We start from the raw sequence: 56,243 nt of genomic DNA on the forward strand, positions 1-56,243 counted from the left end.
CTCCACCTCGGCCCGGGTGTCCCTGGCCGTCCCCTTGACCTCGAACCCGGTCGGCACGCCGGCCGCGGAAGCCTCGTCGGTCAAGGCCCGCAACGCTTCGACGAGCGGCTCGGCCCGCGGTTCCCGCAACGCCGACACCGAACGACGGACCTCGGCGAGCGCCTCCCGCGACTGATCCTGTGCCTTGGCGAGCATCCCGTCGACCTTGTCCGTGTCGGCGGTGTGGATCACCGCCCTGGCGGCCTGCAGCATCATCTGCACGACGGTGAGATGGTGACCGAGGCCGTCGTGGATGTCGCGGGCGAGCCGGTTGCGTTCCTGCGTGGTCGCCAGTTGCTCGGCCTGGGCCGCGTAGTCGCGAAGCCGTTCGTGCGCCTCGGCCAGTGCCTCCCGCGCCCGCTGTTCCCGGACGACCAGTTCGGTCACCACGGCGGCGAACACCATCACCGCGAGCGTCCCGAGTCCTTCCCGGAGCCCGTCGAGCGGCTCCATCGGCAGGTGGATCAGCGGGATGACCAGCGCTACCACGAACGCCACGGGCAGCGGCAGGAGCAACACGGTGTGGGAGATCAGGACCACCAGGAGCAGCACCGACCCGACCGCGGCGCCCGAGAGCGAAAACAGCGTGAAGCCGAGCGGTAACTGAACGCAGACATAGCCGACGGCCAGCGCGCGGCCCCGTTTCTGGACCCACGGGAAGCCGGCGATGGCGATCGCGGCGTAGACCAGGCCGACGATGAGCGTCGGCAGCACGAGGGTCTCGTAATTGGCCGAACCGAGCGGCAGCGTCACGTATGCGACGACGGTCAGTACGGCCAGGGCCCGGTTCACGGATGAAAGATACCGACTCGTGGGTGCCCACGGACCGCGTTTAGTCCTCTAATCGCTTCTTGCTCACGAGATCGTGCTGTTCCGGATCTCCAGCGAGAACGGCGTCTGGACGTCCTCCGGTTCGAGGTCGCTCCCGCCGGCGATGCGCCGCCGCAGCAGATCGACCGCCGCTCGCGCGATCGCGGCCTTGTCGGGGGCGATCGTCGTCAGCGACGGAAGGCTGTACGCGCTCTCTTCGTTGTTGTCGAAGCCCACGATCGCCATATCGCCGGGTACCTGGACGCCGCGTTCGGCGGCGGCGCGAAGCGCACCTATGGCGAGAAGGTCGTTGAAGCAGAACACCGCGTCGGGCGGCTCCGGCAGCGAAAGCAGATGCGACATCGCCTCGGCACCGTTGGCGCGGTGGTAGCGCAGGGCCGGGACGACCAGTTCCGGGACGGGCTTCAGCCCGGCCTGTTCGAGCGCGGAGTGGTAGCCCTCGAGCCGTTGCGCGGCGGTGTGCCGCTGGGGGTGTGCGCCGATGGCGGCGATCCGGCGGCGGCCGAGTGAGATCAGGTGCCGTACCGCGATCCGGGCGGCCTGCACGTTGTCGATGCCGACGTGGTCGATCGGGACGTCGACGACGTGCTCACCGAGCATCACCAGCGGGACGCCGGGCGCCAGATCGCCGAAATCGCTGGTGCGCAGCGCTTCCGGGCTGATGATCGCCCCGTCGATCAAGTGCGGCCCCAGTGCGGAGAGCGCGTTGCGCTCCCGCTCGCGGGTGCCGAGGGTCTGTTCGATGAGGACGTTCCACTCGTGCTCCTGCGCCGCTTGCAGCACCAGGCCGGCGAGCTCGCCGAAGTACGGGATGCTCAGTTCGGGCAGCATCAACCCGAGGAACCCGGTGCGGCCTCGGCGAAGGTTGCGGGCACCGAGGTTGGGCCGGTACCCGGTCGATGCCAGCGCCTCCTCGACCCGGCGGCGGTTGTCCGGCTTCACGAAGTCGTAGCCGTTGACGACGTTCGACACGGTCTTCACCGAGACGCCCGCGAGCTTGGCGACGTCCTTGAGCGTGGCCACCCTCACCCCTTTTCGCTCCAGATCCGGCCCCTCAGCACAGATCGGCACAGCCTAGCCATGCGAACGGTGGATTTACAACGTTGTACCAACGATGTAAATCTGGCATCGTCCTTACGAGTGACATGGGTCACCGCAGACCCGTGTGCTCGACTTCCCCGAGGAGCGTTCGATGTCCCTGCCCATCCGCCGCACCCTGCTCCTGGTGACCGGCCTCGCGCTCGCGCTGACGGCCTGCACCAGCCGCGAGACCCAGCAAACCGCCCCGTCGGGGGCGGGACCGGCCGCTTCGGCGGCACCGAGCCAGGCCGCCGGACCGGGGTGTGCCCGCGAGAAGACCGGCTACCCGCAGGTGGACGTGAAGAACGCGGTCATCGGTTTCTCCCAGTCGGAGAAGGAGGCGAACCCGTTCCGGATCGCCGAAACCCAGTCCATCAAGGACGAAGCCGCGAAACTCGGTGTCCCGGCGGACAAACTGCTGGTCACCAACGCGCAGAGCGACCTCAACAAGCAGGTCAGCGATATCAAGTCACTGCTGGACCGGGGCGCGCAGCTGCTCATCGTCGCGCCGCTGAACTCCGACGGCCTCCAGCCCGCCCTCGACGCCGCGAAGGCCAAGAAGGTCCCGGTCATCACGATCGACCGCAAGGTGACTTCGCAGCCGTGCGGCGACTACCTGACCTTCATCGGGTCGAACTTCGTCGAGCAGGGCAAGCGCGCGGCGCAGGAAATGGTCAAGGCGACCGGCGGCTCCGGCAAGGTCGCGATCCTGCTGGGCGCTTCCGGCAACAACGTGACCACCGACCGCACCAAGGGTTTCAAGGACGAGATCGCCGCGACCACGGGTATCTCGATCGTGGCCGAGCAGACCGGTGAGTTCGACCGGTCCAAGGGCCAGGCGGTGATGGAGCAGCTGATCCAGAGCAACCCCGAGATCACCGCCGTCTACGCCGAGAACGACGAGATGGGCATCGGCGCGGTCACCGCGCTGAAGGCGGCGGGCAAGACGCCGGGCAAGGACGTCAAGATCGTCTCGATCGACGGCACCCGCAACGCCGTCCAGCTCATCGCCGACGGCAGCTACAACGCTGTCATCGAGTCCAACCCGCGCTTCGGACCGCTCGCCTTCTCCACGTTGCAGGACTTCGCCGCCGGCAAGGAGATCCCGCCGACCGTGGTGATCTCCGACGACCAGTACGACTCGGCGAACGCCGCGCAGAAGCTCGGGAACGCGTACTGACGATGGAACCGGTTCTCGAGGTCGAAGGCGTGACGAAGACGTTCGCCGGGGTGCGCGCGCTCGACGACGTCTCGTTCACGCTCCGGCCGGGTGAGGTGCACGCCCTGGTCGGGGAGAACGGCGCCGGCAAGTCGACGCTGATCAAGGTGCTCACGGGCGTGCACCGGCCGGATTCCGGCACGCTCCACGCCCGTGGCGCGATCTCCACGATCTACCAGGAGGTCAACCTCATCCCGCTGATGAGCGTGGCGAGCAACGTGTTCCTCGGCCGCGAGCCGAGGAGCAGGTTCGGCCTCGTGGACTGGGCGCGGATGAACAGCGACGCCGCGGCCTTGCTGGCGGACTACGGGATCCACACCGACGTCCGCCGTCCACTCGGGACACTCAGCGTGGGCGCGCAGCAGATGGTGGCCTTGGCCCGCGCGGTTTCGGTCGACGCCGACGTCGTCATCATGGACGAGCCGACGTCGTCGCTGGAGCCGCGCGAGGTCGAGACGTTGTTCGAGGTCATCGGCAAGCTGCACGAGCGCGGCATCGCGATCGTGTACGTCAGCCACCGGATGGACGAGCTGTACCGGATCTGCGACCACGTGACGGTGCTGCGGGACGGCAAGCGTGTCCACACCGGACCGCTGGCCGACCTGCCACGGCTGGAGCTCGTGTCGATGATGCTCGGCCGCAGCGTCGGCGACATCCGCATCCACGGCGCGACAGCCTTCGAAGGCGACCACGAGGCGGGCAGGGAACCGGTGCTGCGCGCGGAAAACCTCACCAGCGGAAACCGGCTGGCCGGTGTTTCGGTGTCGATCAAACCGGGCGAGATCGTCGGGCTGGCCGGGCTTCTCGGCTCCGGACGGACCGAGACCGCGCGAGCGATCGTCGGCGACCTCCCGCTGTCCGGTGGCACCGTCCTCGTCGGAGGAAAGCCGATCCCGCGAGGGAATGTCGCCGCCGCGATGCGCGCGGGTGTCAGCATGCTCGCCGAGGACCGCAAGACCGAAGGGATCATCCCGCATCTTTCGGTGCGGGAGAACATCGTGCTCGCCGCGTTGCCGAGGCTGTCCCGCTTCGGCCTGGTGAGCCGGTCCCGGCAGGACCGGATCGTCGACACCTTCGTGAAACGCCTGCGGATCAAGGTGTCCAGCCCCGATCAGAAGGTCGCCGAACTCTCCGGCGGCAACCAGCAGAAGGTCCTGCTCGCCCGATGGCTCTGCACCGAACCCAAGGTGCTGCTGCTCGACGAACCGACCCGCGGCATCGACGTCGGCGCGAAGGCCGAAGTGCAGGCGCTGATCGACGAACTCGCCCGAGAGGGGCTGGCGGTCCTGCTGATCTCCTCGGAGATGGAGGAACTCCTCGACGGTGCCGACCGGTTGGTGGTCCTCAAGGACGGTGCGGTCGTCGGTGAGCTGGCGGGGGAGAGCCTGACCCAGGACCACGTGCTGGCCGCGATCGCCTCGGGCGGGAACGCCGATGACTAGCACCCAGCGGAGAACAGAGGATCCGGGAACCACCATGACAGAGACGGCGAGAACGGTGGACCGGACCCGGGTCGCGCGGTGGCTGCAGGAATACGGCGTGTACGTCGCCGTCGTCGCGCTGGTGCTGTTCAACATCGCGTTCACCACCAACTTCCTGACCGTCGGGAACTTCCGCACCCAGCTCATCCAGGCCGCGCCGGTCCTGGTGGTCGCGCTCGGGATGGCGCTGGTGATCGGCACCGAAGGCGTCGACCTGTCGGTGGGCGCGGTGATGGCGTTGTCGGCCGCGCTGGTCCCGCTGTATCTCGGGGCCGGGACACTGCCCGCGGTGGCCATCGCCCTCGCGGCCGGCCTCGCCGCCGGCGCGTTCAACGGCGTCCTCGTGGCCAGAGTCGGGATCCAGCCGATCGTCGCCACCCTCGCGTTACTCGTCGGAGGGCGCGGGCTCGCCCTGGTGCTCGCCGACGGCCAGCTCGTCCAGCTGCACGACCCGGGATTCCTGGCGCTGGGCAACGGTGACGTGCTCGGGATCCCGGTGAGCGTCCTCATCGCGGCCGTCCTGGCCGTGCTGATGGCGGCGCTGGTCGGGAAGACGGCGTTCGGCAGGCAGCTGGTCGCCATCGGCGGCAACCGCCGGGCGAGCGTGCTGGCCGGGCTGCCGGTCAACCGCGTCCTGATCGGCGTCTACGCGATCTGCGGGCTGCTGGCGGCACTGGCCGGGGTGCTCTCCACCGCGCGGCTCGGCGCCGGCGACCCCGCGGACGCCGGACTGCTGATGGAACTTTCCGCGATCACCGCGGTCGTGGTCGGCGGGACCCCGCTGACCGGCGGACGCGTCCGCATCCTCGGCACGGTGATGGGCGTCCTGCTCATGCAGCTCGTCCGCGCCACCCTCATCAAGCACAACCTGCCGGATTCCACCGCGCAGATGATCCAGGCCGCGATCATCATCGGCGCGGTTTACGTAGCACGGGAACGGAGCAGCCGATGACCGCGGCGCCGACGATGGCCGGGCAGGACTCGACCCGGCGCGAGCTGATGACCGGGGTGCTGCAGAAACAGGGCGCGGCGATCGCGCTGGTGCTCATGGTCCTGGTGGCGTGGCTGCTGTTCCCGCGCTTCGGCAGCATGGACAACCTGCGCGACATCGCGTTGCAGAGTTCGTTCCTCGCGGTGATCGCGCTCGGGATGACGTTCGTGATCATCACCGGCGGGATCGACCTGTCCGTGGGCTCGGTCTACGCGCTCGGCGGTGTCCTCGCGGCTTATGGCTCGCAATGGGGATTCCTTTTCGCGCTGCTGCTCCCGCTGGTGGTGTGCGGGCTCATCGGGCTGATCAACGGGCTCCTGGTCGCGAAAACCGGGATGGCGCCGTTCATCGTCACGCTGGCGACCTTGTTGTTCGCCCGGGGATTGCTGCTCGCGATCACCTCGGAGGGCGCGACGACGTACAAGATCCCGGAAGGGGAGGCGTTCGTCGAACTAGGCCGCGGCACGCTGTTCGGGTTCGGCTATCCGGTGTTCATCGCGGCGGCCCTGTGCCTGATCGGCGGGCTGGTGCTGCGGCGGACCCGGTTCGGGCAGTCGGTGTTCGCGACCGGCGGCAACGAGCAGTCCGCGAAACTGATGGGCCTGCCGGTGGCGCGCACCAAGGTCACCGTCTACGTCATGAGCGGTGTGCTGTCCGGCCTGGCCGGCGCGCTCACCGCGGCTTATCTGCAATCCGGCGTCACTGTCATCGGGGTCGGCCTCGAACTGGACGCCATCTCCGTCGTCGTCATCGGCGGCACCCTGCTGACCGGCGGGATGGGCACGATTCTCGGAACGGTCATCGGGGTGGGCATCCGAACGGTCATCCAGAACGTCATCAACCAGATAGGAACTCTCGACAGCAACTACCAGTCGGTGGTCAGCGGCGCGTTCCTGCTGGTGGTCGTTGTTCTGCAGCGGTCGCTGGCCCGTACGACCACCCGAAGATAGGGAGATCGCATGCACCGAAGAACCGCGCGCGCCCTGAGTGTCGTCGCCGGTCTGCTGGTCGCCGCCACGACCCTGGCCCCAGTCGCCCAAGCCGCTCCTGTCCCGTTGCCGACCCCTTGGACGGATCAGGTCTCGCCGTCCAACGCGCTGCCCGAGTACCCGCGTCCGCAACTGGTGCGCTCGGAGTGGCTCAACCTCAACGGGACCTGGGGTTTCGCCGGCGCGCCGAACCTGAACTCACCACCGATCGGCAGACCGCTGAGCGAGAACGTCCTCGTGCCCTACCCGATCGAATCGATGTTGTCGGGGATCAAACGGCACGAGGACAACATGTTCTACCGCCGGACCTTCTCTGTTCCGTCCACTTGGGACGGACGTCGCGTGAAGCTCAACTTCGGCGCGGTCACCTGGGAGACCAGGGTCTGGGTCAACGGAACGGCCGTCGGCGACCACACCGGCGGCTTCGACGCGTTCTCGTTCGACATCACCCCGGCGCTGAAGGCGGGGGAGAACGAGATCGTCGTCGGCGTCGCGTCACCTGTCGACGGAAGCCGTTACCCGATCGGGAAACAGCGCAAGACGCCCGGCGGGATCTTCTACACCGCGGCGTCCGGAATCTGGCAGACCGTCTGGCTCGAACCGGTCCGGGCCGAGAACATCACCCGGCTCGACACCACCCCGGACGTCCCCGGCGGTGCGCTCGACCTCGTCGTCCAGGGCACGGCCGGGCAGCAGGCGACGGCCGAAGTGCTTTCGGGCGGTCAGGTGGTCGGCACCGCGACCGGCGCCGTCGGCTCGCACCTGCGGATCCCGGTACCGAACGCGCGCCTCTGGTCACCCGACGATCCGTTCCTGTACGACCTGCGGGTCCGGCTTCCCGGAGGGGACGCCGTCACCGGGTACTTCGGCATGCGCTCGCTCGGCAAGGCGATGGTCGGCGGCGTGATGCGCCCGCTGCTCAACGGGAAGTTCGTCTTCCAGCTGGGCACGCTGGACCAGGGCTACTGGCCGGACGGCATCTACACCGCGCCGACCGACGAGGCGCTCCGGTTCGACCTCGAACGCCAGAAGGCGTTGGGCTTCAACATGGTCCGCAAGCACATCAAGGTCGAACCGGCGCGGTGGTTCTATCACGCGGACCGGCTCGGCCTGATGGTGTGGCAGGACATGCCGTCACTGGACGCCATCGATGAAGTCCCCAACGGGCACGCGAACTTCGAGTCCGAACTGCGGCGGATGATCGAGCAGCACAAGGGCATCACGTCGATCGTGCAGTGGGTCCCGTTCAACGAGGGCTGGGGCGAGTACGAAGCCGACCGCATCGTCGACCTGGTCCGGTCGATCGACAACACTCGGCTGATCAACCACAACTCCGGGTCGAACTGCTGCGTGTCCGATCCGGATCCCGGCAACGGCGACGTGATCGACGACCACGCCTACCAGATCTCGACCGGTACGCGGCTCCCGGACGCGCGTCGGGTCGCGGTGCTGGGCGAGTACGGCGGCCTCGGCAGACGCGTCGTCGGGCACGAATGGGAGCCGGGCAAGGGTTTCGCCTACGGAGCGCTGTATCCGGACGAGACGTCGCTGACCAACCGGTACGTGGAGATCACCAAGCAGGTCGGCCGGTTCGTGCATGGTCGCGGGCTTTCCGCGTCGATCTACACCGAACCGTACGACGTCGAGAACGAGGTCAACGGCTTCTACACCTACGACCGCCGGGTGCTGAAGATGTCCGAGGCGCGGGTACGCGAGATCAACCAGCGTGTGCTCGCCCTCGCCAAGGGCACCGAGGTCGGCCGCGGCGAACCCGTGTCGCTGCGGGTCACCACGGCCGGGTACACCGACCGGTACCTGCGGCACCAGAACGACTTCGTCCGCACCGACGTCCTCGGTGAGGGCAGCGCGGACGTCGCCAAGAAGGACGCGACGTTCTGGGCCCGGCAGGGTCTCGCGGACGCGTCGTGCCTGTCGTTCGAGTCCCGGAACTACCCCGGGCAGTTCCTGCGGCACGCGTCCTCCCGGATCCGCAAGGACGCGAACAACGGTTCAGCGCTGTTCGCGGCGGACGCGACCTTCTGCGCGCGGGAAGGGGCGGGCGGCACGGCGCTGGAGTCGTACAACCAGCGGGGCGCCTACATCCGCCACCAAGCCGAGACGGTCTATCTCGCGCGCAGCGGCGGGCCGAACCCATGGGACACCGCGGCGGGCTTCGCGGCGGACACGACGTGGGCGGCCTCGGGCCCGTTATGGCGCAGCGGCGCCGACCTGCCGCTCGACCAGGCACGGTCGTTCAAGGTGACCACGCCGGGCTTCGGCGACCGCTACCTGCGGCACCGTGACGGTCTCGCGCGGACGGACGTGGTGAACGCGGCGAGTGCGGCGGTGCTGAAGGCGGACGCCACGTTCGTCGTCCGGCGCGGGCTGGCCGACCCGTCGTGCTATTCGCTGGAGGCACGGAACTATCCGGGCCAGTTCCTGCGGCACGCGGACTTCCGGGTGCGCCTGGGCGGGAACGACAACACCGACCTGTTCCGGAAGGACGCGACGTTCTGCGCCCAGCCGGGAGCCGGCGGGGTCCGGCTGGCGTCGGTGAACGAACTGGGCACGAACATGCGGCACTACATCGAGGAGGTGTTCGTCGCCGCGAGCGGCGGCGGCCACCCGTTCGACAACCCGGTGTCGTACGACCAGGACGTCAGCTGGGCGGTCTCAGGAGCCTGGACCCCGTAGCGGGGGAGGTCCGTGAAGGACTCCTTGAGGGACTCAGAGTCCCTCAAGGAGTCCTTCACGGACTCACCACTCACGGGGAGTCACGCCGCGCCCGGTAACCTGGGGCCATGACCGGCCCGGACGTCTCTCCGTCTTTCACGCTCGCGTACGTCCCCGGGGTGACGCCCTCGAAGTGGGTGCGGATCTGGAACGAGCGGTCGCCGGGCGTCCCGCTCGAACTCGTCCAGACGACGGCCGCCGAGGCCGCCGCGCTCGTCCGGGACGGGGGAGCCGACGCGGTCCTGCTGCGCCTGCCGATCGACCGGACCGGCCTGCACGCGATCCCGCTCTACACCGAGACCAGCGTGGTCGTCGTCCCGAAGGACCACCTCGTCGCCACGGCGGAGGAGGTCTCGGCCGACGACATCGCCGACGACGTCGTGCTGCATCCGCTCGACGACATCCTGGACTGGGAACGGCCGCCCGGGAAGCCCGCGCTGGAGCGCCCGGCCACCACGGCGGACGCCATCGAACTGGTCGCGGCCGGGGTCGGGCTGCTGGTCGTCCCGCAGTCCCTCGCGCGGCTGCACCACCGCCGCGATCTCACCTTCCGGCCGATCTCCGGCACACCCGAGTCGGGCGTCGCGCTGTCCTGGCCCGAGGACGAGACCACTGACCTGATGGAACAGTTCATCGGGATCGTCCGCGGCCGGACCGTCAACAGCACCCGGGGCCGGCAACCGGCCCCGGAGCAGGCGAAACAGGTGAAGAGCAAGCGCCCCGAATCCGGGGGACGCAAGCCGCCGGCGGGCAAGGCGGCAGGCAGGTCGGCGGGCGGGGCACGGCAGCGTGGGTCGGGCGCCCCCAAGGGTGGTAAGCGCGGGAAACCCCGCCGCCGTTCCTAGCCTGTAGTTCTCCAGCCGCTGGTCAGGAAGCCTCGGTGCGGGCTTCCTTCAGTCGCGCTTCTTCCTTGCGGACGTCGGCCTGGGTGGCGCGCTCCCGCTGCAGCCAATCCGGGTCGGCCGTCTTGACCTCGTCGATCTGCTCGGTGGTGAGGGCGTCGGTGATCCCGCCTCGCGCCAGCCCGCTGATGGAGATGCCCAGCTTCGCGGCGATGACCGACCGCGGGTGCGGGCCGTTGCGGCGCAGGGCCCGCAGCCATTCGGGCGGGTCGGTCTGAAGCGTGTTCAGTTCGTCGCGGGAGACGACACCCTCCTGGAACTCCGCCGGGGTGGCTTCGAGGTACACACCCAGCTTCTTCGCCGCTGTCGCGGGCTTCATCGTTTGAGGGGTCTTGTGCGACGTCATTGCCTCAGGGTAACGAGCGCCCCGGACGCCCTTGGTCACAGGCCGTCACGCGCCCTTCGACGGCAGCGTGAGCACGCCGAATCCGGCGAGCACCGCGACCACGGCGACCGCGGTGAGGATCACCCAGCTCACCGGGTGCCCGAGGTTGAGCGTCCAGTAGGTGCCGACCCGTCGATGCACCAGCAGCGCCGGATCGTTCCGATTCAGGTACACCATCCCGGCCACGCGCCAGTAGCGGTCGTCGTCGCGCTGCTCGTACCGCGTCTCCGCTCCCTCACTCGCGGGAGCGAGGCGATGCCCGGCGTCACCGGCGCGGTAGGAGAACACCGTCCACGCGGCGAAGGCGACGACGAGCGGCGAGTAGCCGACCACCGTGATCGGCACGGTCGTCTCGACCAGCGTCCAGACCTGGAGCGAGACCACGAGCAGGGTCGCGTTCGCGCAGCCCGCGGAGACCAGCAGCAGGCTGAGCACCCCGTGGAGGTATTCGCGGTACCGGGCCGCGGACCCGGCGGGCTGCCCGGCGTCGATCTCGGGACGGGCCCGGGGGATCGCCAGAGCCAGAAGCGCGACCAGTGCGACGATCAGGAACTGGGCGAAGACGGTGGCGTACGCGTCCATGCCCGCGAGCATGCCGACGACCGTGGTGATCACCGCGAGAGCCGTGGCCGGAGCGATGAGAATCCACTGTGGACGAACCGGATCGGTCCGCAACGACGTGTCGGCGGCGACGGCCTGCTTCGTCCCGGCGTACCAGTCGCCGTCGCGTTTCGCCGTGACGATCGAGTGGTGCGCGAGGCTTCCGAGCAGCGCGCAGACCACGACGAGCGTGGTCAGGACGACGTCGATACGGGGGGTCCAGGCGAATACGGCGGGGGAGAGGACGACGGCGAGGCCGGCGAGCACGGCCGTGGTCACGATGCCCCGCCGGTAGCGGCGGCGGGTGCGGGCGACAGCGGGATCGCCGATCCGCCGGGCCGGGATCCGGACGCCGAACGGCAGGGTCGGCCGCGCCAGCGCGGGAGTCGCTCCGAACACCGCCGCGGTGAACGCGATCAACGTCAGGTTCAGCCAGATCGGGGCGGTCACGAGCGCGCGCCGTCCTTGGTGGCGAACGCCTCCAGCACGGTCTCGCACCGGCCGGTCACCTCGGTGGGAGCAAGCCCGAGCACGACGGCTTCCGCGAGGAGCGTGTGCAGCCGCTCCTGCCACTCGTCCGCGTAACCACCGTCGGCCGGTCCGGAACCCGGGTCGCGCCGGACGACCGCGCCGGTCTTGCGGTTGATCCGGATGACGCCCTGCGTCCGGAGCAGGTCGTAGGCCTTGTTGACGGTGTGGAAGTTGATCCCCAGATCGGCGCCGAGCTGCCGGGTGGAGGGCAGGGCGCTGCCCTCGTTCAGGACGCCTTCGGCGATCGCTTCGACGATCCGGTCACGGATCTGCTGGTAGATCGGTACCTCGCTGTCGAGGTCGAGGGTCAGCAGCATGTAATGAGGATATCTGCTATACACTTGCTATAACAGCTACATCAGCCAGATATCTGAGGGAAGGTGGTCGTGATGGCGCGGATGAAGGTCGTCGGCGGCGAGTTGCGAGTGAAGTTCTCGGCCTGGGAGCGCCTGGCCGTGTGGCGCGATGAGGTGGTCGTTCCGGTCTCGGCGATCCGGGCCGTCGAGCGCGTCGAATCCGCCGTGGGGCGGGCGCGGGGCGGACGCGCCGGGGTCCTGATCAGCGGAGTGCTGAAGGTGGGGTTCTGGGGTTTGGGGACGGGCGTCCGTCAGCTGGTTTCGGTCCGCCGCGGGGTGCCGGCGCTGCGGGTCGAGCTCGATCGTGCGAGCTCCGGCCTGCACTTCGACGAGTTGCTCATCAGTACGCGCGACGCGGCTGAGGTCGCCGAAGCGCTGGCGAATCCCGCCTACAGGTAGTCGAAGAAACGGTCCCACCAGGCCGGTGGGCGGTCCGGCGGGTAGAGGGCGTCGAAACCGCTGATCCCGTTGTACCTCGTCCACAAGGGATGTTCGGAGACGAGCAGGTAGCCGAGTGCTTCCAGCTCGTCTTCGATCCGTTTCCGGTCCGGCCGCGGGAAGTACGCCAGTTCCTCGTCCTCGTCGTAGCTGCCGGGGTTCCCGAGGGTCGCCGCCGCGAGGCCGCCGAAATTGCTCACCGTGATGGTCAGGTGATCCGGAGCCGAGGTCGCGCTCGCCGGGATCACGATCCTGCCCAGATGGCTGGCGTTCTGGACCCGCCGGTCCACTTCGCACGAACAGGCGAACCGGAGATCCAGCCGAGCGGCCAGCCGTTCGAACCGGGCCCGCGACGCGGGTCCATCGAAGTCGTGCGGGTGCTCCCACTGGTCCGGCTCGTCCAGCTCCCGCAGGATCGCCCAGGTCTGCTGTTCGTCGAGGGGCATCGTCGCCTCCCGGCTCGGGTGGTCTAGTCCACTTGCCGAAATGACCTTAACCATCCGGATCCCGCCCGGACAATGGTCGGACGAATCTTTGTCCGAGAAATATTTCCGGAGGGCGCCCGGTAGTGCCAGCGCTACCCGGAATCCGGTAGGCCGCACTCCTGATCTTCGTGCCTGATTCGACCATCGTTGTCCGTGTTGATCCGGCGATGAGGGAGAGCGAATGACGAGCAAAGGCACCTCGACCGTCCGAAAGGGCGCGGTGGTCCTGACCGTGGCGGGCCTGATGGGCACCGTGTGGACCACCGCGGCGGACGCGGCACCGCCCAAGGGATCGGAGTTGCAGAAGGGGCTCGACGCGTTGGTGAGCCAGGAGAAGTTCCCGGCCGCGCTCGCCTGGGTGAACAACCGCGGCCGTACGACGTCGCTGGTGGCGGGTTCCTCGCGGATCGACAGGCAGGTCCCGGTCCCGCGCGACGGCCAGGTCCGGGCGGGCAGCAACACGAAGACGTTCACCGCGGTGGCCGTCCTGCAGCTGGTGGCCGAAGGAAAGGTCGAGCTGGACGCGCCGATCGAGAAGTACCTGCCCGGACTGGTGCGCGGCGAGGGCATCGACGCCACGAAGATCACCATCCGGCAGTTGCTGCAGCACACCAGCGGACTCCCGAACTACACCGAACATCTCGGGCTGCAGGATTTCGAGCAGGTACAGCACCGGTTCTTCCAGCCCTCCGAGCTGCTCACCGCGGCACTCGCGCATCCGGCGAAGTTCGCGCCCGGGACCAAGTGGGAGTACAGCAACACCGGCTACCTGCTGGCGGGCATGGTGATCGAGAAGGTGACCGGGCGCCCGATCCAGGAGCAGATCACCGAGCGGGTGATCAAGCGGGTGGGCCTGCGGCACACCTACTGGCCGCAGGTCGGCGACCAGACCATCCAGGGGCGGCACCCGCAGGGGTACGCGACCGGGAATGTCGCCACCGGCAAGGTGATCGACGCGACCGAGATGGATCCTTCCTGGGGCGGGGCCGCCGGGCAGCTGATCTCGACGCCCAGTGACCTGGCGCGGTTCTTCCGGGTTCTGCTCGAAGGGAAGCTGATGCCCGCCGCGCAACTGGCCGAAATGCGGAAGACGGTGGACGCGCCCTTGTTCCCGGGGACGCGGTACGGCCTCGGCCTGATGAGCAACCCGCTCACCTGCGGCGGGGTCTACTGGGGGCACGGCGGCGACATCCCCGGATTCGAGACCCGCGGCGGGGCCACGGAGGACGGCCGCGTCGTCGGGCTGGCGGTGACCGCGTTGCCGGGAACCTTCGGCGACGCCGAACGGGGCTCGAAGGCTGTCATGGCCACAGTGGACACAGCTTTCTGTAAATGACGGACGGTGCCCGGGCCGGAATCGGCCCGGGCACAGGCCCTACGAGGTCCAGGTGACGGGCAGTGCGTGGACGCCGTAGATGTTCATGTCCGTCTTGAGTTTCACCTCACCGGCGGGGATGGCGAGCCGGAGAGCCGGGAAGCGGCGCAGCAGTCCCTCGAAACCGGCACGCATCTCGATGCGGGCCAGTTGCTGGCCGAGACACTGGTGGATGCCGTGTCCGAAGGAGAGATGACCGCGGGCCTTGCGATGGAGGTCCAGCGTGCCGGCGTTCTCGAAGTGCCCGGGGTCGTGGTTGGCGGCCAGCAGGGAGACGATGACCGTCGAGCCCTTGCCGATGGTCTCCCCGCCGAGTTCGATGTCCTCCGTGGCGTAGCGAAAGAAGATGTCGGCGACGGACAGGTAGCGCAGGAGCTCTTCGACGGCGTTGGGCAGCAGGTCCGGGTCGGCGCGCAGTTCGGCCAGCTGCTCGGGGTGTTCCAGGAGCGCGAAAGTGCCCAGCGCCAGCATGTTCGCGGTGGTTTCGTGGCCCGCGAGGAGCAGCAGGAACGCGGCGCCGGTCAGCTCCTCGATGGTGAGGTCGTCGTGGCGGGCCAGGTCGGACAGGATGTCCTCGCCGGGGTCGGCGCGTTTGCGCGTGACCAGTTCGGTGAGGTAGGTGTTGATCCCGATGTACGCGGCCATCTTCTCTTCCAGGGTCTGGTCCTTGACCATGAACTGGGCGGAGTTGCCCTGGAAGCTTTCCCGGTCCGCGTAAGGGACACCGAGCAGTTCGCAGATGACCAGGGACGGCACCGGCAGCGCGAATTCCTTGACCAGGTCGATCGGCGGGGTGAGGAGCGCCATCGCGTCCAGCTGCCGCTCGGTGACTTCGATGATGCTCTCTTCGAGCTGCTTCATGCGCTTGACGGTGAAGGCGCCGGTGAGCCGCTTCCGCAGCCGGCCGTGGTCCGGCGGGTCCATCGCGATGAACATGCCCGGCAAGGGCGGGGACGGCTCGGTGGGGGCGGGCATGCCGGGGGTTTCGTACGGCACGTGCAGGATGCCGATGTCCTGGCGGGAGCTGAAGCGGGTGTCGGCCATGAGCCGGCGGACAGCGTCGTAGCCGGTGACGAGCCAGCCCTCGTGACCGTCGGGAAAGAGCAGAGGGCTGACGGGGCGGGCCTCACGAAGCTCGGTGATCGCCCGGGGCGGGTCGAAGGGGCCCGCATCGCGCTCCATGGGGAGGCCGTTCGGGATGGGAACCGTTCGACTCATCGGATTTCCTCTCGTGGTGGTGTGGTGCGACCACGATCGCCGACGGTCCTGACACCGCCCTGACACGGCCCTGACATAAGCTGATCCACCCCGGTGATCCACCCCGTGATCCAAAAACGCGGTTCCGCGTCCACTTCGGAGCGGCTACACTCGCCACGGATCGCGCCTCGGCGCGCCGTGACGAGGAAGGGGCAGGACAGTGCGTCATCGCAACGCCGTCGTCGTCCCCCGCACCCGTTACGAAGTGATCCTGGTGTCTCCGGGCGCCCGGTACCGGCCGCGCGGCCGGCACCGGTGCACCGCGACGAACGCCTGACCTTCGCCGTAGCTCGCTCTTTTCTGTTGCCAAGCAACGGAACAGGGCGCTTGCTCGCGTTCGTCCCGGAATCGCGCCGTCCGAGTTTCTCCGGAGATCATTCCGAAAGGCCTGTGCCATGCGCACCGACCCGCACCGCATCCCGCTGTCCGCCGTCCGCAACCTGGGCATCCTCGCGCACGTCGACGCGGGGAAGACCACCCTCACCGAACGGATCCTGTTCGTCACCGGCACCACCTACAAACGAGGTGAGGTCCATGACGGCACGACCGTCACCGACTTCGATTCGCAGGAGCGAGATCGTGGCATCACCATTTTCGCCGCCGCCGTCAGCTGTACGTGGGACGGCCACCGCGTCAACCTGATCGATACCCCCGGCCACGTCGACTTCTCCGACGAGGTCGAGCGGTCGCTGCGTGTCCTCGACGGCGCGATCGCGGTGTTCGACGGTGTCGCCGGGGTCGAACCGCAGAGCGAATCGGTGTGGCGGCAGGCCGACCGGCACGGCGTGCCCCGGATCGCGTTCGTCAACAAACTGGACCGCGCCGGCGCCGATCTGGACGCGGCGGTGGAGTCGATCAGGGAGCGGCTGCATCCCCATCCGCTGGTGGTGCAGCTGCCGATCGGCGCGGAAGACGAGTTCACCGGCGTGGTCGACCTGCTGCGTCTGCGTGCGTTCGTCTGGGCCGATGGCGCCGAGAAGGCCGAGGAAGGCCCGGTTCCGGAGTCCCTTGTGGACGAAGCGAACCGGCGGCGCCGTCTGCTCGAAGAGACGGTGGCGGAACTCCATCCGGCCGCGCTGGAGGAGTTCTGTGAGTCGTCGACGGTGTCGGCGGAGACGCTGGCCTCGGCCCTGCGCGACCTGACCCGGACCGGGGACGGCGTCGTGGTGCTGTGCGGCTCGGCCTACCGCAATCGCGGTGTCGAACCACTGCTGGCGGCCGCCGTCGCCTATCTGCCTTCCCCGGCGGACGTCCCGCCGGTGCGGGGCGAGCACGACGGCACGGACCAGGAGCGGCCCGCCGATCCGTCGGCACCGTTCGCGGCGCTGGTGTTCAAGGTGAACTCGACCGCCACCGGGCGGTTGACCTACGTGCGGGTGTATTCGGGAACGATCCGGACTTCGGAGGTGGTGGTGGACGTGGGTACGGGCCGTACCGAACGCATCGGCCGCATCCTGCGGGTCCAGGCCGACCGGCACACCCGCGTGGACAGCGCCGTGGCGGGTGACATCGTCGCGGTGGTCGGCCTGAAGTCGGCCCGCGCCGGCGCGACGCTGTGCACGCCGTCGGCTCCGCTCCTGCTCGAGCCGCCCGTCGTCGCCGATCCGGTGGTGTCGGTCGCCGTCGAAGCCCGCACGGGCACCGGCGCCGAGCGGCTCATGGCGGCGCTGGCGAGACTGGTCGAGGAGGACCCGTCGCTGGTGATCCGGACCGATCGCGAGACCGGCCAGACCCTGCTTTCGGGGATGGGCGAACTGCATCTGGAGGTGGCGGTGGAGAAGATCCGCCGCGACCACGGCCTGGACGTCGGCGTCGGGCGGCCGCGGGTCGCCTACCGCGAGACGGTCGCTCGTGGCGTGTCCGGTTTCGTCTACCGGCACGTCAAGCAGGACGGCGGCGCCGGGCAGTTCGCCCACGTCGTGCTCGACACCGAACCGCTGGAGGAAGGGGAGTTCGCGTTCCGGTCCACTGTGGTCGGTGGCCGGGTGCCGCAGGAATACGTCCGCGCGGTCGAAGCCGGCTGCCGTGACGCGCTGGCCGAGGGGCCGCTCGGCGGTCATCCGGTGACCGGTGTGAGGGTCACGCTGGTCGACGGCGCCACGCACACGAAGGACTCGTCGGAGATGGCGTTCCGTACGGCCGGGCGGTTCGCGCTCCGCGAGGCGTTGCGCGCCGGTGCGATGACGCTGCTGGAGCCGGTCGTCGAGGTCACCGTCACCGTGCCCGAAAGCGCCGTCGGCGTGGTGCTCGGTGACCTCGCGGCCCGGCGCGGCCGGGTGCTGGGTTCGACGGTGCGCGCGGGGACGACCGTGGTCACCGCGACCGTGCCGCTGGCCGAACTGTTCGGCTACGCGACGCGGCTGCGCAGCCGGACCCAGGGCCGGGGCACGTTCACCGCCCGGCCGATCGGTCACGCCCCGGCGCCCGACGGGCTGCCGGTCCGGTAGTACGACGATGGCCCGCCCACGACGTTGTGGGCGGGCCATCGCTAGTGTCGCTGTCACCCGCCGATCGGGCGCCGGGGGACAGCCGTCTTCACCCGGTCACGGCGCGGGATGCGGCGGACGGCAGTTCTGCCGCGGCAACGCGTGCGATCCGTTGGTGTACACGCCGTCCGCGATCGTGTCTTCCATGATCGAACGGTGATCCGCCGGACGCGCCCACTGGTAACACAGGTGCTGCGCGAAGTACCCGCCCGGAGCTTCGAAGGTGTCGAAGTGGCAGACACCGTCGGTCTCGATGCAGTAGCGGATGAACGGGATGCCCCCGAAATCGGTGCGGCCCGGGCCGAACGAGATGTAGCCGCCGAACGGCGACGGCGCCCCGGCACCCGGCGGCAGCACCGCGCTGATCCCGCGTCCCGGCGGACCGACGGGCTGCATCGGGTCGGCGAAGATCTTCGCGCTGAACCGGCCCTTGTCCACCCCCAGGTTCCCGTCGGCGATGTCGTTCAGCACCAGGTTCGCGACCAGCGCGCCCTGCGAATAGCCGACGACGGTGAACTCCGCGCCCGGGTTCTCGGCGAAGGAGCTCTGAACCACGCGGCGTGCCTCTTCGTGCCCGCGTGCCACGCTCTGGTCCATCGGCGTCTGGTCACAGTTGGGCAGCCCGGCGGCACCGGCCGGATAGTGCACGACCTTCCGGATGCCTCCCCGCAACCAGGCGTCGTTGTACACGGTCGCGGCGCCGTCGCAGGTGCCGCCGATGAGGATGTAGTACCGCGCCTGATCGGCCTGGGCCGCCGGCGCGGTGGCGCCGATCAACCCGGTGGCCAGCGCGGCCGCCAGGAGGACCCCCCTGAGTTTCTTCACATTCATCGTCCCTTCCGTTCGACTACGGTGCGTGTCGGAACGTTAGGGATGCGTCATGAAATTTTGATGAAACCCGCCGTCAGGACCAACGCGCTGCGCCGAATGCCGTCACAGGTGGGAGAGCACGTTGACCACGTGGCCTTCGGGGTCGCGGACGAAGAACCGCCTGACGCCCCACGGCTCGTCGGTCAGTTCGTGCACGATCTCCGCACCCGACGCCTTCGCCTCGGCGTAGCTCGCATCGACGTCGTCGACCTGGATCGAGGCCACCGGGACGACGGGCCCGGTTTCGTCATGGGTCATGAGGCTCAACTGGACTTCGGGCCGGTTCGGGTCGGCCAGCGTCACGATCCATCCGTGGTCCATCACCACCTCGAAGCCGAGCACTCGCTGGTAGAAGGCCTTCGCCTGCTCCAACGACTGGGTTTCGAGGTTCGGGACCACCCGCTTGATCGCCATGCGCCGATCCTGGCACAGCGGTCCGACGGTTTCGGGGCAGCAGGAGCGGCGTCGCCAGGATGAGCACCCCGGCGGCACCGATCGCGGCGCGCGGACCGGTGACCGCGGCGAGCAGACCCCACAGCGCGGTCATGGCCGCGGTGGTGAGCTTCCCGGCGATCGCCCAGGCCGACAGGGTGCGCGCCGCCCGGTCGGCGGGCACCTGGTCGAGCCTGGTGGTGGTGAGAACGGGGTTGAACAGGCCGATACAGGCGATGAGGCCGAACTCCACCACGATGACCAGCACCAGCCCCGAAAATCCGGGATGGACGAACACCAGCCCGACCGGCCAGCAGACCCGCAGGGAACCGGCGACCAGCAGAACTCGGTCCCGCCCGAACCGGGCGACGACACTCCTGGAGAGCCTCGACCCGACCAGCCCGCCGAGACACGGAACGGCGAAGGCCACCGCGTACTCCCACGGTGCGAAGCCGAGTTGGCCGAGCATCAGGACGGCGAGCAGCGGCGCCGTCGCCATGATCAGGGCGTTGACGACGATCGTGTTGAGGAACAGCGGCCGCAGCACCGGGTGGACGACGATGAAGCGCCATCCTTCGACCAGGTCACGGCCCCGTAGCCGGGTGGCTTCCCGCTCCGCCGGTGGCGGCTCGGAACCGCCGATCGCGCGGATCCCCGCCGCCGAGAGCAGGTAGCTGAACGCGTCGGCGGCCATCGTCGTCACCGGCCCGAAGAGGCCGACGGCGAACCCGCCGAGCGGCGGGCCGAGCACGGTCGCGGTCCAGGTCGTCGACTCGAACCGGGCATTCGCGACGAGCAGGTCTTCCGGCGGCACCAGGGTTTTGAGGAAGGCGCCGGAAGCGGCCAGGAACGTGATGTCGGCCGCGGCGACGATGACCGACACCACGAGAAGCTGGCCGAAGCCGAGCGATCCCAGCGCGTACGTCACCGGAATCGTCAGCAACGCGACGCACCGGACGAGGTCCATCGCGATCATCACCGGCCGTTTGCGGCGGAACTCCACCCACGGCCCGAGCGGCAGCGCGACCACGGCGCCCGCGACGAGACCGGCCGCCGCCAGCAGCGAGACCTCGGTCGTCCCGGCGCCCAGCGCCACGATGGCGATGAGGCTGAACGCGTCGAACGCGAACCTCGTGCCGAAGGCGCTGGCCGCGTACGCCGCCCAAAGCCACCCGAATCGTCGCCCCAGCGACCGCGTTCTCACCCGCGAGATCAAAGCAAGATCGGACCCCGGAGTCGAACAACGGGTCGTTGGCGGGTCACAACCACGGGTTGTACGGGCTAGAGGTCTCCCAGGGCGGTGACCGGTGACTCGACGCAGTCGGCGATGAAGCGCAGGAACCCGCCGGCCGTCCCGCCGTCGCAGACCCGGTGGTCGAACGCCAGCGTCAGCTCGCAGATCTTCCGGGGGACGAGGGCACCGTCCACGACCCAGGCGCGGTCGATGATCCGGCCGATGCCGAGGATGGCCGCTTCCGGGTGGTTGATGATCGCGGCCGAACCGTCCACTCCGAACACGCCGTAGTTGTTCACCGTGAAGGTGCCACCGGTGAGACCGGACGGCGAAAGCTTGCCCTCACGGGCATTCGCCGTCCGTTCGCCGATCGCGGCTGAAAGCTCCCTTGTGGACAGTGAGCTCGCACCGTGCACGACCGGGACCAGGAGACCGCGGTCGGTCTGTGCCGCGAACCCGAGGTTGACGTCGCGCAGCTGGACGATCTCGTCGCCTTCGACCCGCGAGTTCAGTTCGGGGAACCTTCGCAGGCCCGCGACGGTGAACCGGGCGATCAGGCCGAGGATGCTGACCGGGCGGTCCGGCGTCGCCGCGTTCAGCGACTTCCGCGCGGCGACGAGTTCGGTCGCGTCGACGTCCACCCAGACCGTGGCCTCGGGGATCTGGCGCCGCGAGGTCGTCAGCTTGTCGGCGACCACCTTGCGCACTCCGGTCAGCGGAATGCGCGTCTCGCCGTCCCGGGTCGCGGCCCGGGGCTCGGGCACGGTCAGCACGGCCTCGACGTCGGCGCGCCGGATGATGCCGCCCGGCCCGCTCCCGGTCACCCGGGACAGGTCGATCCCGTTGTCCGAAGCCATCTTGCGGACGAACGGCGAGATCACGCCCGGCGCCTTCGGCGGCAGCGTGACGACGGTGCGGGTCCGGCGGCGGCGCGTCGTGGTCGTGGTGCCGTAGCCGATGAGGACGTTGCCGCTGCCCTCACTCGCCGTCGTCACGCCGGGCTCGGAGAACCCGGGGCCGATGCTGAGCAGGGGAGAGCCGACCGGCAGCGACTGGCCGGGCTCGCCGTGGAGGCGGGTGACGACGCCGGCGAACGGCACCGGTACCTCGACCGCGGCCTTCGCGGTCTCCACCTCGACGACGGGCTGGTCGATGCTGACGGTGTCGCCTTCCGCGACGAGCCAGTTGACGATCGTGGCCTCGGTCAGTCCTTCGCCGAGGTCCGGGAGCAGGAAGTCAGGCACCGGCCACCGCCGGTTCGTCGTTCCACTGCAGCCGGGCGATGGTGTCGAGGATCCGGTCGACGTCGGGCAGCTGGTGGCGTTCCAGTTTCGGCGGCGGGTAAGGGATGTCCAGTCCGGTGACCCGCAGAACGGGGGCGTGCAGCTGGTGGAAGCACTGCTCGGTGATCCGCGCGACCACCTCGGCGCCGTAACCGCCGAACCCGGCCGCCTCGTGGACGACGACCGCGCGGCCCGTGCGGCGCACGGAAGCGGTGACGGTCTCGTCGTCGAACGGGTTCAGCGACCGGAGGTCGACCACCTCGACGTCCCAGCCCTCGGCGGTCGCCGCTTCCGCCGATTCCAGTGCCGTCGCGACCATCGGGCCGTAGGCGATCAGCGTGACGTCCTTGCCTTCACGCCGGACGACCGCGCGGTCCATCGGCGCGTTGTCCCGGGTGAAGGACACGGATTCCTTCGACCAGTAACGGCATTTCGGCTCGAGGAAGATCACCGGGTCCGGCGATTCGATCGAGTCCCGCAGCAGGTCGTAGGCGTCCTGTGGGGTGCCGGGCGTGACGACACGCAGGCCGGGGGTGTGCGTGTAGTAGGCCTCGCTCGAATCGCAGTGGTGTTCGACGCCGCCGATCCCGCCGGCGTAAGGGATCCGGATCACCATCGGCAGCGAAAGCGCGCCGCGGGTGCGGTTCCGGAGCTTCGCGACGTGCGAGGTGATCTGCTCGAACGCGGGATAGGCGAAGGCGTCGAACTGCATTTCGACGACGGGCCGGAACCCGCCCATCGCCATCCCGACCGCGAAGCCGACGATCCCGGACTCGGCCAGGGGAGTGTCGAAGCAGCGCTCCTCGCCGAAGTCGGCGGTGATGCCGTCGGTCACCCGGAAGACGCCGCCGAGCGGGCCGACGTCCTCGCCGAAGACGAGAACGCGGTCGTCGTCCTTGAGGGAATCGCGCAGGGCGGCGTTCAGCGCCTGGGCCATCGAGAGCTGGGTCATCAGGCCTCCAAGGTTTCGAGTTCGGCGGCGACCTGGGCGCGCTGGGCGACGAGGTGACGGGTCGGCTCGGCGTAGACGTGCTCGAACAGCGAGAGCGGATCCGGCTCGACGTCGGCGTTGAGCGTGTCGCGCACGCCGGCCGCGAAGGTCTCGGCTTCGGCGCGGAAGCGCTCGATGTCCTTTTCGGACACCAGGTTCTCGTTCGTCAGATAGGTCTCGAGGCGGCGGACCGGGTCGGCCGCGCGCCACTTCTCGACCTCGGCCTGGTCGCGGTAGCGGGTGGCGTCGTCGGCGTTGGTGTGCGCGTCGATCCGGTACGTGTGCGCCTCGACCAGGACCGGCCCGAGGCCGGAGCGCGCGTGGGCGACGGCGGAGTCCAGCACCGAGAGCACCGCGAGGGCGTCGTTGCCGTCGACCTGCTCCGAACGGACGCCGTAGCCGACACCCTTGTAGGCCAGCGCGGGCGCCGCGCTCTGCTTCTCGAACGGCACCGAGATGGCGAAACCGTTGTTCTGCACGAAGAAGACGACAGGCGCCTTGAACACGGCGGCGAAATTGAGCGCTTCGTGGAAGTCGCCCTCACTCGTGGCTCCGTCCCCGATGAGCGCGAACGCGACGGCCTCTTCGCCGCGGCGTCGCATCGCGTGGGCGAGCCCGGCGGCGTGCAGCGTCTGGGTGGCCAGCGGCGTGCACTGCGGCGCGACCCGGGTGAGTGCGGGGTCGTACCCACAATGCGCGTCACCGCGAAGCAGCGTCAGGATCTCGCCCGGGTCGAGCCCACGGGCGACCAGTGCGACCGAATCGCGGTAGGTGGGGAAGAGCCAGTCGGCGTCGGTGAGGGCCAGTGCGCTCGCGACCTGGCAGGCTTCCTGGCCGGCGCTCGACGGGTAGACCGCCAGGCGGCCCTGCTTGGTCAGCGCGGTCGCCTGGACGTCGAACCGGCGGCCCAGCACCATCAGCCGGTAGGCCTCGACGAGGCGGTCGGCGGGCGGCTGGTCGTAGCCGTCGTGCTCATCGACACGGGACCCGTCTTCGGCGAGGAAACGCACCGGGACCGTGGACGGCAGCAACGCGGCGGCTGAGGTCTCCCGCGACATGCGCACACACCACCTTTCGCAGACATATGATGCTGAGATAGTGGGTTCCGAAGTCTCAGTGTTCAAGAGGTGAGCGAAATGAGCGACAAACTGTCCGCAGGATCGGTTCAGTGGGACCAAACGTCCGATAGTGGCGTGGCTCACCGATCGCATCCGGGACGAACGGTCCTTGCCCTCGACGACATCGACCGCGCGATCGTCGCCGAACTCTCCGCCGACGGCAGGCTCGCCGTCCGCGCACTGGCGGAACGGCTGCACATCTCGCGCACCAACGCCTACGCGCGGCTGGACCGGCTGGTGTCCGAAGGCGTGATCACCGGCTTCGGAGCGAGGATCGACCCGCGGCGGGCGGGGCTGGGGACGAGCGCGTACATCCTGATCACCGTCGAGCAGACGTCATGGCGCACGATGTCGGCCGAGCTGCGGGAGATCCCGTACGTCGAGCACGTGTCCCTGGTCGGCGGAGACTTCGACATCCTGCTGCTGGTGCGGACGCCGGACAACGCGTCGCTGAGCGATGTCGTCCTGGAACGGCTACAGGCGCTGGACGGCGTGCGCTCGACCCGGACCTGGCTGATCTTCGAAGAGCAAGCCGGCGTTGCCCCTCGTGAGTGGTAGTGACGGTAATTGATGGGTAAGGCAAACGTGTCGTGGTGGTGGGCGGGGTCAACAAGGGTGAAGGCGTGACTCGCGTGATCAGGCACGGATCTCGCGTGATCGGGCACGTGATTCGCGTGACTGGACGCCGCGCTGGGGGTGTACGGCGTCTGATCACGCGAGTTCCGTCTCTGATCACGCGAGTCACGTGTCTGGTCACGCCAGTGCCGTGTTGCGCCACCCAGGCGACCGCTCACGAGTTCAGGGTTGGCAAGGCGCGGTCGTTGACCACCTGCTTCATCACCAGCGTCGAGTTCAGCCGTTGGACTCCCGGCAGTGCGGAGAGGACGTCGTCTTCGAGCCGTTGGTAGGCCGCGAGATCGGCGGTCACGATGCGGAGCAGGTAGTCGGGATCGCCGAACAACCGTTGGGCCAGCAGGACGTTCGGGATCCGGGCGACGGCTTCTTCGAAGCCCAGCAGCGTCTCGCGGTCTTCTTGCCTCATCGTGACGAACACGAGCGCCTCGAAGGTGAGTCCCAGTGCGGCGGGATCGACCACGGCCCGGTAGCCGAGGATCGTCCCGTCGCGTTCCAGTGCGCGCAGCCGCCGGTGGCACGGCGACGCGCTCAACCGCACCCGTTGGGCCAGCTCGGTGAGCGTCAGACGGCCCTCCTGCTGGAGCACGGCAAGAATCTTCCGGTCAACGTCGTCCATGGGGCAGATTCTTCCACTATCCGCTCCTGAGCAGGCAGAACTTGAAAGCACCTTTGGGCCGATCGGCAATAGCTTTCGAGGATGCCTCTCGGATCTGTCCTCGCCTTCTGGGGCGTCGCCGCCCTCCTCATCGCGGTGCCCGGCGCCGACTGGGCCTTCGCCATCAGCGCCGGGCTGCGGCGGCGCGTCCTGCCCGCGGCCGGCGGGATCGTGCTCGGCTATCTCGTCATGACGTTGGTAGTGGCCGCGGGAGTGGGCATCCTCATCGCCTCGACGCCGGCGGCGCTGAGTGCGCTCACTGTCGTCGGCGGCCTCTACCTGGCTTGGCTGGGCGTGAAGACGGTCCGCGATCCCGCGACGCCGAGCAGTGCACCCGAGTCGAAGGGCGGTGCGGTGAGCACGGTGCTGGCGGGGATGGCGGTCAGCGGGCTCAACCCCAAGGGGCTGCTGATCTTCGTCGCACTGCTGCCGCAGTTCACCGACCCGGCGGCGAACTGGCCCGTGCCGGTGCAGATGGCCGTCCTCGGCCTCACTTTCGCCGGGACCTGCGCGGTGGTCTACCCGGTGGTCGGGACGGCGGCGCAAGCACTCCTGCGTGCGCGTCCCTCCATGTCGCGAATCGTTTCCCGGATCTCGGGGGTGTCGATGATCGTGGTCGGAGGCCTGCTGGTGGCCGAACGACTGGTGTCGTGAGCTGAATGGTCTATTCCACTGGACAGGTCAGTGAACAAACCTGGCTGTCGCGTTGGAAAATCTCATACCCTTCCGGTCAGGCCGAAGGGAGCTGACCTCATGAGGTGGACCTGGGTGCGTGCGATAGTGGCCCTCCTGGTCGCCGCGACGAGTTTCTCGATCGTCCAGACGAGTCAACCGAGCGCCGCCGAAGCCCAGGTGGCTCCCACCGCGGCCGGGCGGTCCGCGATCTACGGCGGGGGACCGTTCTATCAGGACGGACAGGCTGTCATGAACGTCCTGCGCTCGTCCGGGTTCACCACGGTCATCCTGTGGAGCATCCACGTCCACGACAACGGCGATCTCTACTACAACGACCATCTTGTGGTCTCCAACGGGCAATACGTCGGTGACTCCGGCTGGCCTGCGCGGCTGCGGACCCTGAAGCAGGCGCCGACGTCGGTCAACCGGATCGAGGTCTCGGTGGGCGCCTGGGGAACGCCGGACTGGGAAGCGATCGACAACCTGATCACCCGCGACGGCACGGGCAGCGGGACCATTCTGTACCGCAACTTCCTGGCACTGAAGAACGCGACCGGCGCGGACGCGATCAACAACGACGACGAATCGCACTACGACGTCGACTCCACCGTCACCTTCGCGCGGATGGCGAATGCGATGGGATACCGGAACTTCACGCTGGCCCCGTACACCGCGGTCTCGTACTGGCAGGGCGTGAAGAACGGGCTCGGCGGGCTGGTGGACCGCGTGTACCTCCAGGCCTACGCGGGCGGGAGCGGCAACAACCCGGCGACCTGGACGCAGTCGCTGGGCATGCCGGTGGATCCCGGTCTGTGGAGCAAGAACGGCTCCGGCTGCTCCGCGGGCAACTCGCCGGCGCAGGTCGAGAGCCGGATGCGCTCGTGGAAGTCGTCCGCGGGCATCCCCGGCGGGTTCATGTGGCTCTACGACGACATCAAGAAGTGCTCGTCCTCGGGCACGGCGGCCGACTACGCGCGGGCGATCAACACCGCCACCACAAGCTGACCTTCGGAACGTCTTCCCTGTAACGCCTTCCGCCATCGCGCCGAATACAGGCGGGTTCTATGCTCACCCGTCGTGCCACGGGCCGCACGGGATTACTCAGCGCGACGGCGAAGCGGAGCGGGACAAGTGGTTGCGAGGCCATCCGGGGTGGTGCCCCGCCGGTACCCAGGGAGCGGTGGCTCCCTGTTGACGAAGCTGCAGGGCCGCCAAGCCCATTCGGGTGATAACAGTTCGGCATTCGATGTATCTGGTGCCCGTTTTGTTGACACCTTGGTTCCATCACGGCGGCTGGGTGGAGGAATGCGGTGACGGTGGAAGACGCGGGCCAGGATTACCTGACGAGACAGATCGGGGCGTTGCTCGAGGCCATTCGGCAGGAGGGGCCGGTCGGCGAGGGTAGGCGAAGTTTCCGTCTGGCCGGGCATCTCGCCGCGGAGGGCGGGTTCCATCTCGGCGACATCATGGCCGCGACCGCGCAGTTGCTGGCGGTTCACGCGTGGAACGCGGGTTACGTCGGCGCGGCCGAGCTCCTGACGCGCAGCATGCGGGACTTCGGGGCCGAGTCGGAGGAACTGGTGCGGCACCTCGTGCGGCTGGAGACCGGCTGCGAGCAGGGCTGGCTCCTGCGGGAGGACCGTGACGACCTCATCGCTTACGCCCGTCGCGTCCGGCGTTCCGACATCGAGGAGCGGGCGCAGGCGATCGAGCCGATGCTGCCCGGCGTCATCGACCCTGAGCGTCCTGATCGGATGGCCAGTGAGTCGTGAGATAGTGCTCGGGATCCGCGAGGATGCCGCGGATCACCGCGCCGGCCGCGCCGCGCACCGCGGCGCCGGTGCCGAGCGGGGAACGCACGATTCGTACGGGCGACCACGCCGAACTGGGCACTCTGCGCTTCAGTTCGGCGAGGAGTGGCTCACGCAGCCAAGGTTCGAGCCGGGCGTAGGTTCCGCCCAGCACCACGGCGGGGACGTCCATCAGATTGACCACAGTGGACAGTCCGACGCCGAGGTGGACCGCGGCGGCCGTCACCGCGGACACCGCCGCGCCCTTCCCTGATTCGAGCGCGGACACCAGGTCGTCCACCGACGCCGCCCCCGAAAGCCGCAAGATCTCTTCCTGGCCCGCCATCCGTTCGAGGCAGCCGTTCGCGCCGCAGGGACATGGCGGGCCGTCCGGCGCCACCGGCAGATGGCCGATCTCGCCACCCGCGCCGCGCACCCCTTCGAACAGCGCGCGATCCAGCACGATCCCCGCGCCGATCCCGATTTCGCCGGACACGTGGACGAAATCGGGCAACGCCGAGCCGTGCCAGAGTTCGGCGAGCGCGGCGAAATTGGCTTCATTGCCGACGGTGAACGTTTCGCCCAGCCGCTCCGCGAGGTCGACGTCGTGCCAGCCCAGGTTGGGCGCGAGCCGCACGAGGCCGCTGGAGGACTCGACGAGGCCCGGGACCGCGATGCCGACACCGCCGACGGGCACGCCCAGTGCCTCCGCCTGTTTCCGCGCCTTGCGCAGGAACGCCGACACGCGCTGGAAGACCCGCGGAGTGCGGTTGTCGGCGTAGCGGACCTCCTCGGCGCGGACGGTGCCGGTGAGGTCCACCAGGCAGGACGCCAGGTAGTCGACGCCGATCTCGATGCCGAGCCCGTGCGGTCCGGTGGGGGACAGCGACACGACGGTGCCGCGCCGTCCCGGGCCGACCCGCTGTTCCGGCTCGCCTTCGGCCACCAGGTCGGCGGCGATGAGGCGATCGACGACGGTGGAGACCGTGGCCTTCGTGAGCCCGGTCGCGGCGGAGAGCCCGGCTCGCGAGGTGCCCGGCCCGTCGGCGATCGCGCCCAGCACGAGGGCGGAGTTGTGCTGCCGCACGGTGTGCTGTCCCGCCGGTCGCGTCCCGATCATCGCGCGAGTGTATTCGTTCGATGCCTGAACGAACCCCTTGACCCGCCGGGGTGCGCCTGGATAAGTTCAGGCATCAAACTAATTGGTGGAGGCGTGATGGCTCAGGCACCGACGCGTGCGGACAAGTTCAGCTTCGGGCTCTGGACCGTGGGCTGGCAGGCGAACGACATGTTCGGTTCGGCGAGCCGTGGCCCGCTCGACGCGGTCGAGGCCGTGCACCGGCTTTCCGACCTCGGCGCCTACGGGATCACCTTCCACGACGACGACCTGATCCCGTTCGGTTCGAGCGACGCCGAGCGCGCGCAGCACCTGAAGAGGTTCCAGGCCGCGCTGGACGAAACCGGCCTCGCCGTCCCGATGGTGACGACGAACCTGTTCGGCCACCCCGTTTTCAAGGACGGCGGGCTGACCAGCAACGACCGCTCGGTCCGCCGGTACGCGCTGCGGAAGGTGCTGCGGAACCTCGACCTCGCCGCCGAACTCGGCGCGTCGACCTTCGTGCTCTGGGGCGGCCGCGAGGGCAGCGAGACCGACGCGGCGAAGGACATCCGCACGGCGATGGACCGCTACCGCGAGGGCATCGACTTCCTCGCCCAGTACGTGATCGACCAGGGTTACGGCCTCCGGCTCGCCCTCGAACCGAAGCCGAACGAGCCGCGCGGCGACATCCTGCTGCCGACCGTCGGGCACGCGCTCGCGTTCATCTCCACCCTGCAGAACCACGAGATCGTCGGCGTGAACCCGGAGGTCGGGCACGAGCAGATGGCCGGGCTGAACGTGGTCCACGGCGTCGGTCAGGCGTTGTGGCAGGGCAAGCTGTTCCACATCGACCTCAACGGCCAGCGCGGCCCGCGGTTCGACCAGGACCTCGTGTTCGGCCACGGTGACGTGCTGTCGTCGTTCTTCCTCGTCGACCTGCTGGAACACGGCGGCTACGAGGGCCCGCGTCACTTCGACTACAAGCCGCTGCGCACGGAGAACATGGACGGCGTCTGGGCCAGTGCCGCGGCCAACATGCGCAGCTACCTGCTGTTCGCCGAACGCGCTCGCGCCTTCCGGGCCGACCCCGAGGTGCAGGCCGCCTTGGAGGTCGCCCTCGTCCCCGAACTGGGAGTGCCGACCCTCAACGACGGCGAGACCGCGGCCGATCTGCTGGCCGACCGCTCGGCGTTCGAGGACTTCGACCCGGACGGTGCGGCGGACCGCGGCTACGGTTTCGTCCACCTGTCCCAGCTCGCCCTCGAACACCTCACCGGAGCGCGGTGACGAACTAGAGTCTGTCGACGTCGATGATCGCCTTGGCGAAGTTCTCCGGCGCCTCCTGTGGCACGTTGTGGCCGATCCCGTTCAGGACACGGTGTTCGTACTTGCCGGAGAACTTCGACCGGTAGGCCTTGCCGTCGGCGCCTGGGCCGTCGAAATCGCTGCCGATGGTGATCGTGGGCACGGCGACCGCGGGTCCCTGGGCCAGTTTCTGTTCCAGGGCTTCGAGTTTCGGGTCGCCGTCGGCGAGGCTGAGCCGCCACCGGTAGTTGTGGATCACGATGGCCACGTGGTCCGGGTTGTCGAAGCAGGCCGCCGAGCGGTCGTAGGTCGCGTCGTCGAAGTTCCACTTCGGCGACGCGATCTTCCAGATCAGCTTGTTGAAGTCGTGGGTGTTCTTCGTGTAGCCGAGGATGCCGCGCTCGGTGGCGAAATAGAATTGGTACCACCAGCCGAGTTCGGCGGCAGGGGAGAGCGGCTGTTTGTTCGTCTCCCGGTTGGTCACCAGGTAGCCGCTCACCGAGACCAGCGCCTTGCAGCGCTCGGGCCACAACGCGGCGATGATCACGGCCGTGCGGGCGCCCCAGTCGAAACCGCCGAAGACGGCCTTCTCGATCTTGAGGGCGTCCAGCAACGCGACGACGTCGGCGGCGATCGCGGACTGCTGGCCGTTGCGGAAGGTGTCCTTCGACAGGAACCGCGTCGGCCCGTATCCCCTCAGGTAAGGCACGATCACGCGGTACCCGGCGGCCACCAGGCGCGGGGTGACGTCGACGTAGCTGTGGATGTCGTAGGGCCAGCCGTGCAGGAGCACGACCACGGGACCGTCGGCCGGTCCGGCTTCGGCGTACCCGATGCTCAGCTCGCCGGCGTCGATCTGCTTCAGCGGGCCGAACGAGGTGTTCCCGCCCGTGGCGGCCGGCGCCGCCACTGGTGCCGCGGCAGGCCGCGACGAGCAGCTCGTGAGCGTGGCGCCCGCCGCCGCGGCGACGATGGCCTGCGAAAACCTTCTCCTGCTGAGCATCCGGTTCCTCCCGTGCGGCTCTGGGTACGGGATCGAAGCTAGGTGGGAGGCGAAGAGCGCGGCGACCGTCGGATGACGTCACCGGTGTAAGTCGGTGCCCCTGAGGCGGGCTAGGCGACTTCCGGTTCGACGTTCAGGAAGGCCGCTTCCAGCCGGTGGATCCGGGCCCAGAATTCGGCCTCGCGTCCGGGCTCGAGCACGCCCAGGTGCCCACCTGGCACGACGCGGCCCACGAACGGGCCGGACGTCCACACCCGCCAAGCGCCGGTGCCGTCGTCGCCCGAGGCGAACGCGGGATCGTCGGTGCCCCGCATCGCCGCGATCGGGCACGAAAGGCGCGTCCGCCCTGGCCCGCGATAGGCGTTCAGCAGCTGGAGGTCACCGAGCAGGAGGTCCAGCGCGTACTCCCAGCTCTCGGGCGAGTCGCGGTACCCGGCGACGGGGGTGAGCCCGTTGCGGCCGAACACCCGCCCCATGGCCGAGGCGCCGGCTTTGGCGTTCTTGTCCGGTGAGCGGCGCTGCGGGGCGCACGCGTCCACGACGATCAGGGCGGCCGGGACGACCCCGAGCCGCTGGGTCACTTCCAGCGCGACGAAGGCTCCCAAGCCGAAACCGATCAGCGTGGTGCGGGAGAACCATTCCGCGCCGAAATCCTCGGCCGTTTCGGCGGCGAGTCGCGCGCCCAGTTCTTCGACGTCGGCGGCGGGGGTCTCGGCGAGCCGATCCCCGTGCCCGGGGTATTCGACGCCCCAGACGTCCGCGCAGGCCTCCCCGGCGAGGGGATCGAACGTGCGCATTGTTCCGCCCGCAGGCGGAAGAAGCAGGTAGCCGCGGCCGCGACTGTCCACGGTGGACAGTGAAGTGATCGCGGTCGTCATGATCCGAAAGATACGCGGCAATAACCCGAATGGGGTAACGGTTTGATCGCGCGAAGACCCCTTGCTGCGGCCGACCAAGATCAAATCACCCAGCCGGGGGAGGTTCGGGAAAAGGGCTCTCACGATGTCGTTTCCGGCGCCGTCTGTTCGACGTCTTAGCAGGAGCCGGAAGGAGAAGCGCGATGAACACGACGACACTGGCCTCGGCCATCAGGGTGAACCCGACGAGCCGCACCCTGCCGGTTCTGTTGGCGATGGAGGACGACGCGGAGGACGTCGGCCGCCTGTCCCCGGACGACCGGCTGACCTGCCACCTGCACGGACGCTGGATCCACCAGTGCGTCGCCTCGCCGATGCACGTCAACCCGGTCACGCGGCACCGCTGGTGCCGACCCTGCGCGACCGAGCTGACCGTGGCCGTCGACGAACTGTCGGGTGACGTCACGATGGCCTGCCTGATTGACTTACGCCGACTCGTACGGCAAGAGCCGTGAGGCCGTCGGCGTGACAGGAGATTCGATGGGTTCGTTCGATGTGCCGCTGGACGACGAACGCACCCAGCTCGATGCCTTCATCGAGGAATATCGCGGTGCCATCGAGAGGACTCTCGACAGTCTCACCGAGGAACAGGCCCGCCGCCGGCTCGTCCCGTCGGCGACGACGCTGCTCGGGCTGCTCAAGCACGTCACGTGGATGCAGCGGGTGTGGTTCGAGGAATGCGTCGGCGGCACGTCCCGCCGGAAGCTCGGCCTGGTGGGGAGTCCGGACGAATCCTTCCGGCTCTCCGACGACGACACCGTCGCCTCGATCACGGCAGCCCACCGGGAGGCCTGCGCCACGGCCCGGATCGCGGTGGCGGAGCTGCCACTGGACACCGTCGTGACCGGTCACCGGGCAGGACCGCGCACGCTTCGCTGGGTGTACCTGCAAGTTCTGCGGGAACTGGCCCACCATTGCGGCCACGCCGACATCCTGCGCGAACAGGTACTCGCCGACTGAGTTCTAGGCAGAGCTGACGTTCGCGACCCACGTCAGGACGCGGCCGAATCGTGGGCCACGCTGTGCGCGGCGAAGAGCGCGAGCACGGGTAACCCGATGGACCGGGGCGCCTCGTCCTCCGGGCACACCCTGAACCGCGATTTCAAGGCGTTGACCGGCTCTATCCCGACCGAGGTCGGGAAGCCGACCGGGCTCTTTGTTCCGTCAGGCCACCCGACCGGTGGCGGTAGGTTGCAGGCATGACCGCGGTTTCGACGCCCGCCGAGGCGGCTACGAAGTTCACCGGACGAGCCGTCGCCGAGCAGCGCGGGCTGTCGGGCGAGGTGACCGAAGTCGTCCTGGACAGCGGGGACACCGTCGCCGTCAAACGAGGGCACGCCCGGGAAGCAGTGACAGCGGAGGCGGCGGGGCTGCGCTGGCTGAGTGAACCGGACGTGGTGCGCGTGCCCGCGGTGCACGGCAACGACGACGAGTGGCTGGTCACCGAGCTGGTCGGCGGTGGCCGCCCGACGCACCACGCGGCGGAACGGCTGGGACGAGGGCTCGCGGCGTTGCACGCGTCCGGGGCGCCCGCGTTCGGCGCGGCGCCGCCCGGCGGGCCGGTCGACGCGTGGATCGGCCTCGCCCCGATGGAGAACGCGCGCGGGGAGGACTGGCCGCGGTGGTACGCCGAGTATCGCGTGCTGCCTTACCTGCGCCGTGCCGTCGACGAGGGCACTTTGGACGGTGACGAAGCCGCCGCCATCGAACAGGCCTGCGCGCGGCTCCCGAAGGTGGCCGGCCCGGCGGAACCTCCGGCGCGGCTGCACGGCGATCTGTGGAACGGCAACGTGTTGTGGAGTGCCGTCGACGCCTGGCTGATCGACCCGGCCGCGCACGGCGGGCACCGGGAGACCGACCTGGCCATGCTGCACCTGTTCGGCTGTCCGCTGCTCGACCGCGTTCTGGCCGCGTACCAGGAGGTCGCACCGCTCGCCGAAGGCTGGACGGAGCGGATCGGGGCGCACCAGTTGTTCCCGTTGCTGGTGCACACCGTCCTTTTCGGACGGTCCTACGCCGGGCAGGCGGTCGCGGCCGCCAGGGCGGTCGGCTGACCGGACGGGCTCAGCGGGCGACGCGGTCCAGCCATTCGGCGAGCAAGGCGTGCTCGGCCGGGGTCAGCGCGTCCACCGGGTGGTAGAAAGCCGGCTGGGACAAGCCGAACTCGACGTGCAGATCCCAGCCGCGCCGCAGGTCGTCGACCGGGTCGGCGGTTTCCCCCAGTGCGTGTTTCCCGGCGAGATAGCTCTCGAAGCCGTAGGTGGCCACGGCGTCGAGCAGGCCGTCCTTGTCGCCGAAAGCCGGTAGAGCGTGGGCGCCTGCACCCCGGCGGCGGCGCTGACCGCACGCGTGGAGAGCGCGTCGCGGGAGCACACCATGGCACGCGTAGCGATCGTCACCGGCGGATCTCGGGGGATCGGCCGGGAGACCGCGGAGCGGCTGGCGTCCGACGGACCAAGGGCGCAGTCGAGGCGATCACCCTGGTCCTCGCCCGCGAACTGCGCGGCCGCGACATCACCGTGAACGCGGTCGCCCCCGGCCCCACCGCCACCGCGCTGTTCCTCGACGGCAAGGACGAAAAGACCATCGCGGGCATGGCGGCGCAGCCCCCGCTCGAACGCCTCGATACCCCCGGCGACATCGCCGAAGTGGTGTCGTTCCTGGCCGGACCTGCCCGCTGGGTCAACGGGCAGGTCCTCCGCGCCAACGGCGGCATCGTCTGAGTTTCCGTCATCCGGAACCTGAGCACCCACTCACGAGAAGGGTCAGACGACGGTCTCGTCCGAGTCCTCAGTGTCCTCGTCCGACTCTTCGATCTTCCACTTCAGCTGGAACTCGACCTCTTCCTCACCGTCGCCCCGCTCGTGCTCGATCGAGAACTGCGCACGGGCGGGAACGCGGAACCGTTCGCCGGCGATCTGGATGCGGAACGAGGTCTCGGACTCGAGCGCGTCGGCGAGGCGGCGCAGTTTCGCGACGACATCGGCGGTGGAGTAGACGCGTTCGACGTCTCGGGGAGCGGTTCCGGTCACGGTTGCCTCCAGTGTTCGACACCCGGCCGGGCGTCCGTGGCTGTCATTCAATCGTGTGATCGTCGCGCTCTGTCGCCGGGGTCACAGTGCCCGCGCGAGGCGGAAGCCGACGTCGTCGACCCGGAAGGTCGGGTGGCTCCGCCGCCGCACCGAGGCCCGGCAGCTCCAGTGCTCGTCGAACCAGCCGCCACCCCGCAGGACGCGGTACTCGCCGTACACCTCGGCGTCGTAGACGTCCCAGCACCACTCCCAGACGTTGCCCAGCATGTCCTGGAAGCCCCAGCCGTTGGCCGTCTTCTCGCCCACGTCGTGCGCCGACTCCGCCGAGTTTTCGCGGTACCAGGCGATTTCGTCGAGCGGGCCGTAGCGAGGCCCGGTCGTTCCGGCACGGCAGGCGTGCTCCCATTCCGCCTCGGAGGGTAGCCGGAACCCGTTCGCGGAGGGGTCCCACACGACCTCGTCGCGCACCTCGTAGGCCGGGGTCAGGCCCTCGCGTTCGGACAAGGTGTTGCAGAACCGGACGGCGTCCAGCCAGGAGACGTCGACGGCGGGGTGCCGCGCGGTTTCGCCGCTGACCGACGCATACAACTCTCGGGTGACCGGAATCGGCGCGAGCCGGAAGGACGCGACGTCGACAGTCCAGCTTCGCTGCGTACGCCGGTCCGAAACCGTCACTTCTCCCGCCGGCACGGTGATCATTTCCATGGTCCGGCCGATGCTACCCAGACCGGCGGAACGACGGCGATCGCCGCGCTGATCCAGATCGCGTGCCGGTAGTCCGCCGTCGTCTCGGTGACGAACCCGGCGAGCACGGGGCCGAGGAACGCGCCGACGTTGAGCGCGACCGTCGCGAACGAACCGCCGAGCCTCGGCGCGCCGGGAGCCACGTGCATCACCCGTGCCACGAGCGCCGACCCGCAGCCGAACGACAGTCCACCTTGGACGGTCGTCACGACGAACAGGGCGACCGGGTGCACGGCGGTCACCGCCAGCATCGCCCATCCGAGGGGCAGGGCGCACAACGCGAACACCAGACCACGGCGGATTTCCCCGTCACCGACACGACCCGCGACGGTGACCCCGAGGAACGCGCCGACCCCGAAAGCGGCCAGCAGCCCGGAAACCGCTCCGTCCGGAAGCCGCGCGACGTCGGTCGCGATGACCGCGAGGTAGGCGAACGTCGCGAAGGTCGCGCCGTTGACCAACGCGGCGAGGACCATCGCATGTCGCACCGAGCGGGTCTTCAGCTCCCGTGTTTCCTGCTTGAGCGAGACTTCCCGACGATCGGCCGCGTCGGTGGGGGCGGAGCGGAACACCAGCACCAGTGCGGGCAGGCACAACCCGGCGACAGCCCAGAAGGCCGACCGCCAGCCGGCGAGGTCACCCAGCGCCGCTCCGGCGGGCACGCCCGCGACACACGACAGCGTCACGCCCGCCAGCAGGACCGCGGTCGCCCGCGCCTGCTTTCCGGGTGGTGCCAACGCGGCGGCGACGGGCATGGCGACGGCGAGGAATCCGGCGTTGACGACGGCGGCGACGATCCGGGTGCCGAACAGCACCGGGAAACTCGTCGTGAGCGCGCCGACGACGTGCACCACGATGAACGCGGCCAGGAATCCGGCCAGTGCCCGGCGGCGTGGCCACCGCGCGCTGAGCACGGCCATGGCGGGCGCGCCGATGATCATCCCGACGGCGTAGGCCGACGTCAGCGCCGCGGCGGCACCCACCGGGACCGAGAGGTCACCGGCGATGCCCGGGACGAGCCCGGACGCCATGAATTCAGAGGTGCCTTGCGCGAAAACGGCAAGGCCGAGGACGTACACGAACAGAGGCAACGGACGACTCCCAAGACGAAGATGAGCAGGAGAAGCCGTGCGACGGACAGGAAAAACCGGCCGGACGCACGGAACAGCGCTCCGGTCACGGGGAAGCGAGATCGACCGATATGCCTAACGGCCGGGCGCGACGACTCGCCGCCGGATGACCGGCGGCCGCGCTCTGTCCGACTCGGGGCTCGTCACAGGACGCAGAATACACACCGCCCGCGTTCCGCGTACCGGAACGCTTTCGTTGCCCACCTGAATAAAGCCGAGTAATGCGTTTTGACCTGCGGTTTTCGTGATTATTTCGGTACTGTGAACCGATCTTCGCTTCCGTTAACCTCGAACCATGATTCCCACAGTTGTCTGGGGTACAGGCAACATCGGTCGCGCCTCCATCCGGGCCGTCGATGCGCATCCGGCGTTGGAACTCGCGGGGGTGCTCGTACACGATCCCGCGAAGGTCGGCCGCGACGCCGCCGCGCTCGCCGGCATCGACGGTGAACTGGGTGTCGCGGCGACCGATGATGTCGAAGCCGTCCTCGGGGTGGGCCCACGGGCCGTGGTCTACGCGGCGTCCGGCGATATCCGGCCGGCCGACGCCCTCGCCGACATCGTCCGCGCGATCCGCGCGGGCGCGGTCGTGGTGACGCCGGCCCTCTACGCGCTGTACGACCAGCGCAACGCGCCCGAAGAACTGCGGGAGCCCGTGCTCACCGCGATCGCCGAGGGCGGTGGCTCGCTGTTCGTTTCGGGGGTCGATCCCGGTTGGGGCAACGATGTGCTGCCGCTGCTGATCAGCGGGCTCGGCACCACCGTGGACGTGGTCCGCTGCCAGGAGATCTTCGACTACTCCACCTACGACCAGCCGGATTCGGTCCGCTACCTGGTCGGCATGGGGCAGCCGATGGACTACCAGCCGCCGATGCTGGCGCCCTCGGTCCCGACGATGGTGTGGGGCGGCCAGGTGCGCCTGATCGCCCGGGGACTCGGCGTCGAAGTCGACGAGATCCGCGAGACGCTCGATCGCCGTCCGCTCGAGGAAACCGTGACCACCCGGGCGATGGGTGACTTCGAGGCGGGCACCCAGGGCGCGGTGCGGTTCGAAGTGCAGGGCATCGTGGACGGCGAACCCCGCATCGTCATCGAGCACGTCACTCGCATCCACCCGTCGTGCGCGCAGGACTGGCCGACACCGCCCAGTGGCGACGGAGCACACAGGGTGATCATCGAAGGCCGCCCCAGGATCGAGGTCTCGATCGAGGCCACCGACGAGGGCGAGAACCGCTCCGCCGGCGGGAACGCGACCGCGGTCGGCAGGCTGGTCGGTGCCATCGACTGGCTCACGGACGCCAAACCCGGCCTCTACGACGCACTCGACGTCCCGTTGCGACCGGCGGCAGGCAAGCTCGGAAGGAGCGTGCGATGAACATCGACATCCCGGAGGGCAAGGACCCGATCGGCTACGTCTGGGGTGAGATGGTGCCCGGTATCGGCATCGCCGCGTCGAAACTTTCCCTGGCGGTCTACTCGCACACCACCCTCGGGCTGCGCGAGTTCGAGGCGGCGAGGCTGCGGATCGCGCAGATCAACGGCTGCGTCTTCTGCCTGGACTGGCGGACCGACCGCGACGGAGTGAAGGTCGAGGAGGAGTTCGCCGACGCCGTCACCGAATGGCGGACCACCGAGGCGTTCGACGAGCGGACCCGGCTGGCCGCCGAATACGCCGAACGCTACGCGCTCGACCACCACGGCATCGACGAAGATTTCTGGAAGCGGATGGGGGAGCACTACACTCAGCAGGAAATCGTGGAACTGAGTATGAGCATCGGTTCCTGGCTCGCCTTCGGGCGGCTGAATCACGTTCTGGGAATCGACACCGTCTGCGTCCTGCCGAAGTTTTAAGAAAGGGCGCGGCTCCACACGCTCGTGAAGGGCGCTTTCCCCGCATCGCATGCGGGGAAAGCACCCTCCACCTCTGCCACGGCCACGCAACTAGAGGATCGTCATAGATCGGTGGCGACGATCTTTTCGATGTTCCGTTCCGCCAGCGCGGTAATGGTGACGAACGGGTTGACGGTCGTATTTCCGGGAATCAGCGAGCCGTCGATCACGTAAAGCCCCGGGTACCCCTGGAGCCGTCCGTAGTTGTCGGTCGCCTTGCCCAGCACCGCGCCGCCGAGCGGGTGGTAGGTGAGATGGTCGCCCCAGATCTTGTAGACACCGAAAAGGTCGGTCCGGTAGATCGTCCCTTCCTTGGAATTGATCTTGTCGAAGATCGTCTTCGCCATGGTGATCGAGGGCTGTTTCCACGCGGTCTGCCAGTTGAGGTCGACCTTGTTCGCACCGGCGTTCCAGGAGAACGCGGCCCGGTTGGGGTTCTTCGTGATCGACAGGTAGAAGGACGCGAACGTCTCGATCCCGGTCGGCAGCGGGGCGACCTCGGCGAACGCGCCGCCCGCCGCCCAGTTGTCGATGCCGGCGGTGGGGATGGACGACTGCAGCGCACCTGTGGCGTCCCACATGTGGTTCGCGCGGCCGCACATGACGTTTCCGTTGTCGCCCCAGCCTTTGCCGACTTCGCCGTTGAGGTTCGGCAGTGCGCCGGTGGCCTTCAGCTTGACTAGCAGTTTGCTGGTGCCGACACTGCCCGCGGCGAAGAACACCTTGCCCGCGGTCACGGATTTGGTCGCGGTCACCGCGCCACTGGTGTTGAGCTGTTCCATCACCACGGTGTAGCCGCCGCCGGAAGCCGGAGTGACCGACGTGACGCGGTGCAGCGTGGAGATGGACACCCGACCGGTCGCCCGGATCCGCGGAAGATACGTCTGCTGCAACGACTTCTTGCCGTGGTTGTTGCCGTACAGGATCTCTCCGGCCAGCGCGGACCTCGTCGCGGTGCCCGCCTGTTCCTTCTTCATGTAGTCCCAGTCGTACACGTCGGGGACGAACATGAACGGGAAACCTGAGCGCTGCGCGTGTTTCCGGCCGACCCGGGCGTACTGGTAGCACTCGGCCGTCTCGAACCAGTTCTGGTCGATGGCGGCGACGCCGAGGCCCGCGTTGGCACGCGGGTAGTAGACGCCGTACATCTCGTCGGCGTTCACCGTGGGCAGGACGGTGCCGAAGTTCTCCCGTTTGGGCGTGACCGCCATCCCGCCGTTGACCAGCGAACCGCCGCCGACGCCGCGGCCCTGGTAGACGGTGATCCCGCTGAACTCCTCGGCGTCGAGTATCCCGGTGTAGCGCGGGACGTCCTTGTCGATCGGGAAGCCGAGGAAGTTGCTCAGCGGCTGTTTGGTCCGGGTCCGTAGCCAGAAGGAACGGTAGTCCGGGGTGGTGGTGTTGGCGAAGACCTTGCCGTCCGTGCCCGGGGTGTCCCAGGCCATCCCCAGTTCGACGAGGTGGACGTCGACACCCGCTTCGGCGAGCCGGAGGGCGGCGACGCAGCCGCCGTAGCCGGAGCCGATGACCAGTGCCGGGATTTGTGCCGCGTCGGCGATCGAGCCTCTCGCGGACGGACTGTTCTCCTGCGTGGCGAATGCGGTTCCACCCAAGGCCGCAGCCCCCAAGATAGAACCGGTTCCTGCGATGAAAACGCGGCGCGATAACTGGCCAGAAGCGCTACTCCGCATGGTTTCGTCGCTCATGTGATCTTCCTCGCCTTTGAGGTATTTAGAACAAGTTATACCTGCGGTCCTGACGAGTGGCAATGAAAGTGAGGATTCTTTTCTTCCGGTTTGGGCCAGGTAGCCGGACATCGGGACGTCGGATGGGCCACTATGTACGGCTGTGGAGTCCACTCGAGTTGATCGCTGGCTGTGGGCCGTCCGGCTGACCAAGACACGTCCGGACGCCGCCGCGGCGTGCCGTGGCGGGCACGTCCGGGTCAACGGCAAGCCGGCCAAGCCCGCGACCACCGTCGTCGCCGGTGACGAGGTGCGCGCGCGGGTCGGCGACACGACCCGGATCCTGGAAGTGACGCGGGTGATCCAGAAACGCGTCGGTGCTGTCGACGCGGCGACGTGTTTCCTCGACCGGACGCCCCCGCCGCCGCCCGAGTCCGCGACGCCGGTCGCGCGGCGCGACCGTGGCGCCGGGCGACCGACGAAACGGGAACGCCGGGTGCTCGACCAGTTCCGGTCCGGACAGGATTGAGCCGTCCGGGTTCGGCAACCTTGAGTATCGATCTCCTCACGTTCACATACATGGACACTGTTCACATCTGTTGACGTGTGACAGGGACGTGAACTATAAAGGCTGAGTCCGGGTGTACACGCCGCAACACCTACCGTCAGTTCGTCACGGAGGTTTCGGGTGTCCCGAAAAAGTCCTCTTCGTCGTGCCGCCATCCCGGCGATCGTCGCCGCGGTCGCGACCACGGCACTCCTGCAGATACCGCCCGATCCGGCGGACGCCGCGCCGGGTCCAGGCGCGCTGAGCGGCCTCGATCTCGGCGCGGCCAACCGTCGTGCGCCCGTCACGGGGCTCTACGACTGGTCCAAGGCCGGCTATCGCGGCGAGGCCGCGTTGCCGGGCTCCGCGGAAGTGAACCCCGGCGCCGCTTGCCAGGTCACGCCGGCCGAGCTGGCTGGCCAGTACAACGTCAAACCCGACGACGGCGCCGACGACACGAACGGCGTCCAGGCGGCGATCGACAGCATCAAGTCCGCCTGTTCGCCGTCCGGGAGCTACACCAAACTGAGCACGATCACCTTCCCCGCCGGGCGTTTCGACGTCACGCACGAGATCCACGTCGACGCCGACTATCTGATCCTGCGTGGTGCGGGCAAGGACGCGACGAAGTTCGTCTACCGGCCCGACGTGAACACCGCCTACGACACCCTCACCCCGGACGGTTCCGACTGGGACGAGGACGGGATGACCTCGGGCGCCGGCAAGGGCGGCTGGCTGTGGCCTGGCCGCGGGTTGTTCCGCGTTCAGTCCAGGGGAGTGAACGCGGCCTACGCGAGCGACTACGCCTCGGCTCCCGCCAACCGCAAGGACATCTTCGAGGGCACGGTCAACGTCCACTGGAAGGCCGGGGTGAAGCTCCGCGGCAAGCCGGGCGACACCGCGTTCGCGGCGAAGATGGGGGACAAGGTGGTCCATCTCGCGAGTAGCGGCGCCTTGACCTCGCTGGCCGCCGGCAACCTGGTCAACATCCGCGCGGCCAACTCGCTCAAGTTCTACGAGCAGCAGAAGGCGACCCCGACCGCGTTCCCCTTGCTGAACATGCACATGCGCCAGCAGATCTTCACGATCACGGCGCTCGACACCGCCGCGCGGACCATCACCCTCGACAAACCGCTCGAGTACGACGTCCCGGTGACGTCCACTTCGGACGGTTCGGCGCCGATCGACGGCACCACGTATGACTCGAAGGCGGCTCCGCTGGTCGACCCGGTCCTCGGTGTCGGGTTCGAGAACCTCGGTTTCACCCAGGACATGCCGGGCCTGAACCCGGCGGACGCGAACAACAACTACGGGAACATGGCGCCTGCGGCGGAAATGCACGGCATCGTGTTCAAGTGGGCGGCGAACTCGTGGGTCCGCGGCATCCGCGCGGAGATGACCGGATCGCACCCGATCGTCACGGAGGAGGCCAAGAACCTCCAGATCGTCGACAACGAACTCAGCGGCTCGTGGAACAAGGGCAAGGGCGGCAACGGCTACTTCCGCGGTTCGCGGGTCTGGGACTCGCTCTACGCCGGGAACACCTCGACGTTATTACGCCACTTCACCTTCCAGTGGTCCGCCGCGGGCAACGTGGTGATCGGCAACTCCTTCGACTCCGACCTGAACCTGCACGGCGGCTGGGAACGCAACAACCTCTTCGAGCTCAACACCGTCAAGGTTCCTTACGCGCACCGCTCCGGGAACTGCCGGGCCAACTGCGGCGAGGAAGGCGGTGGTGGGCCCGACGACTCGAACTGGTTCCCGATCTGGTGGGGCGCGGGCAAGAAGGCCGTCAAATGGTCCGGCGGTTCCGGCTACCGCAACGTCTTCTTCAACAACGCCATGACGAAGCAGCTGGCGACCGGCGGACCGTATAACGACTTCTACGCCGACCGGCACCGCGTCTACAACTTCGGCTGGGACGGTTCCGCGTACAAGCACCTCGACGTCGGCGGTACCCCGATCGAGGACTGGGCGAAGAACGAGCAGCGGGACTACACCGGGGGACACGGGGTCGACGCGACCAAGACCGACGCCGCGTCGTCGCTGTTCCTGAAGTCCGTCGACGGGACCCCGCCGTCCTCGTCGACGGGCCAGAGCAGCACCCCGACCAGCACGACCACGACGACATCCATCCCGACCTCCACGACCACGCCGAACCCCGGCGCGTGCCTGACGGCGGCGTTCGCCCGCAAATCCGTGTGGGACAGCGGTTACGGCGGCGGCTTCACCGTCACCAACACCTGCTCGGCCGCGGTGAGTTCGTGGGCGGTCGAGTTCGATCTGCCGGCCGGGACGACGATCAGCAGTTCCTGGAGCTCGGTGCTGACCAGGACAGGCCAGCACTACCGGTTCGGGAACGCGGCCCACAACGGAAACGTCAAAGCCGGTGGCACGACGACCTTCGGCTTCAACGCCGCCGGTCAAGGACTCCCTGTCACCTGCACGATCGCGGGAACGAAGTGCGGAGGAACGGAATGACGAGGAAACGACTGCTCGCGGTGATCGCCGCCGCGACGTCGGCGGCGGGGCTGTTCGGCGCCGTCGTCACGGCGGAGGCGGCCGCGCCCAGCCTGGCCGCCAACCCTCCGGCAGGAGACGTCGTCGACGTCGGCACCGCGGCCGAACTTCAAGCCGCGCTGGCCGTCGCGGGCCCGGGGCAGACCATCCGGCTGGCCGCCGGGACCTATCGGGGTTCTTTCGTGGCCACGAAACCCGGGACCGCGAGCGCGCCGATCACGGTGACCGGACCGTCCACCGCCGTCCTGATCAACGACGGGCCGTCGGGCACCGCACCCTCGTGCCCGGCGCCGACGGCGGGCTGGGACTCGGGATACGGGCTCTGGCTGTACGGCGCGCCTTACTGGCACCTCAAGGGTTTCACCGTGCAGGAGTCGAAGAAGGGGATCGTCGCGGACGATTCCCATCACACGGTGATCGACGGCGTGCGCGTCCACCACATCGATGAGGAGGCCGTCCACTTCCGGCGTTCGTCGGCCGACAGCGTGATCCGCGATTCCACGATCAGTCACACCGGTCTCGTGCAGGCGGGTTACGGCGAAGGCGTCTACCTCGGCTCGGCGAACTCGAACTGGGCGTGTCACGGGAATTCGGGTGGCGTGGACCGTGGTGACCGGATCCAGGTACTGAACAACCACATCGGCCCGTACGTCGCGGCGGAGGGGATCGATGTCAAGGAAGGCACCGCCGACGGCGTCATCCGGGGCAACACCTTCGACGGCCGAGGGATCTCCGGCCAGAACTCGGCCGATTCCTGGGTCGACGTCAAGGGATTCGGCTACGTCATCGACGACAACACCGGCACGTTCACCTCACCGGGAACGTTCGTCAACGGCTACGAGACGCACAACCCCGGCACCACACCGTCGTTCCCCAACGGCTGCGGGAACACCTGGCGGGGCAACAAGTCCGACCTCGGCGGTGTGGGCCAGTACGCCATCAAGATCACGTCGACGTCGAAATGCCCGGGCCGGCCGAACGTCGTCTACTCGTCCAACACCGTTTCGAGGGCGGTGAACGGGCTGACCAACATCCCCGTCACGCCTTGACGGACGCCGGTGGCGGCGAGCCCGTACCGGGACTCGCCGCCTCCGGTGGATCAGGACTGCGCGGCGGTGACGGTGTGCCGCAGCAGCAGCGACGTCGTGACCGGGCCGACGCCGCCGGGGACCGGCGTGATCGAGCCGGCGATCGCCTCGACGGCGGCTTGGTCGACGTCGCCGACGAGGCCGCCTTCCGGCGTCGGGTTGGTGCCGACGTCGATCACCACTGCGCCGGGCTTGACGTGGTCCGCGCCGATGAAGTGCGCGCGGCCGACGGCCACGACCAGGACGTCCGCGGTCTTCGTGACCGCGGCGAGGTCCTTGGTGCGCGAGTGGCAGACGGTCACCGTCGCGTGCTCGCCGAGCAGCAGCAGCGCGGCGGGCTTGCCGACCACGGTCGAGCGGCCGACGACGGCCACCTGGGCGCCGGACAGGGCGACCTGCTCGCGCTTCAGGATCTCCAGCACGGCGGCGGCGGTGGCGGGCGCGTAGGTGGACAGGCCCGCGGCGAGGCGGCCGAGGCTGACCGGGTTGGCGCCGTCGACGTCCTTGCCCGGGGCGATGTGCGCGCCGACGTCGTCGAGCGTCACACCCTCGGGCAGCGGGGTCTGGCAGATGATGCCGTGGACCGAGGGGTCCGCGGACAGCTTGTCGAGTTCCTGGGTGACGTCCTCGCCGGTGGGCTTCTCCAGCGTGACCACACGGCAGTCGACGCCGACCTTCTTCGCGGCCCGCTCGATCGAGCGCACGTACCAGGCGGTGGCGTCGTCGTCGGTCGGCACGAGCACGGCCAGCGTCGGGGCGGTGCCCGATTCGCGCAGTTTGGCGGCCGTTTCGGTGACCTCGGCGGTGATGGCGGCGGCGATCGCTCGCCCGTCGATCAGCGTCATCGGGCGATCCTTTCGCGGACCTGGGCGACGAGCGCGTCGGCGCGCCCGGCGGCCGCGGTGTGCTCGGCGAGGCGGGCTTCGGTCTCCTTGCGCAGCTGCTCGTCCGACATCGACGCGAGGTTGACCTCGACGTTGACCACGGCGGACTCGAGCGCGGACCTGGCGGACGAGGCCGCGACCGCGATGTCGGAGATGACGTTGGTGTTGGCGCCTTCGAGGATCGAGGCGGCGACGTCGATGACCTCGGCGGCGAGGGCGGCCGTGCGCAGCGGGACGTCGGCGGCGCCGACCAGGGCGGCCTGGATCGCGGCGCTGCGGGCCTGCTTCTCTTCGTCGGTCGCCTTCGGCAGCTTGTACGTGGCGACCACGGCGTCGAACGCGGCGGCGTCGTCGGCGGCCAGGCCGAGCGCGCGACGGCGGAGGTCTTCGGCCTTGCCGAGCGCCTCGGTCATGCTCTCTTCGTACTGGGCGTACTTCGGCTTGCCGATGGTCAGGTTGCAGACCATGGAGACCAGGGCGGCACCGACCGCGGCGTTCATCGCGGCGCCCGCGCCACCGCCGGGCGTCGAGGCCTTCGAAGCCAGCTCATCGAGCCACTGACCGACCGGTTGAGCCTCCACGCGATGTTCCCTTCCCGCTGGTTCTGCCGTCGCGCCGAAGCCTACCCGGGGGTTCGCGGACGTCCTGAAGGCCACCTTCGCGACGATCACCGTCGGCGAAGATGGCCTTCAGTCAGCGGTCACGCCCGCAGGTACTCCTCCCAGGTGCGCTTCGGCGAGACGGCGGGGCCGTCGTCCGAACCGCGGCCCGCGAGGCCGTTGTAGCCGAGGTAGTAGTCCCCGGCCTGGTGCTGCGCACCGGACGACAGGTCCGGGTCGGACAGCCCGATGGCGTGGATGTGGTAGGCGAAGCCCTGGGCCGGAGTCCGGACCCAAGCCGCGAAGCCCACCTGACGCAGCTTCCGCGCGACGTCGGTCCGCGTGGCCGAAGACATGCCCTCGACGCCGATGTCCAGCGCGCCACCACCGTCGTGTGTACCGGCCGAAGCGCCGACGCCGCCGGGGTTGTACGACCCCTGGGTGATGGTGAGCTGCCTGCCGAGCAGACCCTCCGCCTTCACCAGCATCGCCTTGGTCCGGGTGTTCATCGTCTTGCCGTGGTAGGTCAGCCGGCTACCCGCGGAAACCGCCGCCGTGACGGTGTACCGGTCGGCGCCCAGCTTCTCGAGCGACGTCTTGCCCGGCAGGCCGGAGGCGTCGATCCCGGTGTACCCCAACGACTTCTGGTAGCTGGAGTACGCGGTGATCGTCGTCGTGCCGAAATGGCCGTCGACGTACTGCTGGGCGAGCAGCCCCTTGGCGGCCAGCGCCTGCTCGACGAGCAGCACGCTGTCCTTGGCACCCGGCGTCAGGGCGCTGTCGGCCCGGCGCGGGTCGATCTGCGCGGCCTTGAGCACCGCTTCCATGCTCGCCGTGGGCAACGCGGCCGCGGTCACCTCGGCGTCGGCCGGTGCGGCCACGCCTAAGGAGAGCGCGGTCGCTGTCGCGAGCACGGCTACCTTGGTCAACAATTCGTTGCCTCCTGAACGTATTCCGGATCGTCCGGTCAGCATGATCAGGATGAGTACAAGGTCCGTACAAACGAATGTTTCTCAGGTACCGGTCGGGCCGGTCACGAAGGCGGCGACCGAATCGGACAAGACGCGGCAATCGGGATCGTCGAGGTGTTTGCCGGCCTCCTGCTCGAGCGGGCGCAGCCGATCTCGCGTGCGTACCGATTTGAGCACTTCGGCGGCTTCGATCGCCTCGGTGCCCACGGCGAGCGCTTCGTCGCTGTCGCCGTCGAGCAAATGGTTCGTCGCCAGCATGATCAGGCACAGCGACCGGCTGCGCGCCATTCCGGGGCCGTATCCGCGGACGGCCTTGACGAGTGCGGAGATGGCCAGGCCGATGTGCCGCCCGCCGGCGCGCAACGCGAGATCCGTGTGGACCGAACCCGCCATGGCGGAGACGTCGATGTGGGTGAAGAACCTCGCCCAATCGGGTGGACTTGACTCATCCCTTTCGGCGAATTCCTCGCGTGCTCGGTCGAGTAGCCCGACGGCCAGGTTCGCTTCGCCTTTCTTGGCGTAAGCCCAGCTCTGGTTCGCGCTCAGGATGCTGGCGGCGAGCTTCGAGCCGGACCGCCGTGCGGCCAATTGGCCCAGCTGGAACTGGGCAAGGGCATCGTCCGGAGTTCCGTTGTGCAGATGGATCCGGCCGCGCCGGTAGTGGATATTGGCGGCCAGTTCGTCGTTTTCGCCGTTGGCGGCGAGAGCGAGCGCGAGATCGAGATGATGGTGCGCCGAGCCGACGTGCCCGCTGTCGAAACAGGTCCACCCGGCGAGGTTGTGCAGGTCAGCGACCGCGGAGAAAAGCCTGGCACGCAGTGGTTTCGAGATCGACATCGCGAGCATTCGGTGGCCGCGATGGATCCGCACCACGACGGCGTCGCGGCACATGCCTCCGCCGCTTTGGTAATCGACCGAGCGAAGTGCCTTGGTCTGCGTTTCCAGTGCTTCGACTTCGCAGATCCCCACTCGGTCGGGAGCGGGGTCGCGAGTCGTGAATTCAGGATCTGTCATGGTCACTAACCCCTGACGTAACCCCAGCTCGACATTCGTGACCTGAAAGCTTAACTCCGGTCGAGAGGCCTCGCGAGTGTTCACGCCAGAACGTCAACGCACACTCGGGTATGAAGACAGGTACCCGTACGTGTGTCGCTCCGGCGGAACCCGGCGCAACCTGATAGGACATCCAGTGGACGCCGAAAGGTCGAGACCCACATGGTGCTACGTACTACTTCACCACCCTCGCGAGCCCATCTTCGGCTGGTTTCCTCGGGGGACGTGGGCATCGCACCTCCGTCAGGCCGGGACCGGTACCTCGAGATCGCGGACCGGCGGCTGGCCGCGATCCTCGCCGCCGAAGACGTGGCCGAGCAGCACGGGATGAGCGCGCACACCCGCACCACCTGCTACGTGCACCGATGCTGGATGCACCAGTGCATCTCCGATCCGCTGCACGTCCTGGTCGTCACCGGGCACCGGTGGTGCCGCCGCTGCGACCGCACTGTCGACGTCGAGGTCGACGAGACCTCCCCGGGTTCGGTCGAGCTCTACTGCGACGGCTGCGGCGTCCCGCCGGACACGGTCGCGAACCGCGAGGTGCTTTTCGCCTGCCGGACCAGCCTCGTCGCCATGCTCGGCGGTGAGGCGTCGACCTTGTACGTGGTGCCGGACAGCTGGAACCCGGACTGGTCTGACTGAGCGAACGGCTCCTCCCGTGCGTTGACCGCTCGTTCCGCGCGTCCGTACGGTTCACGGGTGGGTAGTGCGGCCGTAACAGGCGGTCCGGGCAACCTGCCCGCCGGAACCACGAGCTTCGTGGGGCGTGAGAAGGACGTCACCGAAGTCGAAAGACTGCTGTCCAAAGCCAGGCTGGTGACCCTGACCGGGGTCGGCGGCGTCGGCAAGACCCGGCTGGCCGTGCAGTCCGCCGCCCTGCTGCGGCACGCCTTCCCCGACGGGGCCTGGTTCGTCGAACTCGCCGATCTCTCCGACCCGGCTCTGCTGGCCCATACCGTGCTGGAGGCGCTGAGCGTTCGGGACGACACGGACCGGGAGAAGGCGGGAGTGCTCGCGGATCACCTGCGGGAGCGCCGGATCCTGGTGATCCTGGACAACTGCGAGCATCTGATCGAGGCCTGTGCCGCCTCGGCGGACGCGTTGCTGCGGGCGGCGCCGGGTCTCCGTTTTCTCGCCACCAGCAGGGAACGGCTCGGGATACCGGGGGAGCATCTCTGGCAGGTCGCGCCGCTGTCGCTGCCCGATCCGCTGGTCCCGCTGCTGCCGGAGGCGTGGCGCGCCTATCCCGCGATGACGTTGTTCGCCGAACGCGCGGCGGCGATCGAGCCGGGATTCGCCGTCACGGACGAGAACCAGGACCTCGTCGCGCGTGCTTGTCTTTCGCTGGCGGGGATTCCGCTGGCGATCGAACTGGCCGCGGTGCGCGTCCGGCTACTTTCGCTCGTCGAGCTCGCGACCCGGCTGGAAGGCGGTTTCCCCTTGCCGGCCAGGGGAGAACGCGGCGGCCCGCCGCGGCATCGGACGCTCCTGGCCGCGGTGGAGTGGAGCCATGACCTGTGCGGGCCAGCGGAGCGGCTCCTCTGGGCGCGTGCATCGGTCTTCGGCGGTGGCTTCACCTTGTGCGCGGCCGAAGCCGTCTGCGCGGACGGCGGGCTGCCCGCGGGGTCGGTGCTCGGGCACCTGGCCGAACTGGTGGACAAGTCGGTCCTGCTCTGCGAACGCGACGGTGACAAGGCGCGATACCGGCTGTTGGAGCCGCTTCGGCAGTACGGCAGGGCGAGACTCCAAGACCTGGGCGACGAGGACGTCGTCCGTCGTCGTCATCGCGACTACTACCTCGCGCAGGCCGAGCGGAGCGAGAAGGAGTGGTTCGGGCCGAAGCAGGCGGAGATCTTCGCGCGTACGCGCCTCGAACACGCGAACCTGCGCGCCGCGCTGGAATTCTGCGTCGCCACGCCGTCCGAAGCCGTGATCGGGCTGAAGCTCGCGGCCACGCTGTGGTTCTACTGGGCGGGTTGCGGTGTGCTGGCGGAAGGGCGGTATTGGCTCGACCGCGTCCTCGAAGCCGCCCCGGAACCCGGTGAAGGCCGGTTGAAAGCGTTGTGGGTCAACGGGTATGTCTCGACGCTGCAAGGCGACGTCCCGCGCGCGGTGACGTTGCTGGGGGAGTGCCGGAAGCAAGCGGGCGAAGTGGGCGACGAGGCGGCGCTCGCCTACGCGGTCCATCGCCTGGGCTGCAACGCGCTGATCGGTGACGACATCGGCTACGCGAAGGAACTGTTCGACGAGGCTCGGACCCGTTACCGGCGGCTGGGCGAGATGAACGGCAACGTGCTGCTGGCCGGGATCGAGATGGCGATCGCGGCGATGTTCCTCGGCGAACTGGACGAGGCCGCGGCGTTGTGCGACGAGGCACGCGCGGTCGGGGCCGCACACGGCGAGGAATGGGCCTACGCCTACGCGATCTACGTGCTGGCGCTCGTTTCGCTGCACCGCGGTGAGTTCGACGTGGCGATCGGCTGTGCGCGCGACTGCCTGCGGATCAAGCGCACGTTCGACGATCTGCTCGGCATGGTGCTGGCGATCGAGGTGCTCGCGTGGACCGAAGCGGCGCTCCGGCACTGGGTGCGCTCGGCGACCCTGCTCGGCTGTGCACGGCGGATCTGGCGGTCGGTCGGTTATCCGATGTTCGGTTCGAGGTACTTCGGCGCCCCGCACGGCGAATGCGAGGCCCGGACCCGTGAGGCGCTCGGGGCCGGCCGGTACGCGGCGTTGTCGCGGCGCGGCGGCGAGTTCACCCTCGACGAGGCTGTCACGTACGCGCTCGATGACACTGAGACGGAGGACATCGCTCCCACCGGCGACATCGAGACGGTCTTGACCGACCGCGAGCACGAGGTCGCGGTCCTGATCACCGAGGGGCTGTCCAACCGCGAGATCGCCGGCCGGTTGGTGATCTCACGCCGGACGGCCGAGGGGCACGTGCATCGCATCCTCCGGAAGCTGGGTGTCGACTCACGGGCCAGGATCGCGGCCTGGATGATCCAGGCGGCGGTGCGCGGTGGGCGGAACGGCCGAATCCCGCAGGACCGTCAGGAGTAGTCAGTGGTTTGGACCACCACTGTTACCGAAGCGTGATCTGGACATATCGCACGGGCGGTTACTTTGTTGTTGCGCGCAACGAATTCCCTCGCCCGTGGATTTCCAACGCCGGAGGTGTCACGACGTGAATCGGACCTTTGTGCAGCTCAAACGGCGGAAAGGGGTTCGGGGCGCGCTCGCCCTCGGCCTCTCCGCCCTCCTGATCGCCGCCGGACTCGGCGGAGCCGCCACCACCGCGGCCGCCGCGGACTACAGCCAGAGCGCCGCCTCCCTCAACGCGACGCAGGCGCAGATCTCGTTCACGCCGGCGGCCACCGCCCTCTACGTCGACATCCACTACACCGGCGTGCCCGGACAGGGTCAGCAGAACGTCCGCATGACCAACAGCGGCGGCACGTGGCGGCACACGGTCGGTTCGCTCAGCACCGGCACGGTGCTCGACTACTGGTTCACCTACGAGAAGAGCGGGCCGCAGTACGACACTCCGCACTTCGGCTACACCCACGGCGGCAGCGGCACGACCGTCGCCACGCCCACCTTCGATCCACCCGGCGGGACCTATCCGAGCGCCCGCTCGGTGACGTTGTCGACAGCGACCGCCGGTGCGGCCATCCGGTACACGGTGGACGGTTCCACGCCGACCGCGTCGTCCACTTTGTACAGTGGGCCGATCACGGTCTCTTCGTCCTCCACGGTTTCCGCGATCGCGCTGAAGTCCGGCTCGGCGAACTCGCCGGTGACGTCGGCGAGCTACACGATCGGTTCGACGCAGGGAACCTGTCCGGCCCAGGCCGAGATCCCCGACTTCGGCCCGAACGTGCGGATCTTCGACCCGGGCATGTCGGCCCAGTCGATCCAGACCCGGCTGGACGCGGACTTCAACGCGCAGAAGGACACCCTGACCGCGCAGTTCACCGAACGCCGCTACGCCCACCTGTTCAAGCCCGGTGTGTACAGCGGCATCCACGACGACGTCGGCTACTACACCTCTGTCGCGGGTCTCGGGCAGAACCCGGGCGACGTCGTCATCAACGGTGACGTGACCGTCGACGCCTTCAACGCGTCGGACCAGGGACACGCGCTGCAGAACTTCTGGCGCTCGGCGGAGAACCTGGCCATCGTGCCGAGCAGTGGTGCGAACCGCTGGGCCGTCGCGCAGGCCGCGCCGTTCCGCCGGATGGACATCCGCGGCGGGCTGAACCTGTTCCCGGCCAGCTACGGCTTCGCCAGTGGCGGGTACACCGCGGACAGCAAGGTCTCCGGTAAGTCCGCGTCGATCTCGCAGCAACAGTGGTACACCCGTGACTCCAGCTATGGCAGCTGGGAAGGCGGCGTGTGGAACATGGTGTTCTCCGGGACGAACGGTGCCCCGCCGAACACCTTCCCGAACCCGCCGGAGACCACGCTCGGCACCACGCCGGTCTCGCGCGACGTCCCGTATCTCTACGTCGACGGTTCCGGCAAGTACCGGGTGTTCCTGCCTTCCCTGCGCACCAACGCCTCCGGCCCGAGCTGGGCGAACGGCAGCACTCCCGGCAGTTCCCTGCCGATGAGCCAGTTCTACGTCGTCAAGGCGGGAGACACCGCCTCGTCGATCAACACGGCGTTGTCCCAGGGCTGCAACCTGTTCTTCACGCCCGGCGTCTACCACCTCAACCAGACGCTGAACGTGAACAAGGCCAACACCGTCGTCGTCGGCATCGGCTACCCGACCCTGGTGCCCGATGGCGGGATCGACGCGATGCGCGTCGCCGACGTCGACGGCGTCCGGCTCAAGGGCCTGCTGTTCGACGCCGGCACGACCAACTCGCAGGCGTTGCTCACGGTCGGCCAAGCCGGCGCGACGGCGAACCACTCGGCCAACCCGACGACGCTGCAGGACGTGTTCTTCCGCATCGGCGGACAGATCGCGGGCAAGGCGACCACCAGCCTGATCGTCAACAGCCGTGACACGATCATCGACCACATCTGGGCCTGGCGAGCCGACCACGGCAACCCGGGGACGTACGGCTGGACGATCAACACCGGCGACACGGGTGTGATCGTCAACGGCGACAACGTGCTGGCGACCGGCCTGTTCGTCGAGCACTACCAGAAATACCAGGTGATCTGGAACGGCCAGAACGGCCGGACGATCTTCTTCCAGAACGAGATCCCCTACGACGTCCCGAATCAGGCAGGGTGGAAGAGTCCCAACGGGCTCGACGGGTACGCCGCCTACAAGGTGGGGGACAACGTGACCACGCACGAGGCGTGGGGCCTGGGCAGCTACTGCTTCTTCAACGACAACCCGGCGGTGAACCTCTACCACGCGTTCGAGGTGCCGAACCGCTCCGGCGTCCGGTTCCACAACATGGTGACGGTCTCGCTGAACTACAAGGGGACCATCACCCACGTGATCAACGACGCCGGGGCGGTGACTCCACCGGGGACGACGCCGAGCAACCTGGTGAGCTACCCGTAGGCGCCACTCACGACCCGCCATTAGAGGACTAATCGCGGAGACTGTATAACGCCCTATTCAGCCAAGCGGGACGCTCGCGGCTCGCCGCGGTCGTCCCGCTTGGCTAGGCTCAGGTTCATGATCAGCAGTGACACCACGAGCCTCGATGCCCCCGCCGTCGTCGCCGAGTTGCGCGACCTGTTCCGCACCGGCGTCACCAAGCCGGTGGCGTGGCGGCGGACGCAGCTGACGGCCTTGCGGGCGCTCCTGACCGAGCAGGCCGACGTCTTCATCGAGGCGCTCTACGCCGACCTCCGGAAGAACGCCGTCGAGGCCAAGCGGGCCGAACTCGCCCTCGTCCGCCACGAAATCGACCACACGCTGGAAAACCTCGACTCCTGGCTGAACCCGGAACCCGCGGGTATTCCCCAGCCGCTGCTGCCCGCGAACGGCCGGGTCGTCCGCGAGCCGCTGGGGGTCGCGCTGATCATCGGCCCCTGGAACTACCCGCTGCAGCTGGCGCTCGCGCCGCTGGTCGGGGCGCTCGCGGCGGGCAACTGCGCGGTGGTGAAGCCCAGTGAGCTGTCGCCGAACACGTCGGCCGCGATCGCCGAGCACCTGCCGAACTACGTCGAAGGAGTGCGCGTCGTCCAGGGTGCCATCCCGGAGACGACAGCGTTGCTGGAGCAGCAGTTCGACACGATCTTCTACACCGGGAACGGCGCCGTCGGCCGGATCGTCATGACCGCGGCGGCGAAACACCTCACCCCGGTCACGCTCGAACTGGGCGGGAAGAGCCCCGCCATCGTCGAGCCCGGAGCGGATCTCGCCGTGACCGCGCAGCGGCTCGCCTACGGCAAGTTCGCCAACGCCGGCCAGACCTGCGTCGCCCCCGACTACGTCCTCGCGATCGGCGGCACCGGTCCGGAGCTGGTGAAACACCTGACCGAGACCGTCCAGGGGATGTTCGGAGCGGACCCGGCGGCCAGCGACGCGTACGGCCGGATCATCTCGACCCGGCACTACGACCGGCTCGCGGCGTTGCTGGACAACGGAACCGCGGCGATCGGCGGCACGGGCGACCGCGACGAAAAGTACATCGCGCCAACCGTGCTCACCGACGTCTCACCGGACGCGCCGGTCATGCAGGACGAGATCTTCGGGCCGATCCTGCCGATCATCGAGGTCCCCGACGTCGACGCGGCACTCGCGTTCGTCAACGAACGCGACAAGCCGCTCGCGTTGTACGCCTTCACCGAGTCGGACGAGACCAAACGCCGTATCGAGACCGAGACGTCGTCGGGTGGACTGGTGTTCGGGGCCGCGATCATCCATCTCGCCGCGCCGGAACTCCCGTTCGGCGGAGTGGGCGCCAGTGGGATGGGCCGGTACCACGGCCGCTACTCGATCGACAACTTCAGCCACGTGAAGGCGGTGCTGGACAAACCGCTCGCCTGATCAAGTGGCGTAGATGTAGTACAGGGTCCAGGCGCCGTTTTCCGACCAGCACTCGTAACCGTCGGCGTCCCAGGGCCGGTGCGTCGGCGCCTCCGTCTCGCAGACGGCTTCGGTCGGGTAGACGGCGTACTTCTGCCAGTAGTCCTGAACCGTCGCTTGCGCGGGCACCGCCGCGACGACCAGTCCGAACAGGGCGGCCGCGACCGCTCCGGCAACTCGCTTCATCGGATTCTCCCTCCAGGTCCGCAGCCGACCTTACGAGTCAGGCGGTGCGGCCTGGAGGAACTCCCCGGTGGACGGGAACCGAAGCGCCGCTCAGCGGGAACGCACCGGCGGCGGAGGAACCGTCTTGGCCAGCACGATGTCCGCCAGCCGGATGGTCGCCAGCCCGCGTTTGGTCTCCACGGTGCACTCGAAGTCGTCGCGGGAGCGCAGGTAGCCGAGCGCGTCGGTGAACCCGCCTTCGATCCGGTACCGCACGACGACCCTGGTGCCGACCGGGACGTCCGGGAGGGTCACCGGGCTCAGATGCGCGGTGAGTTCGTCGTCGCTCGGCTCGACCAGGTGGGTGCCGTCCGGCCACACGATGGTCGGGATGCGCCGCGCACCGTCCTGCAGCGCCCGCACGGTCTCCTCGGCGCGGGAATCCGCCTCGACGTCGATGTAGGCGTACTCGACACCCTGGGCGTCGAGGAGGGCACGGCTGCGTTTCACATCGGGGCACCCGTCGGCGCCGTACACGGTGAGGTTGCTCATGACTTACAGCATGCCAGGCCGTTGCGCGGCGGCCTGCTCCGCAAGTGCGGAGCGGTCCGGGAGCCCGGTCTTGGTCAGCAGGCTCGCGACGTGTTTCTCGACGGTTCTCGGGGAGATGTGCAGCCGCTGGCCGATGTCCTTGTTCCCGATGCGTTCGGCGAGCAACAGCAGGACTTCGTACTCGCGCA

General features: G+C 68.6%; 55 protein-coding genes and 3 pseudogenes (2 of these 58 cut by a window edge). 28 read left to right on the forward strand and 30 right to left on the reverse strand.

All coding sequences use genetic code 11. The features are described 5' to 3' along the window. Both ACLJRL_RS33570 and ACLJRL_RS33575 read right to left on the reverse strand, forming a co-directional pair. Positions 1-831, reverse strand: partial view of a sensor histidine kinase gene (locus tag ACLJRL_RS33570; protein ID WP_410660371.1) — the 5' portion only. It extends 273 nt beyond the left edge of the window; 831 of the gene's 1,104 nt are visible here — the first part of the coding sequence; it begins with the start codon at positions 829-831; its stop codon lies beyond the left edge, outside the window. 63 nt (positions 832-894) lie between these two features. Then, a complete protein-coding gene (locus ACLJRL_RS33575) occupies positions 895-1,893 on the reverse strand; it encodes a LacI family DNA-binding transcriptional regulator (protein ID WP_410660372.1) in 999 nt (332 codons plus the stop codon). Between the two features lie 169 nt (positions 1,894-2,062). Between ACLJRL_RS33575 and ACLJRL_RS33580 the strand changes: the two genes are divergently transcribed. The 6 genes from ACLJRL_RS33580 to ACLJRL_RS33605 all read left to right on the forward strand — a co-directional run bounded on the left by ACLJRL_RS33580 (position 2,063) and on the right by ACLJRL_RS33605 (position 10,208). Further along, complete coding sequence (locus ACLJRL_RS33580) at positions 2,063-3,130, forward strand: ABC transporter substrate-binding protein (RefSeq protein ID WP_410660373.1); 1,068 nt, start codon at positions 2,063-2,065, stop codon at positions 3,128-3,130. 2 nt (positions 3,131-3,132) lie between these two features. Then, positions 3,133-4,611, forward strand: coding sequence for a sugar ABC transporter ATP-binding protein (locus ACLJRL_RS33585; RefSeq protein ID WP_410660374.1), 1,479 nt, complete (start codon positions 3,133-3,135; stop codon positions 4,609-4,611). 34 nt (positions 4,612-4,645) lie between these two features. Beyond that, positions 4,646-5,602 (forward strand): ABC transporter permease, encoded by a 957-nt coding sequence (locus tag ACLJRL_RS33590; protein WP_410660375.1) that lies wholly within the window; start codon positions 4,646-4,648, stop codon positions 5,600-5,602. Next, positions 5,599-6,591 (forward strand): ABC transporter permease, encoded by a 993-nt coding sequence (locus ACLJRL_RS33595; protein ID WP_410660376.1) that lies wholly within the window; start codon positions 5,599-5,601, stop codon positions 6,589-6,591. The genes ACLJRL_RS33590 and ACLJRL_RS33595 overlap by 4 nt, the downstream gene beginning before the upstream one ends. Positions 6,592-6,600: 9 nt before the next feature. Beyond that, a complete protein-coding gene (locus tag ACLJRL_RS33600) occupies positions 6,601-9,324 on the forward strand; it encodes an AbfB domain-containing protein (RefSeq protein WP_410660377.1) in 2,724 nt (907 codons plus the stop codon). A gap of 107 nt (positions 9,325-9,431) precedes the next feature. Then, positions 9,432-10,208 carry a LysR family transcriptional regulator substrate-binding protein gene (locus ACLJRL_RS33605; RefSeq protein WP_410660378.1) on the forward strand — a complete coding sequence of 259 codons (777 nt, stop codon included), beginning with the start codon at positions 9,432-9,434 and terminating at the stop codon, positions 10,206-10,208. A 22-nt stretch (positions 10,209-10,230) separates the two neighbouring features. On the opposite strand, the gene ACLJRL_RS33610 is transcribed toward ACLJRL_RS33605, so the two are convergent. From ACLJRL_RS33610 to ACLJRL_RS33620, 3 genes are all read right to left on the reverse strand, one after another. Next, entirely contained in the window at positions 10,231-10,584 is a 354-nt protein-coding gene (locus tag ACLJRL_RS33610; RefSeq protein WP_410660482.1) for a DUF5997 family protein, read from the reverse strand. Between the two features lie 72 nt (positions 10,585-10,656). Then, positions 10,657-11,700 carry a DUF5808 domain-containing protein gene (locus tag ACLJRL_RS33615; RefSeq protein WP_410660379.1) on the reverse strand — a complete coding sequence of 348 codons (1,044 nt, stop codon included), beginning with the start codon at positions 11,698-11,700 and terminating at the stop codon, positions 10,657-10,659. Next, a complete protein-coding gene (locus ACLJRL_RS33620) occupies positions 11,697-12,098 on the reverse strand; it encodes a GntR family transcriptional regulator (RefSeq protein WP_410660380.1) in 402 nt (133 codons plus the stop codon). Before ACLJRL_RS33620 ends, ACLJRL_RS33615 begins: the two co-directional genes overlap by 4 nt. 72 nt (positions 12,099-12,170) lie before the next feature. Between ACLJRL_RS33620 and ACLJRL_RS33625 the strand changes: the two genes are divergently transcribed. Further along, positions 12,171-12,536, forward strand: a complete 366-nt coding sequence (locus ACLJRL_RS33625; RefSeq protein ID WP_410660381.1) for a hypothetical protein — start codon at positions 12,171-12,173, stop codon at positions 12,534-12,536. On the opposite strand, the gene ACLJRL_RS33630 is transcribed toward ACLJRL_RS33625, so the two are convergent. Continuing rightward, positions 12,527-13,021: a hypothetical protein gene (locus ACLJRL_RS33630; RefSeq protein WP_410660382.1), complete on the reverse strand. Its 495-nt coding sequence runs from the start codon at positions 13,019-13,021 to the stop codon at positions 12,527-12,529. The two genes, ACLJRL_RS33625 and ACLJRL_RS33630, sit on opposite strands and share 10 nt — an antisense overlap. A gap of 220 nt (positions 13,022-13,241) precedes the next feature. Between ACLJRL_RS33630 and ACLJRL_RS33635 the strand changes: the two genes are divergently transcribed. Continuing rightward, entirely contained in the window at positions 13,242-14,396 is a 1,155-nt protein-coding gene (locus tag ACLJRL_RS33635) for a serine hydrolase domain-containing protein (RefSeq protein ID WP_410660383.1), read from the forward strand. A 39-nt stretch (positions 14,397-14,435) separates the two neighbouring features. Here ACLJRL_RS33635 and ACLJRL_RS33640 read toward each other — a convergent pair whose 3' ends face one another. Then, positions 14,436-15,653, reverse strand: a complete 1,218-nt coding sequence (locus ACLJRL_RS33640) for a cytochrome P450 (protein WP_410660384.1) — start codon at positions 15,651-15,653, stop codon at positions 14,436-14,438. Between the two features lie 434 nt (positions 15,654-16,087). On the opposite strand from ACLJRL_RS33640, the gene fusA reads away from it, so the two are divergent. Next, complete coding sequence (gene fusA / locus ACLJRL_RS33645; RefSeq protein ID WP_410660385.1) at positions 16,088-18,139, forward strand: elongation factor G; 2,052 nt, start codon at positions 16,088-16,090, stop codon at positions 18,137-18,139. A 96-nt stretch (positions 18,140-18,235) separates the two neighbouring features. Here the strand turns inward: fusA and ACLJRL_RS33650 are convergent, their stop codons facing one another. The 6 genes from ACLJRL_RS33650 to pdhA form a co-directional block, all read right to left on the reverse strand. After that, a complete protein-coding gene (locus tag ACLJRL_RS33650; protein ID WP_410660386.1) occupies positions 18,236-19,009 on the reverse strand; it encodes a PE-PPE domain-containing protein in 774 nt (257 codons plus the stop codon). A 102-nt stretch (positions 19,010-19,111) separates the two neighbouring features. Further along, on the reverse strand, positions 19,112-19,390 hold the full coding sequence (locus tag ACLJRL_RS33655; protein WP_410660387.1) for a VOC family protein: 279 nt from the start codon (positions 19,388-19,390) through the stop codon (positions 19,112-19,114). Next, positions 19,296-20,684: an MFS transporter gene (locus tag ACLJRL_RS33660; RefSeq protein WP_410660388.1), complete on the reverse strand. Its 1,389-nt coding sequence runs from the start codon at positions 20,682-20,684 to the stop codon at positions 19,296-19,298. Before ACLJRL_RS33660 ends, ACLJRL_RS33655 begins: the two co-directional genes overlap by 95 nt. 77 nt (positions 20,685-20,761) lie before the next feature. Beyond that, positions 20,762-21,958 (reverse strand): dihydrolipoamide acetyltransferase family protein, encoded by a 1,197-nt coding sequence (locus tag ACLJRL_RS33665; protein ID WP_410660389.1) that lies wholly within the window; start codon positions 21,956-21,958, stop codon positions 20,762-20,764. Beyond that, positions 21,951-22,949: an alpha-ketoacid dehydrogenase subunit beta gene (locus tag ACLJRL_RS33670; protein WP_410660390.1), complete on the reverse strand. Its 999-nt coding sequence runs from the start codon at positions 22,947-22,949 to the stop codon at positions 21,951-21,953. The genes ACLJRL_RS33665 and ACLJRL_RS33670 overlap by 8 nt, the downstream gene beginning before the upstream one ends. Further along, on the reverse strand, positions 22,949-24,046 hold the full coding sequence (gene pdhA / locus ACLJRL_RS33675; RefSeq protein WP_410660391.1) for a pyruvate dehydrogenase (acetyl-transferring) E1 component subunit alpha: 1,098 nt from the start codon (positions 24,044-24,046) through the stop codon (positions 22,949-22,951). Before pdhA ends, ACLJRL_RS33670 begins: the two co-directional genes overlap by 1 nt. A 135-nt stretch (positions 24,047-24,181) precedes the next feature. On the opposite strand from pdhA, the gene ACLJRL_RS33680 reads away from it, so the two are divergent. Then, positions 24,182-24,664, forward strand: a complete 483-nt coding sequence (locus tag ACLJRL_RS33680; protein WP_410660392.1) for an Lrp/AsnC family transcriptional regulator — start codon at positions 24,182-24,184, stop codon at positions 24,662-24,664. A 232-nt stretch (positions 24,665-24,896) separates the two neighbouring features. Here ACLJRL_RS33680 and ACLJRL_RS33685 read toward each other — a convergent pair whose 3' ends face one another. Then, on the reverse strand, positions 24,897-25,358 hold the full coding sequence (locus ACLJRL_RS33685) for an Lrp/AsnC family transcriptional regulator (protein ID WP_410660393.1): 462 nt from the start codon (positions 25,356-25,358) through the stop codon (positions 24,897-24,899). Between the two features lie 81 nt (positions 25,359-25,439). On the opposite strand from ACLJRL_RS33685, the gene ACLJRL_RS33690 reads away from it, so the two are divergent. The 3 genes from ACLJRL_RS33690 to ACLJRL_RS33700 all read left to right on the forward strand — a co-directional run bounded on the left by ACLJRL_RS33690 (position 25,440) and on the right by ACLJRL_RS33700 (position 27,844). Further along, a complete protein-coding gene (locus ACLJRL_RS33690; protein WP_410660394.1) occupies positions 25,440-26,051 on the forward strand; it encodes a LysE family translocator in 612 nt (203 codons plus the stop codon). 114 nt (positions 26,052-26,165) lie between these two features. Continuing rightward, on the forward strand, positions 26,166-27,077 hold the full coding sequence (locus ACLJRL_RS33695; RefSeq protein WP_410660395.1) for a lysyl endopeptidase: 912 nt from the start codon (positions 26,166-26,168) through the stop codon (positions 27,075-27,077). Positions 27,078-27,382: 305 nt separating this feature from the next. After that, positions 27,383-27,844 (forward strand): hypothetical protein, encoded by a 462-nt coding sequence (locus ACLJRL_RS33700; protein ID WP_410660396.1) that lies wholly within the window; start codon positions 27,383-27,385, stop codon positions 27,842-27,844. Here ACLJRL_RS33700 and ACLJRL_RS33705 read toward each other — a convergent pair. After that, positions 27,801-28,982, reverse strand: coding sequence for an ROK family protein (locus tag ACLJRL_RS33705; RefSeq protein WP_410660397.1), 1,182 nt, complete (start codon positions 28,980-28,982; stop codon positions 27,801-27,803). The genes ACLJRL_RS33700 and ACLJRL_RS33705 overlap by 44 nt on opposite strands. A gap of 96 nt (positions 28,983-29,078) precedes the next feature. On the opposite strand from ACLJRL_RS33705, the gene xylA reads away from it, so the two are divergent. Next, complete coding sequence (gene xylA, locus ACLJRL_RS33710; protein WP_410660398.1) at positions 29,079-30,248, forward strand: xylose isomerase; 1,170 nt, start codon at positions 29,079-29,081, stop codon at positions 30,246-30,248. 4 nt (positions 30,249-30,252) lie between these two features. On the opposite strand, the gene ACLJRL_RS33715 is transcribed toward xylA, so the two are convergent. Next, entirely contained in the window at positions 30,253-31,269 is a 1,017-nt protein-coding gene (locus ACLJRL_RS33715) for an alpha/beta fold hydrolase (RefSeq protein ID WP_410660399.1), read from the reverse strand. Positions 31,270-31,379: 110 nt separating this feature from the next. Next, on the reverse strand, positions 31,380-32,147 hold the full coding sequence (locus ACLJRL_RS33720) for a thioesterase II family protein (RefSeq protein ID WP_410660400.1): 768 nt from the start codon (positions 32,145-32,147) through the stop codon (positions 31,380-31,382). A gap of 182 nt (positions 32,148-32,329) precedes the next feature. Between ACLJRL_RS33720 and ACLJRL_RS33725 the strand changes: the two genes are divergently transcribed. The 3 genes from ACLJRL_RS33725 (at position 32,330) to ACLJRL_RS33735 (ending at position 34,240) form a co-directional block, all read left to right on the forward strand. Next, entirely contained in the window at positions 32,330-32,641 is a 312-nt protein-coding gene (locus ACLJRL_RS33725; protein WP_410660401.1) for a hypothetical protein, read from the forward strand. A gap of 25 nt (positions 32,642-32,666) precedes the next feature. After that, on the forward strand, positions 32,667-33,146 hold the full coding sequence (locus ACLJRL_RS33730; RefSeq protein ID WP_410660402.1) for a DinB family protein: 480 nt from the start codon (positions 32,667-32,669) through the stop codon (positions 33,144-33,146). A 239-nt stretch (positions 33,147-33,385) separates the two neighbouring features. Beyond that, positions 33,386-34,240, forward strand: a complete 855-nt coding sequence (locus ACLJRL_RS33735; RefSeq protein WP_410660403.1) for a fructosamine kinase family protein — start codon at positions 33,386-33,388, stop codon at positions 34,238-34,240. An 82-nt stretch (positions 34,241-34,322) separates the two neighbouring features. Here the strand turns inward: ACLJRL_RS33735 and ACLJRL_RS33740 are convergent. Beyond that, positions 34,323-34,564, reverse strand: a pseudogene (locus tag ACLJRL_RS33740) (TetR/AcrR family transcriptional regulator); the annotation flags it as partial. Here ACLJRL_RS33740 and ACLJRL_RS33745 point away from each other — a divergent pair. Both ACLJRL_RS33745 and ACLJRL_RS33750 read left to right on the forward strand, forming a co-directional pair. After that, the gene (locus ACLJRL_RS33745) at positions 34,563-34,709 is read left to right on the forward strand and encodes an SDR family NAD(P)-dependent oxidoreductase (RefSeq protein WP_410660404.1); all 147 of its coding nucleotides are present in this window, start codon (positions 34,563-34,565) and stop codon (positions 34,707-34,709) included. The pseudogene ACLJRL_RS33740 and the gene ACLJRL_RS33745 sit on opposite strands and share 2 nt — an antisense overlap. Beyond that, a pseudogene (locus ACLJRL_RS33750) lies at positions 34,640-34,909 on the forward strand (SDR family oxidoreductase); the annotation flags it as partial. The gene ACLJRL_RS33745 and the pseudogene ACLJRL_RS33750, both read left to right, overlap by 70 nt. A gap of 42 nt (positions 34,910-34,951) precedes the next feature. On the opposite strand, the gene ACLJRL_RS33755 reads toward ACLJRL_RS33750, so the two are convergent. From ACLJRL_RS33755 to ACLJRL_RS33765, 3 genes are all read right to left on the reverse strand, one after another. Then, positions 34,952-35,218 carry an amphi-Trp domain-containing protein gene (locus tag ACLJRL_RS33755; protein WP_410660405.1) on the reverse strand — a complete coding sequence of 89 codons (267 nt, stop codon included), beginning with the start codon at positions 35,216-35,218 and terminating at the stop codon, positions 34,952-34,954. A gap of 81 nt (positions 35,219-35,299) precedes the next feature. Beyond that, positions 35,300-35,923 (reverse strand): formylglycine-generating enzyme family protein, encoded by a 624-nt coding sequence (locus ACLJRL_RS33760; RefSeq protein ID WP_410660406.1) that lies wholly within the window; start codon positions 35,921-35,923, stop codon positions 35,300-35,302. After that, positions 35,914-37,053: a Cmx/CmrA family chloramphenicol efflux MFS transporter gene (locus ACLJRL_RS33765; protein WP_410660407.1), complete on the reverse strand. Its 1,140-nt coding sequence runs from the start codon at positions 37,051-37,053 to the stop codon at positions 35,914-35,916. Before ACLJRL_RS33765 ends, ACLJRL_RS33760 begins: the two co-directional genes overlap by 10 nt. Positions 37,054-37,387: 334 nt before the next feature. On the opposite strand from ACLJRL_RS33765, the gene ACLJRL_RS33770 reads away from it, so the two are divergent. Continuing rightward, positions 37,388-38,467 carry a dihydrodipicolinate reductase gene (locus ACLJRL_RS33770; RefSeq protein WP_410660408.1) on the forward strand — a complete coding sequence of 360 codons (1,080 nt, stop codon included), beginning with the start codon at positions 37,388-37,390 and terminating at the stop codon, positions 38,465-38,467. Beyond that, positions 38,464-38,943 carry a carboxymuconolactone decarboxylase family protein gene (locus ACLJRL_RS33775; RefSeq protein ID WP_410660409.1) on the forward strand — a complete coding sequence of 160 codons (480 nt, stop codon included), beginning with the start codon at positions 38,464-38,466 and terminating at the stop codon, positions 38,941-38,943. The genes ACLJRL_RS33770 and ACLJRL_RS33775 overlap by 4 nt, the downstream gene beginning before the upstream one ends. Positions 38,944-39,044: 101 nt before the next feature. Here the strand turns inward: ACLJRL_RS33775 and ACLJRL_RS33780 are convergent, their stop codons facing one another. Next, positions 39,045-40,610 carry a GMC oxidoreductase gene (locus tag ACLJRL_RS33780; protein WP_410660410.1) on the reverse strand — a complete coding sequence of 522 codons (1,566 nt, stop codon included), beginning with the start codon at positions 40,608-40,610 and terminating at the stop codon, positions 39,045-39,047. A 220-nt stretch (positions 40,611-40,830) separates the two neighbouring features. Between ACLJRL_RS33780 and ACLJRL_RS33785 the strand changes: the two genes are divergently transcribed. The 3 genes from ACLJRL_RS33785 to ACLJRL_RS33795 all read left to right on the forward strand — a co-directional run bounded on the left by ACLJRL_RS33785 (position 40,831) and on the right by ACLJRL_RS33795 (position 44,786). Beyond that, complete coding sequence (locus ACLJRL_RS33785) at positions 40,831-41,196, forward strand: RNA-binding S4 domain-containing protein (protein ID WP_410660411.1); 366 nt, start codon at positions 40,831-40,833, stop codon at positions 41,194-41,196. A gap of 159 nt (positions 41,197-41,355) precedes the next feature. Then, positions 41,356-43,698, forward strand: a complete 2,343-nt coding sequence (locus ACLJRL_RS33790) for a cellulose binding domain-containing protein (protein ID WP_410660412.1) — start codon at positions 41,356-41,358, stop codon at positions 43,696-43,698. After that, positions 43,695-44,786, forward strand: a complete 1,092-nt coding sequence (locus ACLJRL_RS33795) for a right-handed parallel beta-helix repeat-containing protein (RefSeq protein WP_410660413.1) — start codon at positions 43,695-43,697, stop codon at positions 44,784-44,786. Before ACLJRL_RS33790 ends, ACLJRL_RS33795 begins: the two co-directional genes overlap by 4 nt. Before the next feature lie 50 nt (positions 44,787-44,836). Here the strand turns inward: ACLJRL_RS33795 and ACLJRL_RS33800 are convergent, their stop codons facing one another. From ACLJRL_RS33800 to ACLJRL_RS33815, 4 genes are all read right to left on the reverse strand, one after another. Then, positions 44,837-45,670 (reverse strand): bifunctional 5,10-methylenetetrahydrofolate dehydrogenase/5,10-methenyltetrahydrofolate cyclohydrolase, encoded by an 834-nt coding sequence (locus ACLJRL_RS33800; protein WP_410660414.1) that lies wholly within the window; start codon positions 45,668-45,670, stop codon positions 44,837-44,839. Continuing rightward, positions 45,667-46,290, reverse strand: a complete 624-nt coding sequence (locus ACLJRL_RS33805; protein ID WP_410660415.1) for a cyclodeaminase/cyclohydrolase family protein — start codon at positions 46,288-46,290, stop codon at positions 45,667-45,669. The genes ACLJRL_RS33800 and ACLJRL_RS33805 overlap by 4 nt, the downstream gene beginning before the upstream one ends. 119 nt (positions 46,291-46,409) lie before the next feature. Beyond that, the gene (locus tag ACLJRL_RS33810) at positions 46,410-47,240 is read right to left on the reverse strand and encodes a peptidoglycan-binding protein (protein WP_410660416.1); all 831 of its coding nucleotides are present in this window, start codon (positions 47,238-47,240) and stop codon (positions 46,410-46,412) included. Between the two features lie 81 nt (positions 47,241-47,321). Further along, on the reverse strand, positions 47,322-48,377 hold the full coding sequence (locus ACLJRL_RS33815) for a tetratricopeptide repeat protein (RefSeq protein WP_410660417.1): 1,056 nt from the start codon (positions 48,375-48,377) through the stop codon (positions 47,322-47,324). A 180-nt stretch (positions 48,378-48,557) separates the two neighbouring features. On the opposite strand from ACLJRL_RS33815, the gene ACLJRL_RS33820 reads away from it, so the two are divergent. From ACLJRL_RS33820 to ACLJRL_RS33835, 4 genes are all read left to right on the forward strand, one after another. Next, positions 48,558-48,977 (forward strand): hypothetical protein, encoded by a 420-nt coding sequence (locus tag ACLJRL_RS33820; RefSeq protein ID WP_410660418.1) that lies wholly within the window; start codon positions 48,558-48,560, stop codon positions 48,975-48,977. Between the two features lie 57 nt (positions 48,978-49,034). Then, a complete protein-coding gene (locus tag ACLJRL_RS33825; protein WP_410660419.1) occupies positions 49,035-51,398 on the forward strand; it encodes an ATP-binding protein in 2,364 nt (787 codons plus the stop codon). 124 nt (positions 51,399-51,522) lie between these two features. After that, positions 51,523-53,862, forward strand: coding sequence for a chitobiase/beta-hexosaminidase C-terminal domain-containing protein (locus ACLJRL_RS33830; RefSeq protein WP_410660420.1), 2,340 nt, complete (start codon positions 51,523-51,525; stop codon positions 53,860-53,862). A gap of 117 nt (positions 53,863-53,979) precedes the next feature. Next, a complete protein-coding gene (locus ACLJRL_RS33835; RefSeq protein ID WP_410660421.1) occupies positions 53,980-55,299 on the forward strand; it encodes an aldehyde dehydrogenase family protein in 1,320 nt (439 codons plus the stop codon). Here the strand turns inward: ACLJRL_RS33835 and ACLJRL_RS33840 are convergent, their stop codons facing one another. From ACLJRL_RS33840 to ACLJRL_RS33855, 4 genes and pseudogenes are all read right to left on the reverse strand, one after another. Further along, the gene (locus ACLJRL_RS33840) at positions 55,300-55,524 is read right to left on the reverse strand and encodes a hypothetical protein (protein WP_410660422.1); all 225 of its coding nucleotides are present in this window, start codon (positions 55,522-55,524) and stop codon (positions 55,300-55,302) included. Between the two features lie 90 nt (positions 55,525-55,614). Then, positions 55,615-55,818, reverse strand: a complete 204-nt coding sequence (locus tag ACLJRL_RS33845) for a ferrous iron transport protein A (protein WP_410660483.1) — start codon at positions 55,816-55,818, stop codon at positions 55,615-55,617. Positions 55,819-55,866: 48 nt separating this feature from the next. Then, positions 55,867-56,055 (reverse strand): annotated as a pseudogene (locus tag ACLJRL_RS33850) (glutaredoxin family protein); the annotation flags it as partial. 3 nt (positions 56,056-56,058) lie between these two features. Then, positions 56,059-56,243, reverse strand: partial view of a helix-turn-helix transcriptional regulator gene (locus ACLJRL_RS33855; protein ID WP_410660423.1) — the 3' portion only. Its footprint extends 2,704 nt past the window's final position; the window shows 185 of its 2,889 coding nt (coding positions 2,705-2,889); the start codon falls outside the window, past its right edge; its stop codon occupies positions 56,059-56,061.

The organism is Amycolatopsis sp. lyj-112 (assembly GCF_046549055.1).
Taxonomy (GTDB): Bacteria; Actinomycetota; Actinomycetes; order Mycobacteriales; family Pseudonocardiaceae; genus Amycolatopsis.

Bases quoted from the DNA above. Each gene is read 5' to 3' on its own strand.
- ACLJRL_RS33690 (WP_410660394.1), top strand. From the start codon at position 25,440: ATGCCTCTCGGATCTGTCCTCGCCTTCTGGGGCGTCGCCGCCCTCCTC.
- ACLJRL_RS33730 (WP_410660402.1), top strand. From the start codon at position 32,667: ATGGGTTCGTTCGATGTGCCGCTGGACGACGAACGCACCCAGCTCGAT.
- ACLJRL_RS33595 (WP_410660376.1), top strand. From the start codon at position 5,599: ATGACCGCGGCGCCGACGATGGCCGGGCAGGACTCGACCCGGCGCGAG.
- ACLJRL_RS33840 (WP_410660422.1), bottom strand. From the start codon at position 55,524: ATGAAGCGAGTTGCCGGAGCGGTCGCGGCCGCCCTGTTCGGACTGGTC.
- ACLJRL_RS33725 (WP_410660401.1), top strand. From the start codon at position 32,330: ATGAACACGACGACACTGGCCTCGGCCATCAGGGTGAACCCGACGAGC.
- ACLJRL_RS33800 (WP_410660414.1), bottom strand. From the start codon at position 45,670: ATGACGCTGATCGACGGGCGAGCGATCGCCGCCGCCATCACCGCCGAG.
- ACLJRL_RS33610 (WP_410660482.1), bottom strand. From the start codon at position 10,584: ATGAAGCCCGCGACAGCGGCGAAGAAGCTGGGTGTGTACCTCGAAGCC.
- ACLJRL_RS33620 (WP_410660380.1), bottom strand. From the start codon at position 12,098: ATGCTGCTGACCCTCGACCTCGACAGCGAGGTACCGATCTACCAGCAG.
- ACLJRL_RS33585 (WP_410660374.1), top strand. From the start codon at position 3,133: ATGGAACCGGTTCTCGAGGTCGAAGGCGTGACGAAGACGTTCGCCGGG.
- ACLJRL_RS33705 (WP_410660397.1), bottom strand. From the start codon at position 28,982: ATGATCGGGACGCGACCGGCGGGACAGCACACCGTGCGGCAGCACAAC.
- ACLJRL_RS33735 (WP_410660403.1), top strand. From the start codon at position 33,386: ATGACCGCGGTTTCGACGCCCGCCGAGGCGGCTACGAAGTTCACCGGA.
- xylA (WP_410660398.1), top strand. From the start codon at position 29,079: ATGGCTCAGGCACCGACGCGTGCGGACAAGTTCAGCTTCGGGCTCTGG.
- ACLJRL_RS33795 (WP_410660413.1), top strand. From the start codon at position 43,695: ATGACGAGGAAACGACTGCTCGCGGTGATCGCCGCCGCGACGTCGGCG.
- ACLJRL_RS33720 (WP_410660400.1), bottom strand. From the start codon at position 32,147: ATGACGACCGCGATCACTTCACTGTCCACCGTGGACAGTCGCGGCCGC.
- ACLJRL_RS33745 (WP_410660404.1), top strand. From the start codon at position 34,563: ATGGCACGCGTAGCGATCGTCACCGGCGGATCTCGGGGGATCGGCCGG.
- ACLJRL_RS33770 (WP_410660408.1), top strand. From the start codon at position 37,388: ATGATTCCCACAGTTGTCTGGGGTACAGGCAACATCGGTCGCGCCTCC.
- ACLJRL_RS33685 (WP_410660393.1), bottom strand. From the start codon at position 25,358: ATGGACGACGTTGACCGGAAGATTCTTGCCGTGCTCCAGCAGGAGGGC.
- pdhA (WP_410660391.1), bottom strand. From the start codon at position 24,046: ATGTCGCGGGAGACCTCAGCCGCCGCGTTGCTGCCGTCCACGGTCCCG.
- ACLJRL_RS33775 (WP_410660409.1), top strand. From the start codon at position 38,464: ATGAACATCGACATCCCGGAGGGCAAGGACCCGATCGGCTACGTCTGG.
- ACLJRL_RS33625 (WP_410660381.1), top strand. From the start codon at position 12,171: ATGGCGCGGATGAAGGTCGTCGGCGGCGAGTTGCGAGTGAAGTTCTCG.
- ACLJRL_RS33835 (WP_410660421.1), top strand. From the start codon at position 53,980: ATGATCAGCAGTGACACCACGAGCCTCGATGCCCCCGCCGTCGTCGCC.
- ACLJRL_RS33630 (WP_410660382.1), bottom strand. From the start codon at position 13,021: ATGCCCCTCGACGAACAGCAGACCTGGGCGATCCTGCGGGAGCTGGAC.
- ACLJRL_RS33640 (WP_410660384.1), bottom strand. From the start codon at position 15,653: ATGAGTCGAACGGTTCCCATCCCGAACGGCCTCCCCATGGAGCGCGAT.
- ACLJRL_RS33600 (WP_410660377.1), top strand. From the start codon at position 6,601: ATGCACCGAAGAACCGCGCGCGCCCTGAGTGTCGTCGCCGGTCTGCTG.
- fusA (WP_410660385.1), top strand. From the start codon at position 16,088: ATGCGCACCGACCCGCACCGCATCCCGCTGTCCGCCGTCCGCAACCTG.
- ACLJRL_RS33580 (WP_410660373.1), top strand. From the start codon at position 2,063: ATGTCCCTGCCCATCCGCCGCACCCTGCTCCTGGTGACCGGCCTCGCG.
- ACLJRL_RS33670 (WP_410660390.1), bottom strand. From the start codon at position 22,949: ATGACCCAGCTCTCGATGGCCCAGGCGCTGAACGCCGCCCTGCGCGAT.
- ACLJRL_RS33760 (WP_410660406.1), bottom strand. From the start codon at position 35,923: ATGGAAATGATCACCGTGCCGGCGGGAGAAGTGACGGTTTCGGACCGG.
- ACLJRL_RS33590 (WP_410660375.1), top strand. From the start codon at position 4,646: ATGACAGAGACGGCGAGAACGGTGGACCGGACCCGGGTCGCGCGGTGG.
- ACLJRL_RS33715 (WP_410660399.1), bottom strand. From the start codon at position 31,269: ATGCTCAGCAGGAGAAGGTTTTCGCAGGCCATCGTCGCCGCGGCGGCG.
- ACLJRL_RS33650 (WP_410660386.1), bottom strand. From the start codon at position 19,009: ATGAATGTGAAGAAACTCAGGGGGGTCCTCCTGGCGGCCGCGCTGGCC.
- ACLJRL_RS33605 (WP_410660378.1), top strand. From the start codon at position 9,432: ATGACCGGCCCGGACGTCTCTCCGTCTTTCACGCTCGCGTACGTCCCC.
- ACLJRL_RS33635 (WP_410660383.1), top strand. From the start codon at position 13,242: ATGACGAGCAAAGGCACCTCGACCGTCCGAAAGGGCGCGGTGGTCCTG.